We start from the raw sequence: 57671 nt of genomic DNA, 5'->3' as shown, positions 1-57671 counted from the left end.
TCGAGCAACGGGTGGCAGCCAGGCTGGCCAGGCAGGACATCTTCGACCGCCGCCCTGCGCCGCTCCTGAGCTTCGTCATGGACGAGGCTGTCCTGCGGCACCGATACGGCGGCCGCAAGGTGATAAAGGGACAGTTGGAGCACCTGCTGCTCTTCGGCGAGCGGGGCAACGTGGAGCTTCAGGTGATGCCGACCGACTGCGAGGACAACGCCGGGGTCAACGGCCCGTTCACCGTCATCACGCGCAAGGACGGCAAGAAGTATCTGTACGTCGAGGCGCTCAACACAAGCACCCTGGTAACCGATGCCTCGCAGACGGTCCTCGCTGCCGCACGCTATGGGATCATCCGTTCACAGGCTCTCAGCCCGCGAGAGTCACTGGCGTTCATCAAGAAGTTGCTGGGAGAACTATGAACAACACCGAACCCCTCGCCTGGTTCAAGAGCAGCTACAGCGGCACCGAGGGCGGCCAGTGCATCGAGGTCGCGAACGGCGCCGGAGCCGTGCACGTGCGTGACTCCAAGAACGTGGCCGGGCCTGTCCTCCGGGTGTCGCAGAACGCCTGGGCCGGGTTCGTCGGACTCGCCACGGCGAAGTAGTACAGGCCGCGTCTGTACGCACCAGAGCCCCGCCGGACCGCAACGGACCGGCGGGGCTCTCGCCTGCGAGGGCCAGGCCTGGGACGCTCCAATAAACCGATCTGGCGCGACCGGCATCACCGCTGCGGGTGAGTCCGATCGCGCCGGACAGGGGCGTCAGGTGTTACGCCAGGGTCCAGGACTGGTTCGCCGTGCCGCCGCACGTCCAGATCTGGAGCTGGTTGCCGTCCGTGGTGCTCCAGTCCGTGACGTCCAGGCACTTGCCCGAACCGGAGTTCACCAGGCTGCCGTTGGCACCGGTCGTCCAGGACTGGGCGGCGGTGCCGTTGCAGTCGTAGAGCTGGACCTTCGAGCCGTTGGCGGTGCCGGCCGCCGCGACGTCCAGGCACTTGCCGAGGGCGCGGAAGGTGTTGCCGTTACGGGTCCACTGCTGGGCCGACGTGCCGTTGCAGGTGTAGAGGTCGACCTTGGTGCCGTTGGCGCTGCTGGCCCCCGCGACGTCGACGCACTTGCCGCCGTAGCCCTTGATGGTGGTGGTGCCGGCCGGTGGGTCGACGGGGCCTCCGCCGCCCGTGATGGCCTTGAAGGTGTTGGTGAACTGCCAGGTGCTCTGCGGGGTGCCGCTCTGGCCCTGGTTGTCGCGGCCGAGGGACCAGAAGGTGAGCTCCTGGATGCCCTTGCTCGCGGCGAAGGCTTCGAGTTCCTGGGCGTCCTGGACGGTGAAGACCTCGGCGGCGGTGTCGTTGATCCCGATCATCGGGCAGTTGCCCTCCATCGCCCAGAGCTGGGCGGCGGACTTGTCGGTCCAGATCTGGCCGAGCTGGGTGTGCAGGCCGTTCGCGGCGCTGATCGCGGCCTGGCCCATGTCCATGGCGGGGCCGTAGTCCATGGTCATGATGTTGACCAGGTTGACGTTGAGGTTGTGGCTCTTGGCGTTCTTCAGGAGCGCGATGCCGTTGGACTCCAGGCCGCTGGGGCTGACCGGGAGGGTGAAGTCGACGTCCAGCTTCCGGCCCTGCGCCGCGTAGTCCTTCTGCAGGTTGGCCAGCGCCTGGTTGCGGCGGTCGTTGGCGGCGGTGTTGTCGAGGGTGCTGCCCTCGATGTCCAGGTCGATGCGGGTCAGGTTGAACTGGTCGATGACCTTCTTGTACTGGGCCTGCATCGCGGACACCGAGCTGCAGGAGGCGAGTTCGCTGCCGCTCGCGCCGCCGAAGGAGGCGATCACGTCGCCGCCCACCGCGCGCAGGCTGTTGATGGCGTTGTTCCAGCCGGAGTCGGTGACCGGGGTGTCGCCGTTGATGGTGGCGTTGCAGGTGCCCTGGCTGACGATGAAGGCGAGTGTGTAGTACTTGTTGCCGGTCGCGTTGTACGCGTTCATCAGGCTGGACGGGCTGTTCCACATCTCCGCGTACGGAGCCGCGTAGTGCGCGGGGAAGCCGGGGCCGGGGTTGGCGGCGGCGGAGGCGGGGGCGGCGGCCGTGGCAACCAGGCCGGCGGCGGCCAGGGGCACGACGCCGAGCAGCGCGGTGAGCCATCTGCTGCGTGATCGGGGCATGGGGGGTCCCTCCGGTTTACGGGTAGGTGGTGAGGTACGCGACGTTGCTGCTGGGCGTGACGGCCGCCCCGGTGTTGTTGATGATGTGGCTGATCGTTCCGGCGCCGCCGAGGACGACGGTGACCATGTCGTGGAACTTCACGCCGGAGGTCTGGGGCACCTCGAAGGAGTGGTCCTCGACCACCGACGGGTTGACGTTGAAATACGCGTAGCTGCCGAGGCCCCACGCTTCGTGGCTGGTCACGGACGCGCCGACCTTGTACGCCGGGTAGCCGTTGGTGTTCCCGTTCTTCCAGGCGCTCTGGTTGGGCGGGTCGTAGGGCAGCTCGTTCTGGAAGAAGTACGTGCGCCCGCCGTTGCCGTTCCAGATGACCTGGGTCTTCTGGTAGTGCTCCACGAACAGCCCGTACGCGGTGACGTTCTGGCCGTTGACGACGAGCCCGGTGTCGGCGGTGTTGGTGTTCCAGCCGACCGTGCCGCCGTTGCCGTGGTCGGCGCGCCAGATCCAGGTGTGGTCGATGATCGTGTTGCTGGTGTTGACGACCAGCGACTGGGTGGCCTTGCCGACGGTCGCGCCGCCGATGCGGAAGAACACGTCGTTGAGCGTGACGGGGTTGGCGGCGTGGTTCGCCGACGCGCCGTCGGGCCCGATCCGCATCAGGGTCTGGGAGTTGGTCGTACCGGCGTCGACCAGGACGCCCGCGATCTTGATGCCGTCCACGTCGGCCGTGGTCAGCGCGGTGATGCCGTTGTCCGGGATGAGCGTGGCGAGGCCCATGCCGAGGACGACGGTGTCGGGGCGGGTGACGTTGAGCGTCTGGTTGAGGTGGTAGACGCCGGGGGTGATGAGGAGGTTCTTGCCGGCGGCCAGGGCGGCGTTCATGTCGGCCGCGCTCGCGCCGGGCTTCGCGATGTAGAAGTCGTCCAGCGGCAGCGAGGATCCCGCCTGGTTCTTGCCGCTCCAGGTGGTGGCCGAGGCGTTGGTCTGCGCGGCGGGGACGAAGACCTTCCAGGCGCCCGCGCCGTCCACGTACAGGAAGGGCTTCTCGCGGTTGACCGGGGCGGAGGCGACAGTGGTGTAGGTCGGGAAGGACTGGGCGGGGGCGCCCTGGTCGCCGACGAAGACCATGTTCCAGTTGGAGCCGGACCAGGATCCCATCTGGGTGTTCTTGGTCAGGAACTGCTGCTGGCTGCCCGACTGGATCTGTCCGTCGATCTTGGAGTCGGAGATGAAGCCGCCGCTGGACCAGCCGCCGTCGTCCAGCTTGAGGTTCCCGCGCACGTGCATGCGCCGGTACGGGGCCGCCTGCGAGACGGCCCAGCGGTCGCTGCCGCCGTTCGGCGTGACGGACAGGTTCTCGGCGTCGCGCCAGAAGTTCTGGGTGGCGTTGCCCTGGAACCAGTCGGCCTCGGCGTGGACCGCGCCGTTGATGTTGACCGCGTCCGGGGACAGGCCGAGGCCGGCGACCTGGGTGTAGAAGCCGACGTTGACGTCCGCGCTGTACGTGCCCGGCTTGAACAGGACCGCGTAGCGCTGGGAGCCGAACTGGTCGGACTGCTGCTGGTTGAAGATGCTGTTCAGCTTGGACTGGATGGACGAGGCGGACATCGACGGGTCGAAGATCACCGTGTTCGGGCCGAGGTCCGGGTTGTTCCCCGTGGGCGGGTCCGTGGGGTCGGTCGGGTCCACCGCGCCGGAGAAGCTCCACTTCTGGTTGCCGGTGCCCGCGCAGTCCCAGATCTGGAGGCGGGCGCCGTCCGCGTTGCTGTTGTCCTTGATGTCCAGGCACTTGTTCGCGGCGGTGTTGACCAGGTCTCCGGCGGAGGTCAGCCGCCACTTCTGGCTGGCGACGCTCCCGTAGCAGGTCCACAGGTGGACGGCGGTGCCGTTGGCCGTGCCGTTCGCGGCCAGGTCCAGGCACTTGCCCTTCACGGTCAGCGAGCCGTCGGCGTTGAGCGTCCAGCTCTGGTTCTGGCTGCCGGGGTAGCAGGTCCACATCTGGGCGGGCGTGCCGTCGGCGGTCGAACCGTCGGTGAGGTCTAGGCACTTGCCGTTGCCGGTGTTGGTCAGGGCGCCGGGGGTCGCGGCGCCGGCGGTCCCCGAGCCGAGGGCGACCAGGGCCCCGGCGGCGGCCAGCGAGGCGGACATGGCCATGGCCAGGGGGGCGGTGCGCCGTCTGCGGCGGCGGTGGGGCGGATGAAGCATGGGGAGCCTTCCTGTGGCGGGCGGGGGGTAGGAAGTCAGGTCCATGACAGGAAACACGTCCGGCCTTATTTCAAGCCGTGAAGCTAGAGGCGTGGCCGACCGCCCGTCAACCCCCTTGCACGGGCCGGTATTTCAACCTCTGTAGACACTCCGCCCGCGATCACGGGAAACCGCAGCATCCCCGTACGGCTTCTGAAGTCGCAGGTCAGCTGTGCTGACGTGCAGCGTTCGAGTTATGCGCGAATTTCTGCCAGGAAGGTTTCCTGACAGATGCCTTGACGGGCTGTCGTGTACACGCGCAGACTCCGGTCTGCTCAGCCGCTGCGCTCCACCGCCCACCTCTGGAGTCCCCCATGCGCGTCAGACACGGCACCGCACTCCTGCTCCGGCTCCTCGCCCTCGCCGCCCTCGTGCTCGGCCTGCAGGCCGCCCCGGCGCACGCCGCCCCCGCCGCCGGTACGTTCCGGGTGCTGGCCTTCTACGACGGCACGTACGACGCGGCGCACATCAGCTTCGACCACGAGGCGAACAGCTGGTTCGCCCAGCAGGGCGCCGCCCACGGCTTCACGTACACCGCCACGACCGACTGGAACCGGCTGAACAGCTCCGAGCTGGCCGGCTACCAGGTGGTGATGTTCCTCGACAACTACCCGCACACCGCCTCGCAGCGGTCCGCCTTCCAGTCGTACGTGCAGAACGGCGGTGGGTTCGTCGGCTTCCACGTGTCCGCGTTCAACACGGACACCAGCGACTGGCCCTGGTACCACAACACCTTCCTGGGCACCGGCACGTTCCGCTCCAACACCTGGGGGCCCACGCAGGAGACGCTGCGCGTGGACGACCCCGGGCACCCGGCGACGGCGGGGCTCCCGGCCACGATCACCTCGTCGGTGAGCGAGTGGTACAGCTGGCAGAACGACCTGCGGAAGAACCCCGCGATCGACGTCCTCGCCTCGATGGACCCCTCGACGTTCCCCATCGGCACCGACCCCAACCAGACCTGGTACAGCGGGGATTACCCGATCGTGTGGTCGAACCGCGACTACCGGATGGTCTACAACAACTTCGGCCACAACGCGATGGACTACGCGACGAACACCGCCCTCTCCTCCACCTTCGCGAGCGCCCGGCAGAATCAGCTCCTGCTCCAGGAGATCGCCTGGGCCGCCGGGCAGGACGGCGGCCCGGTCACCCCGCCCGAGGGCGCCACCGGCCGGATCACCGGCTACGGCGGCAAGTGCGTCGACGTGGCGGGCGCGAGCTCCGCCAACGGCACGGCCGTCCAGCTCTACGACTGCAACGGCACCGGGGCCCAGCAGTGGACGACCGGCACCGACGGCACGCTGAGGGCGCTCGGCAAGTGCCTGGACGTCGCCGCGGCCGGGACCGCGAACGGCGCGAAGGTCCAGCTCTACGACTGCAACGGCTCCGGGGCGCAGGTCTGGCAGCACCGGAGCACCGGCGAGCTGCTGAACCCCGCGTCCGGGAAGTGCCTGGACGCGACCGGGCCCAGCTCGGCCAACGGCACCCGGCTCCAGCTCTGGACCTGCTACGCCGGCGACAACCAGCTCTGGACCCTCCCGGCCTGACCGGGGTGGGCGGGGGCGGTCGCGGCGAGGGGGCGGACCCCGCCGCGACCGCCCCTCCGTCCGGGTGGCCCCGTCCCGCCGCCCGGCGCAACGCCTCGTGTCGCGCGCGCGGAGCGGGGGCCCCGGCTGCCCAGGATGCCGGTATGAAACCCATGCCCAAACGCCTAGCCGCGCTGCGCTCACGCGCACGCGCCACGGGTGCGGCCTGCGCCGTCCTGGCGACGGTCGTCCCCGTCTTCTCCCTCGGTCTCGGCGCGACGCAGGCCGCCGCCGCTCCCCTGCCCGGCGGGCTCGGGCCGTGTGTGCCGGGCGACTGTCCCGACCCGTTCCCGGACGTCAACAACGGGCCGATCGCCGGCCGGGACGACGGGATCAACATCTTCGTGGGCGACGACTTCCTCGTCCGGGGGCGGGCGGCGGAGGCCGAGGGCCGGGTCGTCGTGCTGGACGACTTCGACCAGAACAAGGACGCGGCAGCGGGCGGACTGTACAACCTCGGGATCGTCGGGGTCGGCTCGCGCGTCGCGCCGCCCGTCGACTCGGACTTCCTGGCCGCCGGCGGTGACGTGACCATCGCCGCCGGGCAGACCCTGGACACGACGGGCGGCCTCGTCGACGAGCTGGGCACCGTGCGCTACGCGGGCACGCAGACCGGGACCGTCACCGGGACGACCGTCCAGGACGACGACGCGACGGCCCCGTACGTAGGCCTGCGCGACGAGCTGACGGCGGCCAGCCAGTGCTACGCGCGGCCGGACGGCACGACCCGGACGCCCACCGGGACCGCGGTCAACGAGGGCTACCGGACGCTGTTCACCGGCGACGGCACGTCGCAGCTCCAGGTGTTCAACGTCGACTTCGACCTGGTCAACCCGAACTCGCCCAACGGAAGCCAGTCCATCGAGTTCGCGGGCATCCCCGACGACGCGACGATCCTGGTCAACGTGGTCGGCGAGAACCGGGTCATCAACACCACCAGCGGGAGCGACACGCTGGGCCAGTACCGCGAGCGGCTGCTGTGGAACCTGCCCGACGCCACCACGGCGTCCTTCGTGGGGTCCGGGCAGTTCCAGGGCAGCGTGCTGGTGGGCGAGCAGGCGTCCATGACCACTGTGAGCCTGCCCGGCATGAACGGCAGGTTCTTCACCACCGGCTCGCTCACCCACACCAGCGAGAACGCCGGGGTGGAGTTCCACGCCTACCCGTTCGACGGCGACCTCCCGGACTGCGCCGGTCCGCAGCCGGTGACGGGCGCGGTGAGCGTGCTCAAGACTGACGCCGACACCGGCAACCCGCTCGCGGGGGCCGACTTCGAACTGTGGCGCGAGACCAACGACACGCCCGGCCTCCAGACCGACGGCGCCGACCCGGACACCCACGTCTCGGACTGCACCACCCCGGCGAACGGCGTCTGCTCCGACACCACGACCGTGGGTACGTACTACTGGCGCGAGACCGCCGCCCCGGACGGCTACGAGCTGCCCGACCCGAACGTCTTCGGGCCCCTCACCCTCACCGAGGACAACGCCGACCAGGGCGTCCAGGTCGAGGCCATCAACAGCCGGACGCCCGTGCAGCCGGTGACCGGTGAGGTCCGCGTACGCAAGACGGACGCCGACAGCGGGGACCCGCTGGCCGGGGCCGACTTCGAGCTGTGGCGCGAGACCAACAACACGCCCGGCCTCCAGACCGACGGCACCGACCCGGACACCCACGTCTCGGACTGCACGACGCCCGCGAACGGCGTCTGCACCGCGACCACGATCCCCGGCACCTACTACTGGCGCGAGACCGACGCCCCGGACGGCTACGACCTGCCCGACCCGAACGTCTTCGGGCCCCTCACCCTCACCGAGGACAACGCCGACCAGGGCGTCCAGGTCGAGGCCATCAACAGCCGGACGCCCGTGCAGCCGGTGACCGGTGAGGTCCGCGTCCACAAGATCGACGGGGACACCGGAGCCTCGCTCGCGGGGGCCGACTTCGAGCTGTGGCGCGAGACCAACAACACCCCGGGGCTCCAGACGATCGGGATCAACCCCGACACGCACGTCTCGGACTGCACCACCCCGGCGAGCGGCGTCTGCACCGCGACCACGGTCCCGGGCACCTACTACTGGCGCGAGACCGAGGCCCCGGACGGCTACGAGCTGCCCGACCCGAACGTCTTCGGTCCTCTCACCCTCACCGAGGACAACGCCGAGGACGGCGTCGAGGTCGAGGCCGTCAACTGCAAGACGCCCGTGCCTCCGGTGACCGGTTCGCTGACGCTGGACAAGACGGACGCGAAGAACGGGGAGCCGCTGCCCGGGGCCGTCTTCGAGCTGTGGCGCGAGAGCAACGACGTGCCCGGCCTCCAGACGGGCGGGGCGAACCCCGACACCCTCGCGGACGCGGGCTGTTCCACCGACCAGGACGGGCAGTGCACCTTCGACGACCTGCCGCTCGGTGAGTACTACCTCCGCGAGATCGCCGTCCCGGAGGGCTACGTGCTCCCGGCGAACCCGGTCTCGGGTCCGTACGAGGTGACGGAGGAGAACAGTGAGGAGGGCGTCACCGTGGAGCTGGCCAACCACCGCGGTGAGCCCTGCAAGGGCAAGGACTGCAAGGACGACACGCACAAGGCCGCTCGCGGCTGACACGGTCACCCGCCCGGCCGTCCACTCGTGGGCGGCCGGGCGTTTTCGCTGATTGGCTCGGCACTACACCGTTCCCGTTGATCCCGCAGGAGGTCCGGCCGTGTCCCGTCCCCACCGCCTCATCGGTGCCGCAGTCGCCACCGCGGCCATGGCGCTGCTGTGCACCGCGGCCCCCTCGGCCGCCTCCTCCGGCCGCGACGCCGCGTGCACCGCCCCGGCCGGTCCGTACCAGCGGCAGCTGGAGCAGCATCTGGGGCTGCCCGTGGACGGCCGCCAGTCCGACGCCGACTGCCGGGCGATCCGGTCGTTCCAGACCGAGCAGGGCCGCCCGCACCCGGACGGGCTCGCCGACCTCGGCACGTACCGCGCGATGCTCGTGGTCGAGGCCACCCCGAATCCGAACGCCGCCGGGAACTGCCCCGTCGAGACCGGCCGGGTGACCTGCGTCGACATGGACCGCCAACTGCTGTGGGTGCAGAAGGGGAAGAAGGTCGTCTTCGGGCCCGTGCCCATCCGTACGGGCCGAGACGCCGAGGAGACGCGGCCCGGCAGGCACACCATCTACTGGCGCGACCGCGACCACGTCTCCGACCTCTACGACGACGCCCCCATGCCGTACTCGCAGTTCTTCGACGGCGGTCAGGCGCTGCACGGACACCCGGGCGACCTGTACGACGGGGGCGGGTCGGCGGGCTGCGTCAACCTCACGGTGGACGACGCGGCGAAGCTGTGGGATCTGCTCGCGCTCGACGACGTCGTCTATGTGTGGGGTGTGAAGCCCGGCACCGCCGGTTGAGACCTACTCCTCGCCCTCCAGGTTTCCTTCCGTTTCCAGGAAGACCTGGCGCAGCGCTTCGAGCACCGCCGGGTCGGGCTTGGCCCACATGCCGCGCGACTCCGCTTCCAGCAGGCGTTCCGCGATGCCGTGCAGGGCCCACGGGTTGGCCTGTTCCAGGAAGGCGCGGTTGGCCGGGTCCAGGACGTAGGTCTCGGTCAGCTTGTCGTACATCCAGTCCGCCACCACGCCCGTCGTGGCGTCGTAACCGAAGAGGTAGTCGACGGTCGCCGCCAGCTCGAAGGCTCCCTTGTAGCCGTGGCGGCGCATCGCCTCGATCCACTTGGGGTTGACGACGCGGGCGCGGAAGACGCGCGAGGTCTCCTCGGTCAGCGTGCGCGTGCGGACCGTCTCGGGGCGGGTCGAGTCCCCGATGTACGCCTCCGGGGCGGTCCCCTTCAGTGCGCGGACCGTGGCGACCATGCCCCCGTGGTACTGGAAGTAGTCGTCGGAGTCCGCGATGTCGTGCTCGCGGGTGTCGGTGTTCTTCGCGGCGACCGCGATGCGCTTGTACGCGGTCTCCATCTCCTCGCGGGCCGGGCAGCCGTCCAGGTCCCGGCCGTAGGCGTAGCCGCCCCAGGTCGTGTAGACCTCGGCGAGGTCGGCGTCGGTGCGCCAGTCGCGGGAGTCGATGAGCTGGAGCAGCCCGGCGCCGTACGTGCCGGGGCGCGAGCCGAAGATACGGGTGGTGGCCCGGCGCTCGTCCCCGTGCTCGGCCAGGTCCGCCTGCGTGTGCGCCCGTACGTGGTTGAGCTCGGCGGGTTCGTCCAGCGAGGCGGCCAGCCGCACGGCGTCGTCCAGGAGGCCGATGGTGTGCGGGAACGCGTCGCGGAAGAAGCCGCTGATGCGGAGGGTGACGTCGATGCGGGGGCGGCCGAGCTCGGCCGCGGGGATCGGTTCGAGGCCGGTGACGCGGCGCGAGGCGTCGTCCCAGACCGGGCGCACGCCGAGCAGCGCGAACGCCTCCGCGACGTCGTCGCCCGCGGTGCGCATGGCGCTCGTACCCCAGAGGGAGAGACCCACGGACACCGGCCAGTCGCCGTTGTCCTCGCGGTAGCGGTTGAGGAGCGAGTCGGCGAGGGCCTGGCCGGTCTCCCAGGCGAGACGGGAGGGGACGGCCTTCGGGTCGACCGAGTAGAAGTTCCGGCCGGTGGGGAGGACGTTGACGAGTCCCCGGAGGGGTGAGCCGGAGGGGCCTGCGGGGACGAATCCGCCGTTGAGAGCGTGGACGCAGTGGTCCAGTTCGTCGGTGGTCCTGGCCAGGCGGGGGGCGACCTCCTCGGCCGCGAAGTTGAGGATGGCGGCGACAGAATCAAGCCCCTGCGGCGATTGAGCAGCGGGGTCCGGGGCGGAGCCCCGCGCCGACGGATCGGCAACGGACCCGGCGACCGCGGCCACGGCCGAGCGCTCCCAGCCCGCGTCCTCCATCGCCTGGACCAGCGCCAGCGCCTCCTCCTCCACCGCGTCCGCGTCCGTGCGGGTCGCCGCCGACTCGTCCAGGCCCAGCGCCTCGCGCAGGCCCGGCAGGGACGTCGTGCCGCCCCAGATCTGGCGGGCCCGGAGGATCGCCAGGATCAGGTTGACGCGGGCGGCCCCGGTCGGCGCGGCGCCCAGGACGTGGAGGCCGTCGCGGATCTGGACGTCCTTGATCTCACAGAGCCAGCCGTCCAGATGCATGATGAAGTCGTCGAAGCCCTCGTCCTCCGGGCGGTCCTCGACGCCCAGGTCGTGGTCGAGCTTCGCGGCCTGGATCAGGGTCCAGATCTGGGCGCGGATGGCCGGCAGCTTGGCCGGGTCCATCGCGGCGATCTGGGCGTGCTCGTCCAGGAGTTGTTCCAGGCGGGCGATGTCCCCGTAGCTGTCGGCCCGGGCCATCGGCGGCACCAGGTGGTCCACGAGCGTGGCGTGCGCCCGGCGCTTGGCCTGGGTGCCCTCGCCCGGGTCGTTGACGAGGAACGGGTAGATCAGCGGGAGGTCGCCGAGCGCCGCGTCCGGGCCGCAGGCGGCGGACAGGCCCGCGTTCTTGCCGGGCAGCCATTCCAGGTTGCCGTGCTTGCCGAGGTGGATCATCGCGTCGGCGCCGAAGCCGTTGTCCTCGGCGCGGGCGGCGATCCAGCGGTAGGCGGCCAGGTAGTGGTGCGAGGGCGGCAGGTCCGGGTCGTGGTAGATCGCGATCGGGTTCTCGCCGAAGCCGCGCGGGGGCTGGATGAGGATGAGGAGGTTGCCCCGGCGCAGGGCCGCGAGGACGATGTCGCCCTCCGGGTTGCGCGAGCGGTCCACGAACATCTCGCCGGGCGGCGGGCCCCAGTGCTCCTCGACACCCTCGCGGAGTTCAGCGGGCAGCGTGGCGTACCAGCGGCGGTAGTCGGCGGCGGGGATGCGGACCGGGTTGCGGGCGAGCTGCTCCTCGGTGAGCCACTCCTGGTCGTGGCCGCCCGCCTCGATGAGGGCGTAGATCAGCTCGTCGCCGTCGCCGGAGGCGAGCCCGGGGACCTCCTCCGTACCGAAGTCGTAGCCCTCCTCGCGCAGTCGGCGCAGCAGGGCGACCGCGCTGGCGGGGGTGTCGAGCCCGACGGCGTTGCCGATACGGGAGTGCTTGGTCGGGTACGCGGAGAGGACGAGCGCGACCCGCTTCTCGGCGTTCGGGATGTGGCGCAGGCGGGCGTGGCGGACGGCGATACCGGCGACGCGGGAGGCGCGCTCGTCGTCGGCGACGTAGGAGGGGAGGCCGTCCTCGTCGATCTCCTTGAAGGAGAACGGGACGGTGATCAGGCGGCCGTCGAACTCGGGCACGGCGATCTGGCTGGCGGCGTCCAGCGGGGAGACGCCCTCGTCGTTGCCCTCCCAGTCGGTGCGGGAGCCGGTGAGGCAGAGCGCCTGGAGGATCGGGACGTCGAGCGCGGTGAGCGCACCCGCGTCCCAGGACTCGTCGTCGCCTCCGGCCGACGCCTCGGCGGGCCGCGTGCCGCCCGCCGCGAGGACCGTGGTGACGATCGCGTCGGCGGCGCGCAGGGTCTCGATGAGCTCGGGTTCGGGGGCGCGCAGCGAGGCGACGTACAGCGGGAGGGCCTTCGCGCCCTCGGCCTCGACGGCCCGGCACAGGGCCTCGATGAACGCGGTGTTGCCGCTCATGTGGTGGGCGCGGTAGTAGAGCACGGCCACCGTGGGGGCGTCGTCCGCCGTCTCCCGGGGGGTGCGTTCCAGCGGGCCCCAGGAGGGTGCGGGGGCGGGCGGCTCGAAGCCGTGGCCGGTGAGCAGCACGGTGTCGGAGAGGAAGCGGGCGAGCTGGTCCAGGTTGGCCGGGCCGCCGTGCGCGAGGTAGGCGTGGGCCTCGGCCGCGATCCCGATGGGGACGGTGGAGGCGGCCATCAGCTGGGCGTCGGGGGCCTGTTCGCCGGTGAGGACGACGACGGGGCGGCCGGTGGCGAGGACCTGGTCGAGGCCGTCCTGCCAGGCGCGGACGCCGCCGAGGAGGCGTACGACGACGAGGTCGGTGCCGTCCAGGAGCGCGGGCAGGTCCTGGAGCGGGAGGCGGGAGGGGTTCGCGTACCGGTAGCGGACGGGTCCGTCGGAGGCGCGGGCGCTGAGCAGGTCGGTGTCGGACGTCGACAGGAGCAGGATCATGCGGCGTCGGGCCTTCCTCGGGGTGTCCACGCCCCGGGCGGTGTCGTGATCCCCTGCTCGGACCTGCCGAACGTGCGGGGAAGGGAGTTCCTGACTCGCCCGGCCTGGTGGGGCCGGGCTCACAGTGGCGGGACCGCGCCGGAATCGCACCGGGCTTCCTCCCCTGTCGCCGTCTGTGGCGACGACGGACCCGGAGGCCCGCCGGGGTCCGCCCGCGAAGACGGGCCCCGCAGGCATAGTACGGGCCGGGGTGACCGACCGGTCATACGGATCGGAAGACGGGTCATACGGATCGGATGAGATGGTCGGTATGCTCGCCGCCATGCCTCCCCCAGCCCCCCATTTCGCCCAGCCCGACGACGCCCGTTTCCGGTCGCGCGGCGACGCCTGCCCCGGTGCGCTGCGGCTTCACCGGGCGGACGACGGGGCGTTGGCACGGGTCCGGGTGCCCGGTGGTGTGCTCACCGCGGAGCAGGCGGACGGGCTGCGGCAGTTGGCCGGTGAGCTGGGCGATGGTGAGCTGTATCTCACTTCGCGCGGCAATGTGCAGCTGCGCGGGCTGGGTACCGAGTGCGGGGGTGAACTGGCCTCACGCATGCACGAAATGGGTCTTTTGCCCTCCGAGCGGCATGAGCGGGTCCGCAATGTGGTGGCCTCCCCGCTGTCCGGGCTGGACGGGCTCGGCGCGCGCAATGTCCGCCCGTGGCTGACCGCGCTGGACGCGCTGGTGTGCGCGAGCGAGGAGGCGGCCGGTCTGTCGGGCCGGTTCCTGTTCGCGCTGGACGACGGGCGCGGTGACGTGGACGCGCTGGGCGCGGACGTGACGCTGCGGGCGCGGGCGGACGGGGACGCGGAGTTGCGGATCGGGGCGCTGGACTCGGTGGCCCGGATCCCGGCGGACGAGGCGCCGCGCGCCGCGCTGCTCGCGGCGACGGTGTTCCTGTCCCTGGCGGCCGGTTCCGGTGCGTGGCGGGCGGCCGAGCTGCCCGGGGGCGCGGAACCGTTGTTCGCCGAGGTGGTACGCAGGTGGGGTGCGGCCGGGCTGCCCGTCACCCTCGGGACCGTACCGGTGCCGGACGGCACTCCCCCGGCGCTCGGCGTGGTGACGGGGTCCGGGGACACGGACGCGCTGTCCGTCGGGCTGCCGCTCGGGCGGGCTGACGCGGTGCGGTGGCGGGCGCTGACGGACCTCGCCCGGGACCACGGCGCGGGCGAACTGCGACTCACACCGTGGCGCGGAGTCGTCGTGCCCGGTGTCCGGCGGGACCGGGCGTCCGGCGCGCTCGACGCGCTGGAGGCCGTGGGCCTCGTCACCGGGGACCGCTCGCCGTGGACCGGCGTCGGGGCGTGCGTCGGGCGGCCGGGGTGCGCGAAGTCCCTGGCGGATGTCCGGGGTGACGCCGCGTCAGCCTTGCCCGCCGCCCCGCCCGTGGGCGCCCTGCCCGTCCACTGGTCCGGGTGCGAGCGGCGGTGCGGGCACCCGGGCGGTGCGTGGGTCGACGTCCTCGCAGGGCCGGACGGCGGCTACCGGGTGTCCGTCGTACGGGACGGCGGGCGGCGTGAGGAGCCGGTCCGCGTCACCGACGACCCCGCCGCGCTGGCCGACGCCGTGGCGGCGGCCCGTGATCCCCGCACCTGACCGCCCCACACTTTTTCTGACCCACCCCCGCCCCAAGAAGAGAGCGACACCACTGTGTACGAGTACGAGAAGGACGGACCGGCCATCTATCGCCAGTCCTTCGCCACCATCCGGGCGGAGGCGGACCTCGCCGGGCTGCCCGCGGACGTGAGCCAGGTCGCGGTCCGGATGATCCACGCCTGCGGCATGGTCGACCTCGTACGCGACCTCGGCTACACGCCCGACGCGGTCGCCCGCGCCCGCGCCGCGCTGCGGGCCGGCGCGCCCATCCTGTGCGACGTGGCCATGGTCGCCAGCGGAGTCACCCGCAAGCGGCTGCCCGCGGACAACGAGGTGGTGTGCACCCTGTCCGACCCGGCCGTGCCCGGGCTCGCGGCGGAGCTGGGCACGACCCGTTCGGCGGCCGCCCTGGAGCTGTGGCGGGACCGGCTCGACGGGGCGGTCGTGGCCGTCGGGAACGCGCCGACCGCCCTGTTCCGGCTGCTCGAAATGATCGAGGAGGGGGCCCCGCGCCCCGCCGCCGTCATCGGGGTCCCGGTCGGGTTCGTCGGGGCCGCCGAGTCCAAGGACGCCCTGGCCGCCCACCCGTCGGGGCTCGACCACCTGATCGTGCGCGGCCGGCGCGGCGGGAGCGCCATCGCGGCCGCCGCGCTCAACGCCATCGCCAGCGAGGAAGAGTGACCGTGAGCGAGCAGCAGCCGGGGCGCCCGGACGAGCGGACGGGACGGCTCTACGGGGTCGGGCTCGGGCCCGGCGACCCGAACCTGATGACCCTGCGCGCGGTGGAGGTCATCGCGGAGGCGGACGTCGTCGCCTACCACAGCGCCCGGCACGGCCGGTCCATCGCCCGGTCCATCGCGGCGAAGCACCTGCGCGCCGACCACATCGAGGAGGCCCTGGTCTACCCCGTCACGACGGAGACCACGGACCACCCGGGCGGCTACCGGGGCGCGATGGAGGACTTCTACACCGAGGCGGCGGCCCGACTCGCCGTGCACCTGGACGCGGGGCGCACGGTCGCCGTGCTCGCCGAGGGCGACCCGATGTTCTACGGCTCGTACATGCACATGCACAAGCGGCTGGCCGACCGCTACCCGACCGAGGTGATCCCCGGGGTGACCTCGGTCAGCGCGGCCGCCGCCCGGCTCGGGACCCCGCTCGCGGAGGGCGAGGAGGTCCTGACGATCCTGCCCGGCACCCTGCCGGAGGAGGAGCTGACCGCCCGGCTGGCCGCGACCGACGCGGCCGTGGTGATGAAGCTCGGCCGCACCTTCCCCGCCGTGCGCCGCGCCTTCGAGGCGTCGGGCCGGCTGCCCGAGGCCCGCTATGTGGAGCGCGCCACGATGGCCGGGGAGCGGCTGGGCGAACTCGCGGACACGGACGCCGCATCGGTGCCGTACTTCGCGGTCGCCGTGCTGCCGAGCCGGATCGACGCCCGCCCCGAACGTGCACCGGGCGACGGTGAGGTGACCGTCGTCGGCACGGGTCCGGCGGGCCCGCTGTGGCTGACGCCCGAGACGCGCGGGGCGCTGGCCGCCGCCGACGACCTGGTCGGCTACACGACGTACCTGGACCGGGTGCCGGTCCGGCCGGGGCAGACACGGCACGGCTCGGACAACAAGGTGGAGTCGGAGCGGGCGGAGTTCGCGCTCGACCTGGCCCGGCGCGGGCGGCGGGTCGCCGTGGTGTCCGGCGGGGACCCGGGGGTCTTCGCCATGGCGACGGCCGTGCTCGAAGTCGCCGCGCAGGAGGAGTACGCGGACGTGCCGGTGCGGGTGCTGCCCGGGGTGACGGCGGCCAACGCGGCGGCGGCCCGGGCGGGTGCGCCGCTGGGCCACGACTACGCGACGATCTCGCTGTCGGACCGGCTCAAGCCGTGGGAGGTCATCGCGGAGCGGCTGCGCGCCGCCGCCTCGGCGGACCTGGTGCTCGCGCTGTACAACCCCGGTTCGCGGAGCCGGACCTGGCAGGTCGGCAAGGCCCGGGACCTGCTCCTCGAACACCGCTCGCCGGACACGCCCGTGGTCCTCGGCCGGGACGTCGGCGGGCCGTCCGAGAGCGTACGGACCGTGCGCCTCGCGGACCTCGATCCGGTCGAGGTGGACATGCGCACGATCCTCATCGTCGGGTCTTCGCAGACCCGGTGGGGGCGCCGGGGCGACGGCACGCAGATCGTGTGGACGCCGCGCCGCTACCCGGAGGACTGATCCGTCAGCCAGGCCAGGGCCTCCTCCGGGGTGCCGGCCACCGCGCCTCCCCCGGGGACCGGTGGCCGGCGGACCACGACCACGGGGATCGACGCCTCGCGGGCGGCGGTCAGCTTGGAGGCGGTCGCGGCGCCGCCGCTGTCCTTGGTGACGAGGACGTCGACGCGGTGGCGGCGGATCAGCTCGCGCTCGCCCTCCAGGGTGAAGGGGCCGCGGTCGAGCAGGGTCTCCATCCGGGCCGGGTACGGCGGCTCCGGGGCGTCCACGGACCGCATCAGGAACCACAGCTCGTCCAGGCCCGCGAAGGCGGCGAGCCCCATCCGCCCGGTGGTGAGGAACACCCGCCGCCCCAGTGCGGGCAGCGCCTCGGCCGCCTCGGCCAGGGAGCCGACCGGGTGCCAGTCGTCGCCGGGACCGGGCACCCAGCCGGGTCGGCGCAGCATGAGCAGGGGAACATGGGCGGCGGCGGCCGCGGCGGCCGCGTTGAAGGTGATCGTCCCGGCGAAAGGATGGGTGGCGTCGATGAGCGCGTGCACCCGGTGCGAGCGGAGCCAGTCCGCGAGCCCGTCGGCCCCGCCGAAGCCCCCCACCCGGACCTCCCCGGGCGGCAGCTTCGGCCGGGCCACCCGCCCGGCCAGGGAGCTGGTGACCCTGCTCCCGGCGGGCAGCTCCGCCACCAGCAGCTCGGCGAGGCGGCGGGCCTCCGTCGTCCCGCCCAGAATCAGTACGTGCACAGGGACCATCCATGAGTGAGGCGAAAGGCGGGCGCGGCGCCCAACTCAAGCACACCGGTCTGCGGCCCGGCTGGACGACCGGGGCCTGTGCCACGGCCGCCACGACGGCCGCGTACACGGCGCTGCTGAGCGGGGACTTCCCGGACCCGGTGACGATCACGCTGCCCCGGGGCCAGACCCCGGCGTTCGCGCTCGCCGTGGAGGAGCTGGGCGACGGGCGGGCGACGGCGGGCGTGGTGAAGGACGCGGGCGACGACCCCGATGTGACGCACGGCGCCCTGGTGCGGGCGAGCGTACGGGCGCTGCCGCCGGGCTCCGGCGTGGTGTTCCGGGCGGGCCCCGGCGTCGGCACGGTGACGCTGCCCGGGCTGCCGCTGGACGTCGGCGAACCGGCGGTCAACCCGGTGCCGCGCCAGATGATCCGGGACCACATCGCGGAGGTCGCGGCGGCGCACGGCGGGTCCGGGGACGTCGAGGTGACGATCGGCGTGGACCACGGCGAGGAGATCGCCCGCTCCACCTGGAACCCGCGCCTCGGCATCCTGGGCGGTCTGTCGATCCTCGGCACGACCGGGGTCGTGGTGCCGTACTCCTGCTCGGCGTGGATCGACTCGATCCGGCGCGGCGTGGACGTGGCGCGCGCGGCCGGGCACACCCATGTCGCCGGGTGCACGGGGTCCACCTCGGAGAAGACGGTGGTCGCCGAGTACGGGCTGCCGGAGATCGCGCTGCTGGACATGGGCGACTTCGCGGGCGCGGTGCTCAAGTACGTACGCCGCCACCCGGTGGACCGGCTCACGATCTGCGGCGGGTTCGCCAAGCTGTCGAAGCTCGCCGCCGGCCATCTGGACCTGCACTCGGGGCGCTCCCAGGTCGACAAGGCGTACCTGGCGGAGCTGGCCCGGCGCGGTGGCGCCGACGAGGCCCTGGCCGCCGGGATCGCCGTCGCCAACACCGGGCTCGCCGCACTTCAGCTGTGCCAGGCGCGCGGGGTGCCGCTGGGCGATCTGGTGGCCGTGGCCGCGCGGGACGAGGCGCTGTCGGTGCTGCGGGGCGCGCCAGTGGCCGTGGACGTGATCTGCGTCGACCGGGCGGGCACGGTGGTGGGGCGCAGCTCCGTACGCTGACCCGCCCCGGCGGGGCTCAGCAGGTGTGGCGGTCGCGGGCCGGGGAGTAGAGGTGGCTGTCGTGGAACTGCTCGGCGCCCAGGGTGCGGCCGACCATGATCACGGCGGTACGGATGACCCCCGCGTCCTTCACCTGTGCGGCGATGTCGTCCAGGGTGCCGCGCAGGACGAGTTCGTCGGGGCGTGACGCCATCGCGACGACGGCGGCCGGGCAGTCCGCCCCGTAGTGCGGCAGCAACTCCTCGACGACGCGGTCCACGTAACGGGCGGCCAGGTGCAGGACAATCAGGGCGCCGCTGCGGCCGAGCGTCGCCAGGTCCTCGCCCTCGGGCATGGCGGTGGCCCGCTGGGCGATGCGGGTCAGGATGACGGTCTGGCCCACGGTCGGCACGGTCAGCTCGCGCTTGAGGGCGGCCGCCGCGGCCGCGAACGCGGGCACGCCCGGGACCACTTCGTACGGCACGCCCGCCTCGTCCAGGCGGCGCATCTGCTCGTTGACCGCGCTGAACACCGAGGGGTCGCCGGAGTGCAGCCGCGCCACGTCGTGGCCGGCCCGGTGCGCGGCGACGAGTTCGGCGGTGATCGCGTCGATGTCGAGCTGCGCGGTGTCCACCAGGCGGGCGTCGTCCGGGCACTCGGCCAGGAGTTCGCGGGGCACCAGGCTGCCCGCGTACAGGCACACCTGGCAGGCGGCGAGCATGCGGGCGCCGCGCACCGTGATCAGGTCGGCGGCGCCGGGGCCCGCGCCGATGAAGTACACGGTCATCTGTCGTCTCCAGGGAGTTGCGTGGCCTTGCGTACGGACCACTGGGTGACGGGCATGGCCTGGCGCCAGCCGGTGAACGTGCCGACGGGCACGGCGTGCGACACGGCGAGGCGCGTCAGCTCCCCGCCGTGCTCCTTGTGCCGGGCGGCGAGCAGCGCCTCGGATTCCAGCGTGACCGTGTTGGCGACCAGCCGGCCGCCGGGCGGGAGCGCGGCGAGGCAGGTGTCGAGAAGGCCGGGCGCGGTGAGGCCGCCGCCGATGAACACGGCGTCCGGGGTGGGCAGTCGGTCCAGGCAGTCGGGCGCGCGGCCGGTGACGACGCGGAGGCCGGGCACGCCGAGCCGGTCGGCGTTCTCCGCGATGCGCGCGGCGCGGACGGGGTCGCGTTCGACGGTGACGGCCCGGCAGGAGGGGTGGACGCGCATCCACTCGATCGCGATGGAGCCGGAGCCGCCGCCGATGTCCCAGAGGAGTTCACCGGGGGCGGGCGCGAGCACGCCGAGGGTGACGGCCCGGATGTGACGCTTGGTCAGTTGCCCGTCGTGCGCGTACGCCTCGTCCGGCAGGCCCGGTACGGCGCCGAGGCGCAGCGCCCCCGGCGCGGTCCGGCACTCGACGGCGACGACGTTGAGCGGGTCCCCCGCCGGATGGTCCCAGCCGTCCGCCGTGCCCTCGGCGCACGCCTCGTCCTCGCCGCCGAGCTGTTCCAGGACCCGCATGCGGCTGGGCCCGAAGCCGTGGTCGCGCAGCAGTGCGGCGACGGTGGCCGGGGTGGTGGCGTCGGCGCTGAGGACGAGGATCCGGCGCCCTTCGTGGAGGGCGGCGGCGAGCCGGGCTGCCGGGCGGCCGACGAGGGTGACGACCTCGGTGTCCTCCAGCGGCCAGCCGATCCGGGCGCAGGCGTAGGAGACGGACGAGGGGTGCGGCAGGACGTGCAGCCGGTCCGGGCCGAGGACCTCGGTGAGGGCCCTGCCGATCCCGTAGAACATCGGGTCGCCGCTGGCCAGGACGGCGATGCGGCTACCCTCGTGCGCGGCGAGCAGGCCGGGGACGGCGGGGCGCAGGGGCGAGGGCCAGGGCACCCGGGTGCCCGCGCACCGGGGCGGGAGCAGGTCCAGCTGGCGTCCGGCGCCGATGAGGACCTGGGCGGCCGCCAGCTCCGCGCGGGCCGCCTCGGGCAGGCCCGCCCATCCGTCGGCTCCGATCCCGACCACGGTCACTGCAGGTGGGAGCGGGTGCTCGGAGGGCTGGGGGGTCACGGACGGTACCTCGGGTTTCGGGGGCTGACGCTCCCGAACTCTACTGGCCGGTTCCGGACGGGTCCCGGGCACCCGGCTCCGGAGGCGTCCCCCCGAGGGGCCGGCGCCGTCAGAGCATGATCAGCAGGCGGGTCTTCGGCTTGAGCTTCCGGTTGACCGAGCGGCTCTGCACGTACACCTCCAGGTCGGGATTGTTCCCCGCCTTCACGGACACCGTTCCCCGGACGCCCGAGCCGAACAGCAGATTGCGGGCCGCGTCGCCCGAGTAGGCGCGGTCGGTGTCCTTCTCGACGACGATGACCTCCTTGTCGGGCTGCACCTGGACGCGGGCGCCCAACTGGTAGTAGCAGGAGCCGCGCTCGTAGGTGACGCCCGGGTGCGAGTCCACGAAGGAGCGGATCTCGACCTCCTTGTCGACCTTCAGGAGCCGGTACTTGTCGGCCGGGACCGGTTCGAGACTGGCCCGGACGTCGTCCACGGATATGTCCTGGCCGACCGCGAAGAGGTTCTTCGTGCCGCGCACGCCCTGCTCGCGGCCCCGCAGGAAGCTGGTGGCGGCGGCGCGGACGGTGCCGATCGCCTCCTCGACGCCCTCCTTCGAGTCGGCGTCCCAGATCGCGATGTTCCCGGCCGGGAAGCCGTAGTTCTGGGCGGTGCGCTTGGCCAGGGAGTTGGGGACGAGGATCGCCGACGTCCAGTGGCCCGGGAGGGCGCCCATCTTCGCCGAGATGCGGTCGAGCCAGGGGCCGAGGATCGTCATGTCCCCGTCGTGCCTGCGGTCGCCGCCGGAGGCGTTCTCCTCGCCGTCCGTCACCACGATCTGGAGGAAGCTGTGCTCGCCGTACTCCTCCCAGATGTGGCCCAGGTCGTCCAGGGACTTCAGGGAGGCCTCGATGAGGGCCGTCGCGCCGTTGTTCACGTGGTACAGGCCCCGCATGGAGGGCAGGTGCTTCACGTCCATGTCCCAGACCAGGTTCTCCACCCGGTGGTCGAAGGAGTAGAGGCTGATCCGGGTCTCGTGCCCGAGGCTGTCCGACTCGGCCTTCAGACCGGCCACGAACTCGTCCACTACGCGCACGAGCTGTCCCTGGTGCGGGCGCATGGAGCCCGAGCAGTCCACGACGAGCGCGACGTGATTCACCTTGTGCTGGATCTTGTTGGCAGGCACTGCTGCTCCTTCTGCGAGGCTCCCCAAGCGACGTCCTCACCGTAGGCGGGGGCACTGACAACGGAGCCCGGCGCCGGATCGCCCGCGCCCCGCCGACCCCCGCGCACGGCTCGGACCTTCCTCCAGGCATATGCGCATCTGCCATGTGTTTTCGCATGGACATATGTAAATGCCACCCCACGACACCTATTCTTTGGCACATGCTGTCTTCCGTCACCGGGTGGTCCGCTCACCGGCCGGCGGCATCGGCCTCACGCTTTCCCAAGGAGCCCCGCTCTCATGTCCTTCACCCCCGCCCTCACCCGTCGACGCGCCGCGGCGGCTCTCGTCGTCGTGGGCCTGCTCACGCCCCTGACCGCGTGCGGCAGCGACGACGACACGAAGGACGCGTCCACCGGCTCCAGCGCCTCCGCGTCCGCCTCCGGCGCGCCCGCCGCCGATCTGACCGTCCTCGCCGCCGCCTCCCTCACCGATGTGTTCAAGGAGGCGGGTGCGGCGTACGAGAAGGAGCACCCGGGGGCGAAGGTGACGTTCTCCTTCGCCGGGTCGCAGGAGCTGGCCGCTCAGGTCAAGCAGGGCGCCCCCGCCGACGCGCTGGTCACCGCGGACACGAAGACGATGGACGGCCTGAAGTCGGACACCGGGACGCCCACGGTCATCGCGAAGAACCGTCTCGTCATCGCCACCGGCAAGGGCAACCCGGAGAAGGTCGAGAACCTCAAGGACCTGGCCGACACCAAGCTGAAGGTGGTCCTGGCCGCGCCCGAGGTGCCGGTGGGCCGGTACAGCAAGCAGATCCTGGACGCCCAGAAGATCACTGTGAAGCCGGTCTCGCAGGAGCCCAACGTGCGCGCGGTGCTCAGCAAGGTCCAGCTGGGCGAGGCGGACGCCGGGCTCGTCTACAAGACGGACGTCTCCGCCGCCGCAGGCAAGGTCGACTCGGTCGACATCCCGGACGAGCAGAACGCGGTCGCCTCGTACCCGGCGGCGACGCTGAAGGCGAGCAAGCACAGCGCGGCGGCCGAGGCGTTCGTGAAGTGGCTGTCGACGCCCGAGGCGCAGAAGATCCTGGCCGACGCGGGCTTCCAGCAGCCGTAACGTAAGCGAGGGCCCGGCTCCGGCACGGGGCCGGGCCCTCCGTTTCTCCGTCTCCAGGGATCCCGATGAACCGTCCCCGCGGCCGCGCGCCGGTCGTGCTGGCCCTGCCCGCGCTCCTGGCCGTCGCGTTCCTGCTGCTGCCGCTGGCCGGCATCCTGGCCCGGACCTCGTGGGGCGAGCTCGGCGCCCACCTCACCAGTGAGGGCACCACCCAGGCGCTGACGCTGTCGCTGATCGTCTCCGGCTGGGCGCTGGCCCTCTCGCTCGTCCTGGGGGTGCCGCTGGCCTGGCTGCTCGCCCGGGTCGACTTCCCCGGCAAGGTCTTCGTCCGCTCGCTGGTGCTGCTGCCGATGGTGCTGCCGCCCACGGTCGGCGGCGTCGCCCTGCTGCTCGGCTTCGGCCGCCGGGGGCTGCTGGGGCCGTGGCTGGAGGACTGGTTCGGGATCACGCTGCCGTTCCACACCTCGGGCGCGGTGCTCGCGGCGGCCTTCGTCGCCATGCCGTTCCTGGTGATCAGCCTGGAGGGCGCGCTGGGCGGGCTGCGCCCCCGTTACGAGGAGACCGCGGCCTCCCTGGGGGCTTCGCCGGTACGGGTGTTCTTCACGGTCACCCTGCCGATGGTGGCGCCCGGTCTCGCCGCGGGCGCGGCGCTGACCTGGGCGCGGGCGCTCGGCGAGTTCGGGGCGACCATCACCTTCGCGGGCAACCTCCCCGGCACCACGCAGACCCTGCCGCTTCAGGTCTACCTGCTGCTCCAGAACAGCCCGGAGGCGGCGACCTCGGTGTCGCTGCTGCTGCTCGTCATCGCGATGGCGGTGCTGCTGGCGCTGCGGGGGCGGTGGACGGGGACGCCGCCGGAGCGGACGCGGCGGGAGGTCGCCGCGGACGACGAACCCGTGACCGACGTGCCCGCCGTTCCCGCCCCGAAGGACGTACGGGAGAGCTGGCCGCTGCACGCCGAGGTCACCGGCTTCAACGAGCTGACCCTCGACGCGGAGGCCGGGACCACCATCGCCGTCGTCGGCCCGAACGGCGCCGGCAAGACGACCCTGCTGCGCGCCCTGCTCGGCCTCACCCCGCGCGCCCACGCCCGGCTCCTGCTGGGCGACACCGACGTGACCACCCTGCCCGCCCACCGCCGGGGCGTCGCCTGGGTCCCGCAGGACGGCGCGCTGTTCCCGCACCTCAGCACCCTCGCCAACACCGCGTACGGGCTGCGCGCCCGGGGCGTACCGCGCGCCGAGGCCCGCCGCGCCGCGCAGGAGTGGCTGGACCGGCTCGGGGTCGGGCATCTGGCCTCGCGCCGCCCCGCCCAGGTCTCCGGCGGCCAGGCGCAGCGCGTCGCGCTGGCCCGCGCGCTGGCCGCCCGTCCGCGCCTGCTGCTCCTCGACGAACCGCTCGCCGCGCTCGACCAGACGACCCGGTCCCAGGTCCGGCACACCCTGCGCCGCCATCTCGACGGGTTCGGCGGCGTCTGCCTCCTCGTCACGCACGACCCCGTGGAGGCCGTCGCGCTCGCCGACCGCGTCCTCGTCCTGGAGGACGGCCGCACGCTCCAGGACGCCCCGCCCGCCGACGTCACCCGGCATCCGCGCTCCCCCTGGGTCGCCCGGATGCTCGGCCGCAACGCCTGGCCCGGCACCGCCACCGCCGACGGCCTGGAGCCCGCGGGCGGCGGTCGTCTCGTCGCGGCCGACCCGCTGCCGGCCGGGGTGCCCGCGCTCGCGGTCATCGCGCCCGAGGCCGTCTCCGTGCACCGCGAGAAGCCGGCCGGGAGCCCGCGCAACGTGTGGCCGGGGACGGTGCGCGAGATCACGGCGGGCGGAAGCCGGCTGCGGGTGCTGGTGGGGTCGGAACAGGCGCCGGACCTGGTCGCCGAGATCACCCCGCAGGCGGCGGCCGAGCTGTCCCTCGCGGACGGGGCGCGGGTGTGGACCAGCGTCAAGGCCACCGAAGTGACGCTCGTGGCCCTCTGACCCTCAGTAGACGTCGCGCACGTACCGCTTGTCGGCGGCGAGCTGCTTCACGTACAGGGCGGCGGCCTCCGGGTCGAGCCCGCCGTGCGCGACGGCGATGTCCCGCAGCGCCCGGTCGACGTCCTTGGCCATCCGGGCCGCGTCGCCGCACACGTAGAAGTGGGCGCCGTCGCGCAGCCAGGTCCACAGCTTGGCGCCGTGCTCGCGCATCCGGTCCTGTACGTAGACCTTGGCGCGCTGGTCGCGGGAGAAGGCGGTGTCCAGGCGGGTGAGGGTGCCGTCGGCGAGGAAGGACGTCAGCTCCTCCTCGTAGAAGAAGTCGGTGGCCCGGTGCTGCTCCCCGAAGAACAGCCAGTTGGGGCCCGGGTCGCGGCGGGCGCGGCGCTCCTCCAGGAAGCCGATGAAGGGGGCGACCCCGGTCCCGGGGCCGACCATGACCATCGGTGCGTCGGGGCGGGCCGGTGGCCGGAAGTGCGGGGCGCGGCGGACGAAGACCGGGACGCGGGTGTCGGGGGCGGCGTCCGCGAGGAACGGCGAGCAGACCCCGGAGCGGGGGCGGCCGTGGGTGTTCTCGTAGCGGACGACGGAGACCGTCAGGGAGAGGCGGTCGGGGTCGGTGAGCGGGCTGGACGATATCGAGTACAGGCGTGGTTGCAGGGGTTTGAGGAGGGCGGCCCACTCCTCGGGGGTGGCCTTGACCGGGTATTCGGCGAGGACGTCGACGGCCTGGCGGCCCCAGGACCAACGGGCCAGTTCGCCCTTGTTGTCGGGCCGCAGCATCTTCTTCAGGTCCCGGTCGCCGGTGCGTTCGGTGACGAAGCCGAGGAGGGCGGGGGTGAGGCGGGTGATGTCCAGCCGGGTGAGGAGCGCGTCGCCCAGTCGCAGGCCGCCGAGGCCGGAGACCTCGATCTCGGCGTCGGCGTCGAGGCCGGTGACGGAGAGCCATTCGGCCACCAGGTCCGGGTGGTTGGCGGCATGGATGCCGAGCGCGTCCCCGGCCGCGTAGTCGAGGGCGGTCCCTGTGCCGCTGGTGTCGAAGGTGAAGCGGCGGACCTCCTTGCCGGAGCCGGGCAGCCCGAGCAGCCGGTTGCCGGCCAGCCGCGCGGTGACGGGCGCGGGCTTCGGGGCGCGGACCGGGGCGGGGGCGGGCGGGGGCGCGGGGGCCGGTTCGGCGGGCGGGGCGGTGAGCCCGGCGAGGACCTGGTCGAGCCAGCTCAGCGCGGAGGGTTCGTAGTCGGGTTCGCAGTCGGTGCGCGGGGCGAGGCGGACGGCCCCGAGCTCGTCCAGTCGGCTGTCGAGCCGCCGCCCGTGCCCGCAGAAGTCGTCGTACGAGGAGTCGCCGAAGGCCAGGACGGCGAACCGCCTGCCGTCCAGGGGCGGGAGGTCGGCGGCCGTCAGGGCCTCCCAGAACCCGGAGCCGTTGTCGGGCGCGTCGCCGTCCCCGAAGGTGCTGGTGATCAGGAGGAGGTCGGCGGCGGGCGGCAGGGCGCGCGGGTCCGCCTCGTCCATGCCGAGGAGCCGGGTGCGCAGGCCCGTGGCGGTGAGCCGGTCGGCGGTGGCGACGGCGAACTCCTCGGCGTTGCCGGTCTGCGAGGCCCACAGCACGACGACCTCGCGGCCGGGGGCCTCGGCGGCGGGGACGGGCGCGGAGTCCTCGGCGGGCGGTCCGGTGCGCGAGTACATCCCGGCCAGGACGCCGTTGACCCAGCGCGCGTGCTCGGCGCTGAAGGGCGCGCCGGGCGGGAGCACGGGGACGCCGGGGGCGCCCAGGGGCAGCCCGGCCAGGAAGCCGACCAGGTACTGGCGCTCGTGCTCGGCGAGGACCGGGGGCGGGGTGGTCTCCAGGCCGAAGACGGCGGCGGGCGCCTGCGCGGGCGCCTCCACCGGCAGCGGCACCGGCGCCGGAGCCGGAACAGGGGCAGGGGCGGCCGCCACCTTCGTCAGGGTCACCGCGCACACCTTGAACTCCGGCTGGTAGGAGACCGGGTCCACCGCGTCGCCGGTCACCGCGTTGACGCTGAGGTATTCGCCGAACAGGTCGTTCCAGTGGAAGGGCGCGAAGCAGCAGCCGGGCGCCACGCGGTCGGTGACCACGGCGGGCAGCACGGCGCGCCCGCGCCGGGACTCGACCTCCACCGAGTCGCCCTCCGCGAGCCCGAGGCGGGCCGCGTCCTCGGGGTGCACCTCCACGAACGGTCCGGGGTTGAGCCGGTTGAGCTTGGCGACCTTGCCCGTCTTGGTGAGGGTGTGCCACTGGTGTTGGACGCGGCCGGTGTTGAGCAGGAGCGGGTAGTCGTCGTCGGGCATCTCGGCCGGCGGGATGTGGGGGCGGCCGAAGAAGCGGGCGCGTCCGGCCGGGGTCGGGAAGACCGGTCCGCCGCCGTCCGGGGCGAGATAGCGGATGGGGTTGCGGTCGGGCCCGTCGGCGGTGGGCGCGGGCCACTGGACGGGGGCGGTGCGCAGCCTTTCGTACGTCACGCCCCGGAGGTCGTAGCCGGTGCGCGGGTTCGCGGCGCGCTTGATCTCCTCGAAGACCTCCTCGGCGCTGTCGTACGTGAAGGCGTCCTCGTAGCCCAGGGCGCAGGCGATGCGGGCGATGATCCGCCAGTCCGCGAGGGCTTCGCCGGGCGGCTCGACGGCGGGGCGGGCGAGGGTGAGGTTGCGTTCGCTGTTGACGAGGACGCCCTCCGCCTCGCTCCACAGGGCGCCGGGCAGCACGACGTCGGCGTAGGCGTTGGTCTCGGTGTCGGCGAACACGTCCTGGGTGATGACGAGTTCGGCGGCCTCCAGGGCCTCGATGACGGTGCGGCGGTTGGCGACGGAGGCGACGGGGTTGGTGCAGATGATCCAGCACGCCTTGATGTCACCGGCCGCCATCCGCTCGAACATCTCGACCGTTCCCCGGCCGCACTCGTCCTTGCGCAGACTGCCGGGGGCCAGACCCCACAGCTCTTCGGTGAAGGCCCGGTCCTCGTCGTCCAGGAGTGACCGCTGCCCGGGGAGCCCCGGGCCCATGTAGCCCATCTCGCGGCCGCCCATGGCGTTGGGCTGGCCGGTGAGCGAGAGAGGGCCGCTGCCGGGGCGGCAGATCGCGCCGGTCGCGAGGTGGAGGTTGATCAGCGCGTTGGTGTTCCAGGTGCCGTGCGTGGACTGGTTGAGCCCCATCGTCCAGCAGCTGGTCCACTCCCCCGCCTCCCCGATCCACCGGGCGGCCTGCCGGAGGTCGTCCTCCGGGATTCCGGTGATCTCCGCGACGGTGGCGGGCGGGTAGTCGGCGAGGAACTCCGGCATCTCCTCCCAGCCCTCGGTGTGCGCGGCGATGAACGCGGGGTCGGTGTGCCCGTTCGCGTGGAGCAGGTGCAGGAGGCCGTTGAGGAGGGCCAGGTCGGTGCCCGGCCTGACGCGCAGGAAGAGGTCGGCCTTGTCGGCGGTGGCGGTGCGCCGGGGGTCCACGACGATGAGCTTGGCGCCCGCCTTGACGCGGTCCAGGAGGCGCAGGAAGAGAATCGGGTGGCAGTCGGCCATGTTGGAGCCGATGACGAGGAAGACGTCCGCGCGGTCCAGGTCGTCGTAGGAGCCGGGCGGCCCGTCGGCGCCGAGCGACAGCTTGTAGCCGCTGCCCGCGCTCGCCATGCACAGCCGCGAGTTGGACTCGACGCGGTTGGTGCGGACGAACCCCTTGGCCAGCTTGTTCGCGAGGTACTGCGCCTCCAGGCTCATCTGCCCGGACACGTAGAACGCGACGGCGTCCGGTCCGTGCGTGTCGATGACCGCCCGCAGCCGCCGCGCCGTGGACGCGACCGCCTCGTCCACACCCACCGGTACGGGCTCCGCGCCGCGCTCCGGCCGCACCAGCGCGGTGGTCAGCCGGCCGGGCGCGGCGAGCATGTCGGCGGTGGTCGCGCCCTTGGTGCAGAGCCGCCCCGCGTTGGCGGGGTGCGCCTTGTCGCCCGACGCCTTGCGGACCGTACGCCGCCCGTCGGGCCCGGCCGCGATGTCGAGGACCATGCCGCAGCCCACCCCGCAGTACGAGCAGACCGTACGGACCTGAGTGGCGTCGGCCGACGAGCTCTGTGGGGGCACCGGGGAGACCTTCCGTGAATCGGATCGTGCCCCGACGGTAGGAAAGCGCCGTTACGCCGGTGTGGCACCGGCCGATCATGGGCGGTAACGCTCGTCGCACAGCGGGCGGGCCCCGGGTGTGAGAAGAGCCGCCCGTAGCCTCTCTCCATGCAGCCCAACCTGATGATCCACGACGGCACCGCGGCGGCCTGCTCCGACGTCCCGCGCACCGGTGGTGTGCCACTGGCTCCGGCGGGTTTCACCTGGCCCGTGTGCGGCTGCGGCGGGCCGTTGCGGTTCTTCGCGCACCTTCCCGTCGAGGACGGCGTCCTGTCGGTGTTCGTGTGCCAGAACGACCCCGGCATGTGTGAGTTCTGGGCGGCCGGGTCCGGCGCCAACCGGGTCCATCTGTTCCCCCGGGAGGGGCTGCGGCCGGTCGCCGTGCCGGAGACCGGGGTGACGGTCCTGCCGGTGGTCTCGGCCATCCGCACCCAGGTCGTGACGGTCGACCCGGAGGACTGCGACGAGGACGCCGAGCCCGACGCGTACGACCTCGGCCGGGCGGGGTGGCGGCGGGAGCCCGGAGAACGGTTCGGGAAGCAGCGGGAGGTCCTCGGCTCGCTCGGAGGCAGTCCCTCCTATCTGGAGGACGACCGGGTGCCCGCGTGTCCCTCCTGCTCGGTCGCGATGGAGTTCGCGGCCCATCTGGAGGAGGGGATCACCCGGGAGGCCGCGATGAACCTCGGTGGTCAGCTGGGCTACGTCTTCGTCTGCCGCCCCTGCCGCGAGGGCGCGTTCCTCACGGACTGAACGGCGGCAGACGCCCGCCCGCTACGTCTCCTCGGTGAGCTGCTGGTCCAGGTCGTCGAAGAGCAGTTCCGTGTGGTCGACCTGGCCCGTCCGGTACGCCGAGCGGGCGACGAGGTGGGCGGCAACCGGGCCGGTCATCAGCTGGAAGAAGCCGATCAGCGCCAGCGTCGCCAGGTCCATGCCGCTGCGCAGCCGCAGGGCGACCCCGGCGAGCACGATGAGCATGCCGAGCGCCTGCGGTTTGGTCGCGGCGTGGCTGCGGGAGAGGACGTCCGGCAGTCTCAGCATGCCGATGACGCCGAGCAGGCAGATCGCGGCGCCGGTCAGCACCAGCGCCGCGCCCGCCGTGTCCAGGATCTGGAGCCAGACGCTCATGGCTTTTCCTCCCCGCCGTTCCGGGCCCGCTCCCCGTGCGGATGGCCCGGCGGCCGGTCGCGTACGGCGATGAAGCGCGCGATGCCGACCGAGCCGGTGAAGCCGAGGAAGGCCAGGACCAGCATGATCGGGAAGTAGAAGGGGTCGCGGGCGAACGCCGACTTGGCGCCGAGCCCGGCGATGATGAGCGCGGCGCAGACGTCGAGCGCGATGGCCCGGTCGAGCATCGAGGGGCCGCGCCAGATGCGCGCGAGCAGCAGCGCTCCGGCGACGACGGTCACGACGACGGCTGCTACGAGCAGGACCCGGTCCACGGTTTCCGGCGCGCTCATGTGCCCTCCTCCTGGTCTCCCGGCCGCTCGCCGGTGTTCGGCCGGTCCGGCGGCGGCGCGGCGACCCGCTCGATCTCGTCGCGCGTGCCGAAGGCCCGTACCATCAGCTCCTCCATGCGCCATACGGACCTCTTGGCCGCCGCCAGTTCGGCCGGCCGGCCGTCGAGGACGTGCACGAAGACGGTGGCGGTGGCGCGGCGCACCTCCACGACCGAACTGTCGGGAACGTTGGACACTCCGACGGCGGTCGCGGTGAGCATCAGGTCGGAGCGGCAGCGCAGCGGTACGGCGACGACGGCCGCCCGGCGCGGCTGCCCGCCGTGGATCTGCCGGGTGACCTTCATGCCGGAGGTGTACATGTCGTACAGCAGATAGCCGGCGAGCCGCAGGATGCCCCAGGGGTGCAGGCGCAGCCCCAGGTCGACCTTGGGCAGCGGGAAGGCCAGGCAGACGACGATCGCGACCGCGGCCCCGGTGAGCAGGTTCGCCCAGTTGAGGCTGGACCAGAGCAGCACCCAGATGACGGTGAGCCAGGCGATCAGCGGCAGGTCGAGCACCCGGCGGCCCCGGGCGCCGAACGCGGCGCTGAACGGCGGAAGTTCCCTGTTCCGGAAGGAGAAGGTGACGAGGCGTTTCACCGGCCCAGCACCTCCTGGGTGTACGGCGTGCGGGCGAGGAGTTCGGCGGCGGCGCGGTCGGTGTACGAGGTGAGCGGCCCGGCGAACACGGTGAAGGCGAGCCCGAGTCCGACCGCTGCGGCGGTCGCCCAGGTCATCGGCCGGGGCAGCACGCTGGTGGTGGTGACGGCGTGGCCGTGGAGCGTGGCGGCGACGGCGAGCCCGGCGGGCTGGTGGCGGACGCGGACGCCCTCGTCGCCGGTGCCCGCGATCCGGTCGGGGCCCTCGTCGGCATCGTCGTCGTCGCTGTCGTCGTCGGACTCCAGGACCGTGCCGGCGGCGGCCTGGCCCGGGGGCGCGGCCCGCCAGAAGGCGAGGTTCCAGACCTTGGCCATCACGTACAGCGTGAGCAGGCTGGTCACGGTCGCCCCGACGACGAGGATCCAGGCCCACACCCCGCCGTCGGCGACACCGGCGCGCATGAGGCCCAGCTTGCCGATGAAGCCGGACAGCGGCGGGATGCCGGCGAGGTTCATCGCGGGCACGAAGAAGAGGACGGCGAGGGCGGGGGCGGCCCGGGCGATGCCGCCGATCCGGGTGAGTTCGGTGGTGCCGGTCCGGCGTTCGATGAGCCCGGCGACCAGGAACAGCGTGGTCTGGACGGTGATGTGGTGGACGACGTAGACGATCGCGCCGCCGTACGCCCCCCGGGTGGCGAGGCCGATGCCGAAGACCATGTAGCCGATGTGGCTGATGAGGGTGAAGGAGAGCAGCCGCTTGAGGTCGGTCTGTGCGACGGCCCCCAGGATGCCGACGATCATCGAGGCGAGGGCCGCCGCCATCAGCAGGTCGCCGAGCCGGTTGCCGGGGAAGAGCAGGGTCTCGGTGCGCAGCATGCAGTAGACGCCGACCTTGGTGAGCAGTCCGGCGAAGACGGCGGTGACGGGGGCGGGCGCGGTCGGATAGGAGTCCGGCAGCCAGGCGGCGAGCGGGAAGACGGCCGCCTTGATCGCGAAGACCGTGAGCAGCATGGCCTGGATGAGGGTCTGGACGCCCAGCGGGAGCGCGCCCAGGCGTTCGGCGAGCTGGGCGAAGTTGGCGGTGCCGGTCGCCGCGTAGGTCATGGCGATGGCGGTCAGGAAGAGCATCGAGGAGAACAGCGAGATGATCACGTACGTGGAGCCCGCCCGGATGCGTGGACCGGTGCCGCCCAGGGTCAGCAGGACGAAGCTCGCGACGAGCATGATCTCGAAGCCGACGTAGAGGTTGACCAGGTCACCGGCGAGGAAGGTGCAGGAGACCCCGGCGACCAGGATCAGGTACGCGGGGTGGAAAACGGCGACGGGCGTCTCCTCGTCCCGGTCGGCCATGCCCTGGCCCAGGGAGTAGACGAGGACGCACAGGGTGACGGCGGAGGAGACCGTCAGCATCAGCCCGGAGAGCCGGTCGGCGACCAGGGTGATGCCGAGCGGCGGCGCGAAGTCCCCGAGGTGCACGGAGAGCGGCCCGTCCGTGTCGGCGGCGATCATCAGGGCGATCGAGAGGCCGAGGACGGCGGTGAGCACGGCGACGCTGATGAGGCGCTGGATCTGTTTGAGCCGGGTGCCGAAGGCGAGGCTCAGGCCGGTCGCGCAGAGCGGCAGCAGCACCGGCAGGGGGACGAGGGCGTTCATCCGGTGTCTCCTGGGTTGTCGGAGTCCTCGGGGTTCCTGGCGTAGTCCTCCGGGTCCGCGCCGAGGACGTCGTGCCACAGGTCACCGGTGGCGTCGCGGCCCCGGGCCTGGAGGGCGCGGTCGGCGCGCAGCCGGGCCCGGAGGCGGCGGCGTTCGTCGCGGTAGGCGCGGCGGGCCCCGGCGCTGCGGTCGCCGTCGGCCCGGAACCGCTCGCGCAGTTCGTCGCGCTCGTCCAGGACTTCCGCGCGCAGGACGATGCGGCGGTCCTCCAGGTCGTCGTGCACCTCGTCGGTGCCGGTGAGCTGGTGGCCGCGGTAGGCCATGGCGAGCAGGAACGCGGTGGTGGCCAGGGTGATGACGATCGCGGTGAGCGCGATGGCCTGGGGCAGCGGGTCGGTGACCCGGGCGAGGTCGACCCCGTACAGCAGGGGTTCGCGGCCGGCCGTTCCGGTGGCGGACAGGATGAACAGGTTGATGCCGTTGCCGGCGATGACCGCGCCCAGCAGGATGCGGGTGAGGGGCCGGGTCAGCATGAGGATGCCGCCGACCGCGCAGAGGACCGCGGCGGTGGCGAGGAGCGAGGCGCTGACGGTCACGGGGTGGCCTCCCCGGTCTCCGGTCCGGCCCGGCGGGCGGCGGCCTTCTCGGCGGCGGCGCGCTCGATCTGCCGGTCGATCTTGGCGCCGAGGGCCCGCACGATGTCGAGGACGACGCCGAGGACCAGCAGGTAGACCCCGCAGTCGAAGATGACCGGGGTGCCGAACTCGTAGGCGCCGATGAGCGGCAGGTGGCCGTGGTACGTCCAGGCGTGCAGGACCGTTCCGTCCGAGAGGCCGATCAGGGCGACCCCGGTGGAGAGGAACAGGCCGAGCCCGGTGAAGAGGCCGGGTTGCAGGGGCGCGGCCTCGGCGAGTTCGAAGCGGCCGCCCGCGAGGTAACGGGTGATCAGGGCGAGGCCCGCGACGAGGCCGCCGACGAAGCCGCCGCCCGGCATGTTCTCGGCGCAGAACAGCAGGTAGACCGAGAGCACCAGGATCGGGTGGAACAGCAGCCGGGCCACCACCTCGAAGACCACGGACCGGTGCTCGGGCGCCAGCGTGGAGCCGGCCGCCAGCCAGCCGCGCTCGGGTGCCCCCTCGTCGCCCTGGGGCACCCCGGTCAGCGGCTCGTTGGTCACCGACCAGGCGGTGTGTCCGCGTACTTCGGCGGGCGCGGCCGCCCCCTCGGCGCGGCGGTGCAGGTAGATGAGGCTGGTGACGCCGATCGCGGCGGCGGCGAGCACGGCGGACTCCCCCATGGTGTCCCAGGCGCGGAGGTCGACGAGGATCGTGGCGACGACGTCCTTGAGGCCGTGGTGCGCGGTCTCCTCGACCATGGCGGCGCCCGCCGGGGACGCGGTGCGCGCGGCGGCGGCGACCCAGACGACCACGCCGAGCGTCGCGGCGGCGGCCAGGGCGACCGGGATGCGCACGGCCCGCCGCCAGGGGCTCACCGACTCCTGGAAGTGCACCGGCATCCGCCGCAGGACCAGCACGAACACGATCATCGACACGGTTTCCACGCAGAACTGGGTGAGCGCCAGGTCCGGGCCGCCCTGGACGACGAACAGCAGGGCGGTCCCGTAGCCGGTCAGTCCGGCCAGCACCACGGCCTTCATGCGGCGTCTGACGGTGAGGCAGAGGAGGGCCGCCGCGCAGGTCAGGGCGGCGACGGCGCCCTGGAGCGGGACGTCCCAGAGCCGGGGCGCGGACGCGCCCTGCCAGGGCCGGTCCACGACGAACACGGAGAGCTGTCCGGCGAGCATCACCAGCAGGGTCGTCGCGAGGTACACGGAGAGGGAGCCGCGCTGGACGAAGCCGGTGGCCTGGAGGGAGAGCCGTTCCAGGCCCAGGAGCAGCTGGCCGAAGACGCCGTCGGCGGTGGGCCAGGCGATGCGCCGGGACAGCCGGGCGACCCGGTCGCGCGCGGCGAAGAGGACGGCACCGCCCGCGGTGGCCGCGGCGGAGAGGAGGAGGGCGGTGCCCCAGCCGTGCCAGAGCGCGAGGTGGTACGGGTGGGCGGGGGCCGGGAACGCGTCGGCGTAGGCGCTGAGCAGCCGGTCGGTCCAGCCGATGCCGGGGCCGAGCACGAGCCCGCAGAGGGCGAGCGCGGCGGGCGCGGCGAGGAAGGCCGGGCCGACCCGGTGCACGGGGGTGTCGGCGACCCCGGGTTTGCGGAAGAAGCCGCCCCAGATGAACCGGGCGGTGTACGCGACGGTGAGCGCCGAGCCCGCGACCGTGATGCCGAGCGCCCAGCGGTCCGCCGTGTCGCCGTGCAGCAGCGCCTCGAACGCCGACTCCTTCGCGGCGAAGCCGAGCATCGGGGGCAGGGCGGCCATGGAGAGGGCGGCGAGCACGGCGACGGCGCACACGTGGGGCAGGGCGCGTCCGACGCCGGAGAGCTTGCGCAGGTCACGGGTGCCGGCGGCGTGGTCCACGATGCCGGTGACGAGGAAGAGCGGGGCCTTGAAGAGGGCGTGGCCGAGGATCATGACGGCGGCGGCCAGCGCGGCGTCACGGTTGCCGACGCCCGCGAGGAGGGTGAGGAAGCCGAGCTGGCTGACGGTCCCGTACGCCAGGACGATCTTGAGGTCGTTCAGCCTGAGGGCCCGCCAGCCGCCGAGGAGCATCGTCGCGGCGCCGAAGATGATCACGACGGGCCGCCAGCCGGGCACGTCGGCGAAGGCCGGGGCGAGCCGGGCGACCAGATAGACCCCCGCCTTGACCATCGCGGCGGCGTGCAGATAGGCGCTGACGGGGGTGGGCGCGGCCATGGCGTTGGGCAGCCAGAGGCTGAACGGCCAGACGGCCGACTTGGACAGGGCCCCGCACAGGATGAGCAGGACGGCGACCTCGACGGCGGTGGTCGCCGGGGGCGGGTCGGCGAGGATCTCGGAGATGCGGTAGGTCCCGGCCTCCTGACCGACGATCAGGAAGCCGACCAGCATGGCGAGGCCGCCGAGCGTGGTGACGGTCAGCGCCTGGAGCGCGGAGCGTCTGCTGTGGCGCTGCTCGCTGTCGTATCCGATGAGCAGGTACGAGAAGACGGTGGTGAGCTCCCAGAAGACGTAGAGGGAGATCAGGTCGTCGCTGAGGACGAGGGCGAGCATCGCGCCGGCGAACGCGAGGAGGTTCCCGGCGAACCCGGCCAGCCGGGGGGTCGTGTCGCTGAAGTAGGAGGCGCAGTACAGCAGGACGAGCGTGCCGACGCCGGACGCGAGCAGCACCATGAGTTCGGCGAGCGCGTCGAGGCGCAGGTCCACGGAGACGCCGTAGTCGGGCATCCAGGCCCAGGACCAGTTCACCGAGGAGCCGGAGGCGGCCGTCTCCCACTGGGTGAACGCCCAGCAGGTGGTGGCGGCGGGCGGCAGCGCGAGGACGAGGAAGGCGCGCGCGCCCAGCCGTCGCACCAGCGGGCGCGCGAAGGCCGCGAGGACGAAGTGGGCGACGATGAGCGCGGTCATACGGCGGGGCTGCGGGGTGCGGCGGCGGGCGTCGGGGTGTGCGGGGTTACCGAACGGACAGAGGGCACTAAATACAGATATATCCCCGGCGCCGCTTCACCCGTCCGACCCGCCGCACCCCGGGCGGCCGGTCACAACACAGGGGGCTTCGCCGCTTCGTGGTGATCATGTGCGTGCCAGATGTTGAACATGTGATCCCACTTACAGTTCTTTTTTGCACTGTGACTACTATCTATCCGTCCTGGTTCTCAACGGATTTGACCGACCGTGAGGTCGGTACCACGTCAAGGAGCATGCCCTGCGCACGCGCGCGTCACGGCGGAGCAGCTCGACCACAATGGCGCTGCGGACGGCCCTGCTCGTACTGGCCGTCGTCCCCGGTGTTGCCCTGGCCGCCCTCTGGGCCGTCACCAGTGGTCAGACTCTGCTCGACTTCCAGAAGCAAGCGGCCCAAGGGCAGTTGGCCCAGAAGGCCGGCCAGCCGTCCAACATCGTGTACTACAACCTCCAGGAGGAGCGGCGGCTCAGCGCCGAGGTGCTGGCCCGCAAGGGAGGCGCCGCCGACGCCCTGCGCGAGCAGCGCAAGCTGACCGACAAGGCGATCACCAGCTTCCAGTCGCTGTCGGACACCGACACCGACGACGCCCCCGGCGAGGTACGCGACGCGGTCCGCGAGGCCCGCACGGCGATCACCCAACTCCCGGCGCAGCGCGCGCTGGTGGACGAGGGCGACGACGACCAGCAGAAGGCCGTGTACCGCTACTACACGGACCTGATCGCCGTCGACCTGAAGCTCTTCACATCGCTCAGCCATGTCGACAACGGCCGGATGACCACCATCTCGCAGCCGTTGGTGGACATGTTCTGGGCCAAGGAGATGATCTCCCGCTCGGACGCCCTGCTCGCCCGGGGCTGGAAGAAGGGCGAGCTGAGCGCCGCGGACCTCCAGGAGGTCCGGCAGGCCGTCTCCGCCCAGTCGTTCCAGTACACGTCCAAGGTCGTCCCCTATCTCCCGGCTGACGAGAAGGCCAAGTGGCAGCAGGTCTTCGGCAGTACCGCCTGGAAGGCGAAGACCCGGGTGGAGGCCCAGGTGCTGCGCCCGGCCGGCCCGGACTCCTCCGGCTCCGTCTCCCTCGGCGCGAAGGAGGCGGACTGGCGCGGCGCGATGGACGAGCTCACGCCCCAGCTGGTCGAGCTGATGGAGGCCCGCACCGACGTGGTGGTCGCGGAGGGCAAGGACAGTGTCATCTCCCTCCTCATCAAGGTCGTCCTGACCACGGTCGTCGGCCTCGCCGCCGTCGTCGCGGTCATCTGGTTCACCTGGCGGCTCTCCCGCAACCTGCGCCGCCGGATCAGCCGGCTCCAGGAGCGGGCCGAGGAGCTGGAGAAGGCGCTGCCCGACGTGGTCGAACGGCTCGGCAGGGGCGAGCGCATCGACGTCGAAGCCGAGGCCCGGGCGATCGGGGACGGCGGCGATCCCGGCGCGAAGGACGAGCTGTCCCAACTCGGCCACGCGCTCGACCTGGCCCGCACCAGCGCCCTGCGCGCCGCCGTCGACCAGGCCGACCAGCACCGGGGCTTCGAGCGGCTGCTCCAGCGCATCGCCCGCCGCACCCAGCAGCTCATCGGCCAGCAGCTGAAGAAGCTGGACGAGCTGGAGCGCAGGCACGAGGACCCGGAGGTGCTGGACGGCCTCTTCGACCTCGACCACCTCACGGCTCGCCTGAGGCGGTACGAGGAGAACCTGGTCATCCTCGCGGGCGGCTCCCCGCACCGGCGCTGGCGCAAGCCCGTACCGCTGCTGGACGTCATGCGCTCCGCACAGGGCGAGGTGCAGGACTACCAGCGCGTGGTGCTGGACCTGGACGGCTCGCCGTGGCTCGCGGCGCGGGCCGTGGGCCCGGTCTCCCATGTGCTGGCGGAGCTGATCGAGAACGCCCTCACCTTCTCCCGGCCGCCCAGCCCCGTCGAGGTCAGGGCCGCCCAGGTGAGCCGCGGCCTGGCCATCGAGGTCGAGGACCGCGGGCTCGGCATGGAGGAGGACCAGCTCGCGGCGGCCAACGAGCTGATGAGCCGGCCGCCCCGGATGGACGTGCTGGCCCACGCCGACGACATCCGCCTCGGTCTGTACGTGATCGCACGCCTCGCCGCCCAGCACGGGCTGCGGGTGGAGTTCCGCCAGTCGGCGTTCGGCGGCACCCGCGTCGTCGTGCTGGTCCCGGACGCGCTCACCGTCCCCGGCCCGCACGCCGGTCCGGTGGCCGTCCCCGCGCCGGAGCCGGAGGAGCCCGCCCAGGCCGCCGCCCCGCTCCGGGACAGCGACGCGCTGCCCAGCCGGGGCCGGGGCAGGGCCCTCGCCGGGGTCACCACCCTGCACGCACCGGAGGCGCCCGCACCCGAGCCCGAGGCTCCGTACGCCGACGCGGACGGGCACGCGTACGGGCAGCGGGACGACGTGTTCGGGGGCGCCGCCGCACGGCAGGACGAGGCGGCGCACCACGGCGGGTACGCGGAGGCCGGGCAGCCCTACATGACCGCCGAGGGGCAGTACCCGGTCCCGCAGCAGGCGTACCCGGAGCCCTCGGAGCCGTACGGCGCTCCGCAGCAGCCCTACCCGGACACGTATCTGACGGGCGAGCTGGACGCGGACGGCTTCCCGGTGTCCCTGCCCCCGCAGCCGGAACCGGCCGTACACAACGGGCAACCCATGCACGCCGGGCCGCCCGCGCAGGCCATGCAGCCCGCGCCGCTTCCGCAGCCCGCGCCGGGGCCGGGGCCGGGCCTTCCGGTCGCGCCGCCCGGGGCGCCCCTCGGGGAGCCGCCGTTGCCGCGCCGGGTGCGCCAGGCCAGCCTCGCCGACGAGCTGCGGGTCGACCCGGCCGCGCCGGCCGCCGCGGCCCGGCCGGAGGTCAGGGCCGAGGACCCGCCGCCCCGGACCGCCCCGCACCGCGCGGGTGCGGCCATCGGAGCATTCCAGCGCCGCTCCCGTGCCGCCCGCGCCACCGACGAGCCGCCGACGCGGCCCGACCTCACGAGAGAAGAACGGACATGACACGCACTACCGCCACCCGCCAGGACCTCGACTGGCTCCTCGACGGTCTGGTCGACTCGGTGGCCGAGACCATCAACGCCGTCCTGCTCTCGGACGACGGGCTGGTGGTGAGCCACTCGCGCACCATCGAGCGGCCCGACGCCGAGCGGCTCGCCGCGATCTGCACCGGCCAGCAGAGCCTGGCCCGGGGGGTGGGCCAGCTCTTCAACGGCGGCGGCGTCCACCAGGTGATCGTGGAGCTGGCGGACCTCTGGCTCTTCATCATCTCGGCGGGCCAGGGCACCCACCTGGCCGTCATCGCCTCCCAGGAGGTGGACGCCGAGATCATGTCGCTCGCCATGCACAACCTCGTCCTCCAGGTCGGCCAGAAGCTCAGCACCCCGGCGCGGGACGACTTCGACGCCTTCGGCGCCGGGGACAGGCCGCGGGCGTGACCGGCCACTGGCCGTACGGGCAGGGGGAATTCGAGGACGACGGCGAGGACGCCGCGGGAACGATGGTGCGCCCGTACACCATCACCCGCGGCCGGACGGCTCCCGACCGGGACGACCTCACCCTCATCACCGTGCTCACCACCGCGCACGATCCGCGGGACGAGCACGGCGCGGCGGCCCGCCCGGGCCGGCTCCAGCCGGAACACCGGCTGATCCTGGAGCGCTGCCGCCGGCCCGCGGCGGTCGCCGAGGTCGCCTCGGACCTCGACCTGCCGGTCTCGGTGACCAAGATCCTGCTGGCGGACCTGGTCGCCACCGGCCTTCTGACCGCCCGGGCCCCGCTCTCGGTGGCCCGGGCGTCCGGCGGCGCCGACATGGGCGTACTGGCCGCTGTTCGCGACGGACTCCGGAGACTCTGACCCAAGATGACCATCAGTCAGGCGGCACCCGCCGCCGTCAAGATCCTGATAGCCGGCGGTTTCGGCGTCGGCAAGACCACCCTCGTGGGAGCCGTCAGCGAGGTCGCCCCGCTGCGCACCGAGGAGCTGCTGACCACGGCCAGCATCGGCGTGGACGACCTGGCCGGCGTCGGACAGAAGGACACCACGACCGTGGCCCTGGACTTCGGCCGGATCACGGTCAGCCAGGACCTCGTCGTCTACCTGTTCGGCACACCGGGCCAGGAGCGCTTCTGGTTCATGTGGAACGACCTCGTCAACGGGGCCCTGGGCGGGGTCGTGATCGCCGACACACGGCGGCTCGAGAGCAGCTTCGCCTCGATCGACTTCTTCGAGAGCCGGGACATCCCGTTCGTCGTCGCGATCAACTGCTTCTACGGGCACAACACCCGCACCACGGACGAGATCCGGGCCGCCCTGGACCTGGACCCGCATGTGCCGCTGCTGGTCGGCGACGTGCGCGAGCGGCCGTTCGGCCGGGACGTGCTGCTGGCCCTCGTGGACCACCTGATGAGCCTGCCCGTCGCGGTCGGCTGATCCCTTCCCCCTTCTACTTCCTCGCTCTGGAGAGATCCGACATGGCAACACCTCTGCGCGTCCTGATCCACGGCGGCGGCATCGGCGGGCTGACGCTCGCCACCGCCCTGGCCCGGCGGGGCCACACCGTCGAGGTGGCCGAGCTCCGCGACGAGCTCGACGCCCTCGGCGTGGGCATCATCCAGCCGTCGAACGCCCTGCACGTGATGCGGGAGATCGGGGTGCTGGAGGACTGCCTGGCGGCGGGCTTCGAGTGGGAGGTGCTGACCATCGCGGACCCGGCCGGCAACACCCTGGCCGAGATACCGCAGCCGCGCATGGGCGACGCCCCCTCCAACAACGGCATCCCCCGCCCCGCGCTCGCCCGGGTGCTGAGCGCGGCGGCCACCTCGGCCGGGGCCAAGATCCGGTTCGGCGCGACCATCGCCGAGCTCGCCGACGACGGCAGCGGCGTGGACGTCACCCTGTCCGACGGCTCCTCCGGCCGCTGGGACCTGGTTGTCGGCTTCGACGGCATCGGCTCGCCGCTGCGCACCCGGCTGTACGGGGACCGCTACGCCCCCCAGTACACCGGCTTCGCCAACTGGCGCGTCACCGTGCCCCGCCAGGAGCAGGTGCGGGGTGTCGTGATGGGCACCGCGGGCCAGGCCGCGAAGGCGCTGCTCACCCCGATCACCGACGAGCTGATGTACCTGGGCTCGGTCTTCGCGGAGGCGGAGGGCTTCCGGCCGGACCCGGCGAAGGCGCACGAGCAGCTGAAGGAGCGGCTGGCGATGTTCTCGGGCCCGGTCGCGGAGGCGCTGGCCGAGGTCACCGGGCCGGAGGCGGTCGTCTACTCGCGGATCTCCCAGGTGACGGTGGAGGAGCCGTGGCACGTGGGCCGGGTGGTCCTGGCCGGTGACGCGGCGCACGCGAGCACCCCGCACATCGCGCAGGGCGCGGCGATGGCCGTGGAGGACGCGCTGGTGCTCGCCGAGTCGCTGGTCGCCGAGGCGGACGTCGACGAGGCCCTGGAGGTGTGGGAGGCCCGTCGCCGCCCGCGCGCCATGTGGGTGCAGGCGATGTCGCGCGCGGTGCTGAAGCAGGAGACGGGCGGCGAGACGACGCCGGAGGAGGACGAGCTGCTGAAGATCGGCATCCCGGGCGCGGCCCATGTGCTGGTGCAGCCGTACTGAGGTGAGGCGCGCGGCATGACGCGTGACGCCCCCGCCGGGCCCGGTTTCCGGGATCGGCGGGGGCGTCCGTCGTTCAAGGGCAGGACCGTCCGTCGTTCAGGGCAGGACCGCGATGCCGTCGATCTCGACCCGTGCCTGTTCGTCCCAGAGCCGCGCCGCCCCGATGACCGCCATGGCCGGGTAGTCGCGGCCCGCCATCCGGCGCCAGATCCGGCCCAGTTCCGGGGCGTGGGCCCGGTAGTCGGCGACGTCGGTGGCGTACACCGTGACCCGGGCCAGGTCCGCCGGGGAGCCGCCCGCCGCGCGCAGGGCGGTGAGCAGGTTGCCGAGGGCGGTCGCGAACTGCTCGGGCAGGGTGTCGCCCACGACCTCGCCGTGCTGGTCCAGGGCGGTCTGCCCGGCCAGGAAGACGAGCCGGCCGCCGGTCGCGGTGACCGCGTGCGAGAAGCCGGAGGCGGGGGAGAGTTCGTGCGGATTGATGCGGTGGATCGGGCTCATGCGGTCGGCTCCCGGTTCGCGTACAGCTCCTTGGCGATGATCGTGCGCTGGACCTCGCTGGCGCCCTCGTAGATGCGCGGGGCGCGGACCTCCCGGTAGAGGTGTTCGAGCAGATGGCCGCGGCGCAGGGCGCGGGCGCCGTGCAGCTGGACGGCGGTGTCCACGACGAACTGCGCGGTCTCCGTGGCGTACAGCTTCGCCATCGCGGCCCGGCGCGGCACCCCGGGCTCCCCGGCGTCGTGGGCGGCGGCGGCCGCGTAGACCAGCAGCCGGGCCGCCTCGGTGCGGGTGGCCATCTCGGCGACCTGGTGCGACACGGCCTGGAGGGCGGAGAGGGGCGCGCCGAAGGCGGTCCGGGTCGCGGTGTGCTCCACGGTGGCGTCGAGGGCGGCGCGGGCCATGCCGAGGGCGAAGGCGCCGACGCTGGGGCGGAAGAGGTTCAGGGTGTCCATGGCGACAGCGAAGCCCCGGTCCGGCTCGCCGAGCAGGTCGTCCGGGGTGACCCGGACCCCGTCGAAGGCGAGGGCCCCGATCGGGTGCGGGGAGAGCATGTCCAGGGCGGTGCCGGTCAGTCCGGCGCGGTCGGCGGGGACCAGGAAGGCGGTGACGCCACGGGCCCGGGCGCCGGGGGTCGTGCGGGCGAAGACCGTGTAGAAGTCGGCCTCCGGCGCGTTGGAGATCCAGCACTTCCCGCCGGTCAGCCGCCAGCCGCCGGAGTCCGGGGCGGCGTCGAGCGCGAGGGCCCCCGCATCGGAGCCCGCGCCCGGCTCGCTGAGCGCGAACGCGGCGACCTGGCGGCCTGCGCGGACCCCGGGGAGCCAGCGCTCGCGCTGGGCGGGGGTGCCGGACCGGAGCACGGGGAAGGCGCCGAGGCCCTGGAGCGCGAGGGCGGTCTCCGCCTCGGTGCAGCCCCGGGCGAGCGATTCGCGCAGCAGGCAGAGGTCCAGGGCGCCCGAGCCGAACAGCCGGTCGAGGAGGCCCAGCTCGCCGAGGGCGGCGAGCAGCGGGCGGTTGACGTGCCCCGGCGCACCCTCGGCGGCGAGCGGGGCGAGCCGGTCACGCGCCAGGGTGCGCAGCTCCTCGCACCAGGCGGTCTGTGCCGGATCGAGCGAGAATGCCGTCATACCGGCGCCTCTCTGGTCGAATCTGATCAAAGATTTTCAAATCGATGGCACTTGAGCATCTTTATCGCGGACCGTTGACTACCGTCACCCAAACGATACGCTCCAAGGGCGACAAGGGGGCGATCCTTCATGGACCCGAACACCATGGACCCGGAAACCTCAGCGCACATCGACGGCTTCGCCAGGGAGCATCTGCCCCCCGTGGAGCAGTGGCCGGAGCTGCTCTTCGACCTGCCCGAGCTGCGGTACCCGGACCGGCTCAACTGCGCCGCCGAACTCCTGGACCGCACGGCCGACCGCCTCGGCCCCGACCGCCCCGCCTTCCGCACGCCGGACGGCGGGGTGCTGACTTACGGGAAGCTGCGCGGGCTCGTCGACCGGATCGCCCATGTCCTCACCTCGGACCTGGGGGTCGTCCCCGGCAACCGCGTCCTGCTGCGCGGCCCCACCACCCCCCACCTCGCCGCCTGCTGGCTGGCGGTGCTGAAGGCGGGCGCGGTCGCCGTCACCGTACTGGCCCAGCAGCGGGCGTCCGAGCTGGCCACGATCTGCTCGATCGCCCGGGTGAGCCACGCCCTGTGCGACGCCCGTTCGGTCGAGGACCTGGCGCAGGCGGAGGTGCCCGGGCTGCGGATCACGGCGTACGGGGGTGAGGCGCCGGACGACCTGCTGCGGCTGGCGGCCGCCCGGCCGGGCCCGTACCGGGCGGTGGACACCGCGTCGGACGACGTGGCGCTGATCGCGTTCACCTCGGGGACCACGGGGCGGCCCAAGGGCTGCATGCATCTGCACCGCGATGTGCTGGCCATCGCCGACACCTTCTCGCGGCACGTCCTGCGGCCCGGGCCCGACGACGTGTTCGCGGGCAGTCCGCCGCTCGGTTTCACCTTCGGGCTCGGGGGCCTGGTGGTGTTCCCGCTGCGGGTGGGCGCGTCGGCGCTGCTGCTCGAACAGGCGGGCCCGAAGCAGCTGCTGCCCGCCCTGGCGGAGCACCGGGTCTCGGTGCTGTTCACCGCGCCGACCGCGTACCGGGTGATGCTGGACCAGCTCGACGGGCACGACCTGTCGGCGCTGCGGCGCTGCGTCTCGGCGGGCGAGAACCTGCCGGAGGCGACCTGGCACGCCTGGCACGAGCGGACCGGGCTGCGGATCATCAACGGCATCGGCGCCACCGAGCTGCTGCACATCTTCGTCTCGGCCGCCGACGACGCGATCCGCCCCGGCACCACGGGCGTCCCGGTCCCCGGCTGGCAGGCCCGGGTGGTGGACGCCGACGGCGCGCCCGTGCCGGACGGGGAGCCGGGCCTGCTGGCCGTGCGCGGCCCGGTCGGCTGCCGCTATCTCGCGGACGAGCGGCAGCGCGACTACGTACGGCACGGCTGGAACATCACCGGCGACACCTATGTGCGCGACGCGGACGGCTACTTCCGGTACGTGGCCCGCGCCGACGACATGATCATCTCCTCCGGGTACAACATCGCGGGCCCCGAGGTCGAGGAGGCCCTGCTGCGCCACCCCGATGTGGCGGAGACGGCGGTGGTCGGGCAGGCGGACGAGCTGCGCGGCCGGATCGTGGCGGCGTACGTGGTGGAGCGGGAGGGCGCGGAGCTGACGGCGGACCAGCTGCGCACGTTCATGCGGGCGGAGCTGGCCCCGCACAAGTGCCCCCGCCGCTTCACGTTCCTGCCCGCTCTGCCCCGTACGGCCACGGGGAAACTGCAACGGTTCAGGCTCCGCGCGGGGGAACCCGGTGCGGACGGGCCCGGACCGGGCCGAGAATGATCACATGGTCGAACCGCACACCCCCCGTTCACTGATCGTCACCCTGTACGGGGCGTACGGCCGCACCCCCGGCGACGGGCCGATGCCGGTGGCCGGACTGGTCCGGCTGCTCGGCGCCGTCGGCGTGGACGCGCCCGCCGTACGCTCGTCCGTCTCCCGGCTGAAGCGGCGCGGGCTGCTCGTCGCCGAGCGCACGGCGGACGGGGCGGCCGGATACGCGCTGTCGGCGGACGCCCGCCAGCTCCTGGACGACGGCGACCGGCGCATCTACCGCCACCCGGACCCGTCGCCGGCGGACGGCTGGGTGCTGGCGGTGTTCTCGGTGCCCGAGGCGGAGCGCCACAAGCGGCACCTGCTGCGCTCGCGGCTGTCCCGGCTCGGCTTCGGCACGGCGGCCCCCGGTGTCTGGATCGCCCCGGCGGGGCTGTACGACGAGACCCGGCACACCCTGGAACGGCTGGAACTCGCCCCGTACGTCGATCTGTTCCGGGGCGCGCACCTGGGCTTCTCCGCGACCCGGGACGCCGTGGCCCGCTGGTGGGACCTGGACGCGGTGGCCCGGCTCCACCACAGCTTCCTGGAACGCCACGAACCGGTGCTCAGGGCCTGGGAGGCGCGCGGCGACGCGGCGGTGGACCCGGAGGAGGCCTACCGGGACTACCTCACCGCCCTGGACTCCTGGCGCCGGGTCCCCTACGCCGACCCCGGGCTGCCCGGGGAGCTTCTGCCCGACGCGTGGCCGGGGGCCAGGTCGGCCGAGGTGTTCCGGGCGCTGCACGAGCGGTTGCGGGACGCGGGGGCGGAGTTCGCGCACCGGAAATAGCGCTGCCGGGCCGGGACCGGGGGCGGCAGAATGCGGGTCCATGAGCTGGACCTTCACCGATGACCCCGGAGTCTTCCTGGACGCGGCCGGCGCCTGGCCGGCCGCCCGCCCGCTGGCCTCGGCCAACGCGGACCGGGCGACGGCTCCCGCGGTGGCCGGGCACTGGCCCGGGCACCGGGTGGACGAGGAGCGCCGGCTGTACCGGCTGGACGGGCTGGTCCCGCCCTGCCCGGCGCCCCCGGGCGCGGCGAGGTCCGCGCGCCCCGGCGACCGGGCGCTGCTGGTGCGCCGGCACCGGGGCCGGGGCTACGCCGCCGCCGTCACCGCGCAGGTCGCCCGGACCGCGCTGGATGGGGGCGCGGAGCACGTCCTGCTGTTCGCGGCCCCGGCGAACCCGACGAGCAACGGTGTGTACCGGCGCATCGGCTTCCGGGCGGTCGCGGACCGGCTGGTGGTCGGCGCGGAGCCGGACCATGGCTGAGTCGCCCGAGCCGCGCTGGCTGGTCGCGGCGAACGTCGTGCGGTGGCGGCGGTACGGGGAGCTGGGCCAGGAGTTCCGCTCTGGCACCAAGGCGTTCCGGGCGGGCGCGAAGGTCTATGTGGTCGATACCTATCCCGGTATGGGCAGCGAGCAGCTGACGGCGGTGGGCCACGGCCGCCACACAGGGCACTGGATCACCATCGACACCGGAACCCGCCATCTGCACACCTTCCGGGCCCAGTTGGTGTACTCCCCCGCCGTGCTCCGGCGCTGTGCGGACCGGCTCGTGTGGTCGAGGGAGGAGGCGGTGGAGTGGGCGGAGTTCCTGGAGCGGGTCGCGCGCCTGGGCCGGAACACCCACCACGCGGCCTCGCATCCGGACCCGTGCCTGTGCCACGAGTGCCTGCCCCTCACCCCAGACTGAGGCGCGGCTTCGGGGCGTCGGTGCGGCCGGTCGGCGGGGTGCGGCTGCCCGCGCGGTACGGGAGGGGCCAGGGGGCGCCCGGGCCGGTGTAGCCCTGCTCGGCGGCCGCGTGGAGCGTCCAGTGCGGGTCGTAGAGGTGGGGGCGGGCCAGGGCGCAGAGGTCGGCGCGGCCCGCGAGGAGCAGTGAGTTGACGTCGTCCCAGGAGGAGATCGCGCCGACCGCGATCACCGGCACGCACAGGGTGTTCCGGACGCGGTCCGCGTACGGGGTCTGGTACGACCGCCCGTACTCGGGCCGCTCGCCGGGCACCACCTGGCCGGTCGAGACGTCGATGGCGTCGGCCCCGTGCGCGACGAACGCGCGGGCGATCTCCACGGCGTCCTCGGCGGTGGTGCCGCCCTCCGCCCAGTCGGTGGCGGAGATCCGGACGGTCATCGGCCGGTCGTCGGGCCACAGCTCCCGGACCGTGTCGAAGACCTCCAGCGGGAAGCGGAGGCGGTGGGCGAGCGGTCCGCCGTAGGCGTCGGTGCGCTGGTTGGTGAGCGGCGAGAGGAAGCCGGAGAGCAGATAGCCGTGGGCGCAGTGCAGTTCGAGGAGGTCGAACCCGCAGGCGTCGGCGCGCCGGACGGCGGCGGCGAACTGCTCCCGGACCTCGTCCAGACCGGCCCGGTCCAGGGCGTGCGGGACCTGGTTGACCCCGGGCGCGTACGGCAGCGGCGAGGCGGCGGTCACCGGCCAGTTGCCGTGGTCGAGGGGCTGGTCGATGCCCTCCCACATGAGCCTGGTGGAGCCCTTGCGGCCGGAGTGGCCGAGCTGGACGCCGATCGCGGTGCCGGGGGACGCGGTGTGCACGAAGTCGGTGACCCGGGTCCAGGCGGCCGCCTGTTCGTCGGTGTAGAGGCCGGTGCAGCCGGGGGTGATGCGGCCCTCGGGGCTGACGCAGACCATCTCCGTCATGACGAGCCCGGCGCCGCCGAGCGCCCTGGATCCGAGGTGGACGAGGTGGAAGTCGCCCGGGATGCCGTCGGTGGCCGAGTACATGTCCATCGGTGAGACGACGACGCGGTTGCGCAGCTCCAGGCCGCGCAGCCGCAGCGGCGTGAACATCGGCGGGGTGCCCGGCGGGCAGCCGAACTCCTCCTCCACCCCGGCCGTGAACGCCGGATCGCGCAGCCGGAGGTTGTCGTGGGTGACGCGGCGGCTGCGGGTCAGGAGGTTGAACGCGAACTGCCGGGGCGGCTGGTCCACGTACGTGCCCAGCTCCTCGAACCAGCGCAGGCTGGCCGCAGCCGCGCGCTGCGTCGACTCCACGACGGGCCGCCGCTCGCTCTCGTACGCGGCGAGCGCGGCGGGCAGCGAGGGCTGCTCCTCGACACAGGCGGCGAGCGCGAGGACGTCCTCCACGGCGAGCTTGGTGCCGGAGCCGATGGAGAAGTGCGCGGTGTGCGCGGCGTCCCCGATGAGGACGGTGTTCCCGTGCGACCAGTGGTCGTTGACGACGGTACGGAAGGTCAGCCAGGCGGAGTTGTTGGAGCGCAGCGGCCGGTGACCGAGGGCGTTCGCGAAGATCTTGGCGCACTGGCCGACCGACTCGGCCGGGTCGGGTACGTCGAAGCCGGCCGCGCGCCAGACCTCCTCGCGCATCTCCACGATGACCGTGGACGCGTGCTGCGAGAAGGGGTAGGCGTGCAGCTGCATCACGCCGTACGCGGTCTCCGCGATCTCGAAGCGGAAGGCGTCCAGGGCGAAGTCCGCGGCGAGCCAGATGTAGCGGCAGCGGTGTCCGGTGATCCGGGGCCGGAAGCGGTCCTCGTGGGCGTCGCGGGTGGCGCTGTGCACGCCGTCGGCGGCGATGACCAGGTCGTGCGTGGCGGCGAGTTCGGCGGCGGGCGGGGCCTGCGTACGGAAGCGGAGGTCGACGCCGAGACCGGCGCAGCGCTCGTGCAGGATCTCCAGGAGCCGGCGGCGGCCCAGGGCGGCGAAGCCGTGGCCGCCGGAGGTCTGGGTGTGGCCCCGGTGCACGATGTCGATGTCGTCCCAGCGGACGAACTCGCTCTGGAGGGCGCGGTGCACGACCGGGTCGGCGTGTTCGATGCCGCCGAGGGTCTCGTCGGAGAGGACGACGCCGAAGCCGAAGGTGTCGTCGGGGGCGTTGCGCTCCCAGAGGGTGATGTCGCGGTCCGGGCCGAGGCGTTTGAGCAGGGCCGCCGCGTAGAGCCCGCCGGGGCCGCCGCCGATGACCGCGATCCGCTGCGGGCCGGTCATTTGCCCCGCCAGGCGGGCGGCCGCTTCTCGCTGAACGCGGCGTGGAATTCGGCGTAGTCCTCGCCGTGCATCAGGAGGGCCTGGGTCGCGGCGTCCATCTCGACGGCGGCGGCCAGCGGCATGTCCAGCTCGGCGGTGAGCAGCGCCTTGGTCTGGGCGAGCGCGAGCGCGGGCCCGTCCGCGAGGCGGCGGGCGAGCGCGGCGGCGGCCTTGTCGGCGTCGCCCTCGTCGGTGAGCTCGCTGATCAGGCCGATCCGCTCCGCCTCGGGGGCGCGGACCGGTTCGCCGAGCATCAGAAGGCGGGTGGCGTGACCGAGGCCGACGACGCGGGGCAGCAGATAGGCCGCGCCCATGTCGCCGCCGGAGAGCCCGACCCGGGTGAAGAGGAAGGCGAACCGGGCGGTGGGGTCGGCGACGCGGAAGTCGGCGGCGAGGGCGAGGACGGCGCCGGCCCCGGCAGCCACCCCGTGCACCGAGGCGACGACGGGGAAGGGGCACTCGCGGACGGCGCGGACGACCTGGCCGGTCATCCGGTTGAAGTCCAGGAGCTGGGCGGTGTCCATCGCGAGGGTGGCGCCGATGATCTCGTCCACGTCGCCGCCGGAGCAGAAGCCGCGCCCCTCGCCCGCCAGCACCAGGGCCCGCACGGAGCGCTCCCGGGCCAGCTCGGCCAGCAGGTCGCGGAGGTCGGCGTAGGCGCCGAAGGTCAGGGCGTTGAGCTTGTCGGGCCGGGCGAGGGTGACGGTGGCGACGCCCCCCTCGACGGTGACCCGCAGATGGCGCCAGTGCTGCGTACGCGGTGCGGAGCCGGTGAACGGGCTCATGGCGGGGTATCCCCTTCGGCCGTCGCTGCTGCTGATCCCGAATTTATCACCGTTACGTGACTGCCGTCACGAGTACGCGATACATCGGCGCGTGCGGTGGTCCCGTGACGAATGTCCCCAAGCTCCCGGACCGCAGGCCCTTGTCCGCGTCGCGCCACTTCGTAAGGTTGAACCCGACACGTCTTGAGCGCGGAACCGTCTGAGCCCAGGACCCACGCGCTCACCCGAACGGAAACCTCGTGCCCCCCGACGGACCGCCACCCCCCTCCTGGCGCATCTCCCTGCCGCACTCCACAGCCGCCGTGCCGATCGCCCGCGCGCTGATCCGGTCGGTGCTGACGGACATCGACGCGCCCGCCGACAGCGACACCGCCGAACTGCTCACCGCCGAGCTGGTCGCGAACGCGGTGGAGCACACCCCGGGCGACGACCCCATAGAGCTGGTGGTCGAGCTGCTTCCGGCGGGCTGCCAGGTGGAGGTGCACGACGCCGACCCGGCCCCGCCCGGCGATCTGTCCCGCCCCGAGCCCGACGACGTACCGGACCCGTGGCAGGAGCACGGCCGGGGGCTGCTGCTGATCCGCACGCTCAGCTCGTCCTGCGGTCACCGCCCGACCGAGCGCGGCAAGGCGGTCTGGTTCCGGCTGCCGCCCCTCTAGGCGTTCGCCAGCCGGGAGCGGCGGTGCCCGTACACCGCGTACACGAGGGCACCGACCGCGAGGAACACCGCGAACTGGACCCAGGTCGTCCAGCCGGTGCCGTACATCAGGTAGACGCAGAAGCCGATGCCGATGAGCGGGCTCAGCGGGTAGAGCGGGACCCGGAAGGAGCCGCGCACCTCGGGGTTGCGGCGGCGCAGCACGAGGACGGCGGCGTTGACGGCGACCATGGTGGCGAGCGTGCCGATGGTGGTCAGGTTCACCACCATGCCGAGCGAGGAGAAGGCCGCCGGGACCGCGAAGACGACGGCGACGATCCAGGTGTTGGCGACCGGGGTCGCGGTGCGCGGCGAGACCCGCTCGAAGACCCTCGGGACCAGGCCGTCGCGGGACATCGACATGAGGATGCGGGTCTGCCCGTACATCACCGCGAGGACCACCGAGGCGATGGCGACGACCGCGCCGAAGGCGATGACGCCGCCGCCCACCGACGAGCCGGTGACCTGGTCCACGATCAGTGAGAGCGCGGCGGGCTTGTCGGAGACCGCGTCCGGGCCGAGCGCGCCGATCGCGGCGAGGGCGACCGCGCAGTAGAGCAGCGTGACCAGGCCGATGCAGATCATGATCGCGAGCGGGATGTTGCGCCGGGGGTTCTTGACCTCCTCCCCCGCCGTGGTGATCGCGTCGAAGCCGATGTACGAGAAGAACGCCAGCGAGGCGCCCGCCGTGACGCCGCCCGCGCCGTGGGTGGCGAACGGGGCGAGGTTGCCGCGTTCGAACGCGGTGAACGCGATGACGCAGAACAGGGCCAGGACGACCAGCTTGAGGACGGCCATCGCGGCGGTGGCGGTCGCGCTCTCGCGTACCCCGCGCACCAGCAGCGTCGCGGCCATCATGACCACGATCACGGCGGGCAGGTTGATCACACCGCCGTCGGCCGGTCCGGCGGAGAGCGCGGCGGGCAGCTGGTGGCCGAAAAGGCTGTCGAGGAGTTCGTTGACGTACTGGCTCCACCCGACCGCAACGGCGGAGACCGAGACGCCGTACTCCAGGAGCAGGCACCAGCCGACGAGGAAGGCGAGGCGTTCGCCGAGCGTGGCGTAGGCGAAGGAGTACGAGCTGCCGGAGACGGGGATCGCGCTGCCCAGTTCGGCGAACGAGAACGCCGTGAAGACGCAGGTCACGGCCGCGAGGACGAAGGAGACCACGACGGCGGGCCCGGCCTTGGCCACGCTGTCGGACAGGCCCACGAAGATGCCGGTCCCGACGACCGCGCCGACCCCGAAGCACACCAGCTGGAACAGGCCCATGGTGCGCTTGAGGCCGTGGCCCTCCAGGTCGGCGCCCGATTCGGCGATCAGCCGGTGCGGGTCCTTGACGCGGTGCGGGGGGCCGGGGAGGCGCAGGGGGCTCACGGCGGTGTCTCATTTCGGTGGTACGCGTGGGGGGAGGCGCGGACCGGCGGTGGGGGCCGTCGCGCGCACGAAAAGGGGGTTCGAGCGTGCGAGCTCGAACCCCACCAATCGGCACCATCATAGACACCTGTCCGCATATTCACCCAATTGGATGTATGAACATGCGGGCCGCCGGGCTACTGGCCCGCCATCGTCGCCACAAGGACGGCCTTGATCGTGTGCATGCGGTTCTCCGCCTCGTCGAAGACGACGGAGTGCTCGGACTCGAACACCTCGTCGCTGACCTCCAGCTCGCTCAGCCCGTGCCGCTCGTGGATCTCGCGCGCCACCCCGGTGCCGAGGTCGTGGTACGCGGGCAGGCAGTGCATGAACTTCACTCCGGCGTTCCCGGTCGCCCGCAGGACGTCCATCGTGACGGCGTACGGCATGAGGGCGGCGATGCGGGCGTCCCAGACCTCCTTGGGCTCGCCCATCGAGACCCAGACGTCGGTGGCGACGAAGTCCGCGCCGCGCGCCCCCTCGGCCACGTCCTCGGTGAGCGTGACCCGCGCGCCGGACTTCTCGGCGAGCGCGCGGGCCTCGGCGACGACCGTCTCGGCGGGCCAGTACGCCTTGGGCGCGACGATGCGCACGTCCATGCCGAGCAGGGCACCGGTGACCAGGTAGGAGTTGCCCATGTTGAAGCGGGCGTCGCCGAGGTAGGAGAACGCGATCTCCTCCAGCGGCTTGCCGCTGTGCTCGGTCATCGTCAGCACGTCGGCGAGCATCTGGGTCGGGTGCCAGTCGTCGGTCAGCCCGTTGAAGACCGGCACCCCGGCGTACGCGGCCAGCTCCTCGACGGCCGCCTGGCTGTCGCCCCGGTACTCGATCCCGTCGAACATCCGGCCGAGGACGCGCGCGGTGTCCTTGACCGACTCCTTGTGCCCCATCTGGGAGCCGGAGGGGTCGAGATACGTGGTCGAGGCGCCCTGGTCGGCGGCGGCGACCTCGAACGCGCACCGGGTGCGGGTCGACGTCTTCTCGAAGATCAGCGCGATGTTCCGGCCGCGCAGCCGCCGCGCCTCCGTGCCCGACTTCTTGGCGGCCTTGAGCTCGGCGGCCAGCTCGATCAGGCCGCGGAACTCCGCGGCCGTGAAGTCCAGCTCCTTGAGGAAGTGGCGGCCTGCGAGGTCTATGGCCATGGTGACTGCTCCTGGGTCGGACGGGGGGACGCATACCGTAACGCTGGAACCCTATACGGCGCAATGCATCGCTATACAGAGCCGTCTCGCGGTACGGATCCCCCGCCGCCCGTCACACCGGGTCCCGCACGACCGGGCAGCTCATGCAGCGCGGACCGCCCCGGCCCCGGCCCAGCTCGCTGCCCCGGATCTCGATGACCTCGATGCCCTGGCGGCGCAGATGCGTGTTGGTGGTGGCGTTGCGCTCGTACGCGACGACGACGCCGGGTTCGACGGCGAGCACGTTGCAGCCGTCGTCCCACTGCTCCCGCTCGGCCGCGTGCACGTCCTGGGTCGCGGTGAGCACCCGGATCGAGCCGAGACCGAGCGCCTCGGCGATCGCGGTGTGCATCTGCTCGGGCGGGTGGTCGGTGACCTTGAGGTCGCGCGGCCCGTCGCCGGGTTCGATCGTGTACGAGCGGAGCATGCCGAGGCCCGCGTACTTGGTGAAGGTGTCCCCGTCGACCATGGTCATCACGGTGTCCAGGTGCATGAAGGCCCGGCTCTTGGGCATGTCCAGCGCCACGATGGTCCGGGCCGAGCCGGCGTCGAAGAGCCCCCGGGCCAGCATCTCGACGGCCTGCGGCGTGGTGCGCTCGCTCATCCCGATGAGCACGGCGCCGTTGCCGATGACGAGGACGTCGCCGCCCTCGATGGTGGAGGGGTAGTCGTCCTGCCCCTCGGACCAGTGGTGGAAGGCGCCCGCCTCCGGCCCGGTGAAGAGCGGGTGGTGCCGGTAGATCGCCTCGAAGTGGACCGTCTCGCGCTGCCGGGCGGGCCAGCGCATGGCGTTGATGGACACGCCGTCGTAGATCCAGGCCGAGGTGTCGCGGGTGAAGAGGTGGTTGGGAAGCGGCCCGAGCAGGAAGTCGTCCAGGTCCATGACGTGGAAGCGCACCGAGACCGGCTCCTTGTGCCGTTCCAGGAACTCCCGCTTGGTCATCCCGCCGACCAGCGCCTCGCACAGCTCGGCGGCGGTCAACTCCTCGAAGGCGGCGCGCAGATGCTCGGTGGCGAGCGGACCGTACTCCTTCTCGGCGAAGACCCGGTCCAGCACGAGGCGCCGGGCGACCGGGATCTCCAGCGCCTCGCGGAGCAGGTCGCCGAAGAGGTGCACCTCGACGCCCCGGTCGCGCAGCACGTCCGCGAAGCCGTCGTGCTCCTGGCGGGCCCGGCGGACCCAGAGCACGTCGTCGAAGAGGAGCGCGTCCTTGTTGCTCGGCGTGAGCCGTTTCAGTTCCAGATCGGGGCGGTGCAGGATGACGCGGCGCAGCCGCCCGGCCTCGGAGTCGACATGGAATCCCATGCCCACATCCTCACCGCGCGGCGCGCCGTTCACCCGGCGAATCGCCAGCCTGTTCTGTCAGGCGTCTAGAGCCGGGGGTCGACCGGCTCGGACTCCAACGCCAGGACGGCGAACACCGCTTCGTGGACCCGCCACAGCGGCTCCCCCTCCGCGAGCCGGTCCAGGGCCTCCAGGCCGAGGGCGTACTCACGCAGGGCCAGCGAGCGCTTGTGGCCGAGGAAACGGCCGCGCAGGCGGTCCAGGTTGTCCGGGCGGGTGTACTCGGGGCCGTAGATGATCCGCAGGTACTCCCGGCCGCGCACCTTGATGCCGGGCTGCACCAGGCGGCCCTTGCCGTCCCGGACGAGCGCGCCGAGCGGCTTGACGACCATGCCCTCGCCGCCCCGGCCGGTCATCTCCAGCCACCAGTCGGTGCCCGCGCGGACGGACGCCTCGTCGGCGGTGTCCACGACGAGCCGCCGGGTGACCTGGAGCAGCCCGGTCGGGTCGTGTTCGACCAGCCGGTCCAGCCAGGCCAGCTGCTCGTCGTGCGGTACGGAGGCGAGGGAGCGGCCCTGGACGGCGAGGATCTGGAACGGCGCGAGGCGCACGCCGTCCAGCCCCTCGGTGCCCCAGCAGTAGCGCCGGTACGCCTCCGTGAACGCCGCCGCGTCCCCGGCCCGCTCCCGCTGGCGGTCCGCGAGCGCGCCCACGTCGACGCCGCGCGCGGCGGCCGCGGCGAGGGCCCCGGTGGCGGCGGGGAACACCGCGCCGGACGCGGCGCCCACGGCCGCGTACTGCGAGCGGAGCAGGCCGCGCGCCTTCAGGGACCAGGGCATCAGCTCGGCGTCGAGCAGCACCCAGTCGGTGCCCCACTCCTCCCAGAGCCCGGCCGCGGTCACGGCCGCGCGCAGCCGCCCGAGCACCGCCTCGGTGAGCGCGGAGTCGTCCAGGAACGGGCGCCCGGTCCGGGTGTACAGCGCGCCGGTGGGCCCACCGTCCGCGGTGCCGAAGCGCTCCCGGGCCGCGGCGGCGTCCTTGCAGACCAGGGCCACGGCGCGGGAGCCCATGTGCTTCTCCTCGCACACGACCCTGGCCACGCCGGCCGCCCGGTACTCGCCGAACGCCTCGGCCGGGTGCTCCAGGTAGCCGTCCTCACGGGAGGTGGCCGTGGGCGCCATGGTCGGCGGCAGGTAGGGCAGCAGCCGGGGGTCGACCGCGAACCGGCTCATCACCTCCAGGGCGGCGGCCGCGTTCTCCTCCCGGACGGCGAGGCGGCCCATGTGCCGGGTCTCCACGATCCGGCGGCCCTGCACGTCGTCCAGGTCCAGCGGCCGACCCTCCCTGCCCCCGGGCGCCTCCGTCTCCAGCGGCTTCACGGGCTCGTACCAGACCCGCTCCGCCGGTACGTCGACGAGCTCGCGCTCCGGCCAGCGCAGCGCGGTCATCTTCCCGCCGAAGACGGCACCGGTGTCCAGGCAGATGGTGTTGTTGATCCACGAGGTGTTGGGCACGGGCGTGTGGCCGTAGACCACGGCGGCGCTGCCCCGGTAGTCCTCGGCCCACGGGTAGCGCACGGGCAGCCCGAACTCGTCGGTCTCGCCGGTGGTCTCCCCGTACAGCGCGTGCGAGCGGACCCGGCCGGAGGTGCGGCCGTGGTACTTCTCGGGCAGCCCGGCGTGGCAGACGACGAGCCGGCCGCCGTCCAGCACGTAGTGGCTGACGAGCCCGTCGATGAACTCCGCGACCCGCTTGCGGAAGTCGGGGTCCTTCGCGTCCTCCCGCTCCAGCTGCTCGACGGTCTCGGCGAGGCCGTGGGTGAGCTGGACCTTGCGGCCCTTGAGGTAGCGGCCGAGCTTGTTCTCGTGGTTGCCGGGGACGCACAGCGCGTTCCCCTCGGCCACCATCGACATCACGCGGCGCAGGACGCCGGGGCTGTCGGGGCCGCGGTCGACCAGGTCGCCGACGAAGACCGCGGTGCGGCCCTCGGGGTGGGCGCCGTCCACGTAACCCAGCTTGCCGAGGAGGGTGTCCAGCTCGGAGCGGCAGCCGTGGATGTCGCCGATGACGTCGAACGGTCCGGTGAGGTGGCGCAGGTCGTTGTAGCGGCGCTCCAGGACCACTTCGGCCCGGTCGGCCTCGTCCTCGGAGTGCAGGATGTGCACCTTGCGGAAGCCCTCGCGCTCCAGGCCGCGCAGGGAGCGGCGCAGCTCGCGGCGGTGGCGCTGGATGACATGGCGGGGCATGTCGGCGCGGTCCGGGCGGGCCGCGTTGCGGGCGAGGCAGACCTCTTCGGGCAGGTCGAGCACGATGGCGATGGGCAGCACGTCGTGCTCCCGGGCCACCCGGACGAGCTGGCGCCGGGCCTCCGGCTGCACGTTCGTGGCGTCCACGACGGTCAGCCGGCCGGCGGCGAGGCGCTTGCCCGCGATGTAGTGCAGGACGTCGAAGGCGTCCTTGCTGGCGCTCTGGTCGTTCTCGTCGTCGGCGACGAGGCCCCGGCAGAAGTCCGAGGAGATGACCTCGGTCGGCTTGAAGTGCCGCCGCGCGAAGGTGGACTTGCCGGACCCGCTGGCGCCGATGAGCACGACGAGGGAGAGGTCGGTGACGGGGAGGGTGCGCGGGGCACGCTCGTTGTCGTGGGTGGTCATGCGGCTTTCGCCTCCTTCTGGGTCTCGTCGGTGGTGGCGGTGCCCGTCGTGAACACGGCCATCTGGGTGGGCGGGCCGACCTCGGGGTCGTCCGGGCCGATGGGCACGTACGCGACGCCGTACCCGTGCCGTGCGGCCACCGCCTCGGCCCAGGACCGGAATTCGGCCCTGG

Annotated in this window: 45 protein-coding genes and 1 riboswitch (2 of these 46 only partly in view); of the genes, 22 read left to right on the top strand and 23 right to left on the bottom strand. The window is 72.9% G+C overall.

Annotated features, from left to right (window positions below):
• Together OHS17_RS26340 and OHS17_RS26335 are read left to right on the top strand one after the other, a co-directional pair.
• Nucleotides 1-413, top strand: the 3' portion of a protein-coding gene (locus OHS17_RS26340) for a helix-turn-helix domain-containing protein (protein ID WP_330314129.1). 442 nt of this gene lie to the left of the window's left edge; 413 of the gene's 855 nt are visible here — the last part of the coding sequence; its start codon lies beyond the left edge, outside the window; it ends in the stop codon at nt 411-413.
• Nucleotides 410-598, top strand: coding sequence for a DUF397 domain-containing protein (locus OHS17_RS26335; RefSeq protein WP_330314128.1), 189 nt, complete (start codon nt 410-412; stop codon nt 596-598). The genes OHS17_RS26340 and OHS17_RS26335 overlap by 4 nt, the downstream gene beginning before the upstream one ends.
• 163 nt (nt 599-761) lie before the next feature.
• Here OHS17_RS26335 and OHS17_RS26330 read toward each other — a convergent pair whose 3' ends face one another.
• Nucleotides 762-2153 (bottom strand): ricin-type beta-trefoil lectin domain protein, encoded by a 1392-nt coding sequence (locus tag OHS17_RS26330; protein WP_330314127.1) that lies wholly within the window; start codon nt 2151-2153, stop codon nt 762-764.
• Nucleotides 2154-2169: 16 nt separating this feature from the next.
• Entirely contained in the window at nt 2170-4359 is a 2190-nt protein-coding gene (locus tag OHS17_RS26325) for an RICIN domain-containing protein (RefSeq protein WP_443066151.1), read from the bottom strand.
• A 353-nt stretch (nt 4360-4712) separates the two neighbouring features.
• On the opposite strand from OHS17_RS26325, the gene OHS17_RS26320 reads away from it, so the two are divergent.
• The 3 genes from OHS17_RS26320 (at nt 4713) to OHS17_RS26310 (ending at nt 9383) form a co-directional block, all read left to right on the top strand.
• Nucleotides 4713-5948 carry a ThuA domain-containing protein gene (locus tag OHS17_RS26320; protein ID WP_330314126.1) on the top strand — a complete coding sequence of 412 codons (1236 nt, stop codon included), beginning with the start codon at nt 4713-4715 and terminating at the stop codon, nt 5946-5948.
• Nucleotides 5949-6091: 143 nt separating this feature from the next.
• Nucleotides 6092-8587, top strand: a complete 2496-nt coding sequence (locus tag OHS17_RS26315; protein ID WP_330314125.1) for a SpaA isopeptide-forming pilin-related protein — start codon at nt 6092-6094, stop codon at nt 8585-8587.
• A gap of 100 nt (nt 8588-8687) precedes the next feature.
• Complete coding sequence (locus OHS17_RS26310) at nt 8688-9383, top strand: L,D-transpeptidase (RefSeq protein ID WP_161206559.1); 696 nt, start codon at nt 8688-8690, stop codon at nt 9381-9383.
• A 3-nt stretch (nt 9384-9386) separates the two neighbouring features.
• On the opposite strand, the gene cobN is transcribed toward OHS17_RS26310, so the two are convergent.
• Nucleotides 9387-13046: a cobaltochelatase subunit CobN gene (gene cobN / locus OHS17_RS26305; protein WP_330314124.1), complete on the bottom strand. Its 3660-nt coding sequence runs from the start codon at nt 13044-13046 to the stop codon at nt 9387-9389.
• An 84-nt stretch (nt 13047-13130) separates the two neighbouring features.
• Nucleotides 13131-13231: riboswitch (cobalamin riboswitch) on the bottom strand.
• A 116-nt stretch (nt 13232-13347) separates the two neighbouring features.
• Here cobN and cobG point away from each other — a divergent pair.
• From cobG to OHS17_RS26290, 3 genes are read left to right on the top strand one after another with little or no spacing between them, the layout of a single operon-like run.
• Nucleotides 13348-14685, top strand: coding sequence for a precorrin-3B synthase (cobG, locus tag OHS17_RS26300; protein ID WP_443066150.1), 1338 nt, complete (start codon nt 13348-13350; stop codon nt 14683-14685).
• A gap of 54 nt (nt 14686-14739) precedes the next feature.
• Entirely contained in the window at nt 14740-15366 is a 627-nt protein-coding gene (locus OHS17_RS26295; RefSeq protein ID WP_018105780.1) for a precorrin-8X methylmutase, read from the top strand.
• Nucleotides 15363-16892 carry a precorrin-2 C(20)-methyltransferase gene (locus OHS17_RS26290; protein WP_330314122.1) on the top strand — a complete coding sequence of 510 codons (1530 nt, stop codon included), beginning with the start codon at nt 15363-15365 and terminating at the stop codon, nt 16890-16892. The genes OHS17_RS26295 and OHS17_RS26290 overlap by 4 nt, the downstream gene beginning before the upstream one ends.
• On the opposite strand, the gene OHS17_RS26285 is transcribed toward OHS17_RS26290, so the two are convergent.
• Nucleotides 16877-17626: a cobalt-precorrin-6A reductase gene (locus OHS17_RS26285; RefSeq protein ID WP_330314121.1), complete on the bottom strand. Its 750-nt coding sequence runs from the start codon at nt 17624-17626 to the stop codon at nt 16877-16879. The two genes, OHS17_RS26290 and OHS17_RS26285, sit on opposite strands and share 16 nt — an antisense overlap.
• An 11-nt stretch (nt 17627-17637) precedes the next feature.
• Between OHS17_RS26285 and OHS17_RS26280 the strand changes: the two genes are divergently transcribed.
• A complete protein-coding gene (locus OHS17_RS26280) occupies nt 17638-18753 on the top strand; it encodes a cobalt-precorrin-5B (C(1))-methyltransferase (RefSeq protein WP_330314120.1) in 1116 nt (371 codons plus the stop codon).
• A 16-nt stretch (nt 18754-18769) separates the two neighbouring features.
• On the opposite strand, the gene cobM is transcribed toward OHS17_RS26280, so the two are convergent.
• The 3 genes from cobM to OHS17_RS26265 form a co-directional block, all read right to left on the bottom strand.
• Entirely contained in the window at nt 18770-19519 is a 750-nt protein-coding gene (cobM, locus tag OHS17_RS26275; RefSeq protein WP_330314119.1) for a precorrin-4 C(11)-methyltransferase, read from the bottom strand.
• Complete coding sequence (gene cbiE / locus OHS17_RS26270; RefSeq protein ID WP_443053355.1) at nt 19516-20739, bottom strand: precorrin-6y C5,15-methyltransferase (decarboxylating) subunit CbiE; 1224 nt, start codon at nt 20737-20739, stop codon at nt 19516-19518. Before cbiE ends, cobM begins: the two co-directional genes overlap by 4 nt.
• A 148-nt stretch (nt 20740-20887) precedes the next feature.
• Nucleotides 20888-21946: a vWA domain-containing protein gene (locus tag OHS17_RS26265; protein WP_330314117.1), complete on the bottom strand. Its 1059-nt coding sequence runs from the start codon at nt 21944-21946 to the stop codon at nt 20888-20890.
• A gap of 279 nt (nt 21947-22225) precedes the next feature.
• On the opposite strand from OHS17_RS26265, the gene modA reads away from it, so the two are divergent.
• Both modA and OHS17_RS26255 read left to right on the top strand, forming a co-directional pair.
• Complete coding sequence (modA, locus tag OHS17_RS26260; protein WP_330314116.1) at nt 22226-23044, top strand: molybdate ABC transporter substrate-binding protein; 819 nt, start codon at nt 22226-22228, stop codon at nt 23042-23044.
• 65 nt (nt 23045-23109) lie between these two features.
• Nucleotides 23110-25020 (top strand): ABC transporter permease, encoded by a 1911-nt coding sequence (locus OHS17_RS26255; protein WP_330314115.1) that lies wholly within the window; start codon nt 23110-23112, stop codon nt 25018-25020.
• A 3-nt stretch (nt 25021-25023) separates the two neighbouring features.
• Here OHS17_RS26255 and OHS17_RS26250 read toward each other — a convergent pair whose 3' ends face one another.
• Nucleotides 25024-29028, bottom strand: coding sequence for a molybdopterin-dependent oxidoreductase (locus OHS17_RS26250; protein ID WP_443066177.1), 4005 nt, complete (start codon nt 29026-29028; stop codon nt 25024-25026).
• Between the two features lie 222 nt (nt 29029-29250).
• Between OHS17_RS26250 and OHS17_RS26245 the strand changes: the two genes are divergently transcribed.
• Nucleotides 29251-29892 (top strand): hypothetical protein, encoded by a 642-nt coding sequence (locus tag OHS17_RS26245; RefSeq protein ID WP_330314113.1) that lies wholly within the window; start codon nt 29251-29253, stop codon nt 29890-29892.
• A 21-nt stretch (nt 29893-29913) separates the two neighbouring features.
• On the opposite strand, the gene mnhG is transcribed toward OHS17_RS26245, so the two are convergent.
• The 6 genes from mnhG to OHS17_RS26215 are packed head-to-tail and all read right to left on the bottom strand — an operon-like array spanning nt 29914 to nt 36391.
• Entirely contained in the window at nt 29914-30267 is a 354-nt protein-coding gene (mnhG, locus tag OHS17_RS26240; RefSeq protein ID WP_330314112.1) for a monovalent cation/H(+) antiporter subunit G, read from the bottom strand.
• Entirely contained in the window at nt 30264-30599 is a 336-nt protein-coding gene (locus tag OHS17_RS26235) for an MrpF/PhaF family protein (RefSeq protein ID WP_330314111.1), read from the bottom strand. Before OHS17_RS26235 ends, mnhG begins: the two co-directional genes overlap by 4 nt.
• The gene (locus tag OHS17_RS26230) at nt 30596-31237 is read right to left on the bottom strand and encodes a Na+/H+ antiporter subunit E (RefSeq protein ID WP_330314110.1); all 642 of its coding nucleotides are present in this window, start codon (nt 31235-31237) and stop codon (nt 30596-30598) included. The genes OHS17_RS26235 and OHS17_RS26230 overlap by 4 nt, the downstream gene beginning before the upstream one ends.
• Nucleotides 31234-32889: a Na+/H+ antiporter subunit D gene (locus tag OHS17_RS26225; RefSeq protein ID WP_330314109.1), complete on the bottom strand. Its 1656-nt coding sequence runs from the start codon at nt 32887-32889 to the stop codon at nt 31234-31236. Before OHS17_RS26225 ends, OHS17_RS26230 begins: the two co-directional genes overlap by 4 nt.
• Nucleotides 32886-33485, bottom strand: coding sequence for a Na(+)/H(+) antiporter subunit C (locus OHS17_RS26220; protein WP_330314108.1), 600 nt, complete (start codon nt 33483-33485; stop codon nt 32886-32888). Before OHS17_RS26220 ends, OHS17_RS26225 begins: the two co-directional genes overlap by 4 nt.
• Nucleotides 33482-36391, bottom strand: coding sequence for a Na+/H+ antiporter subunit A (locus OHS17_RS26215; RefSeq protein WP_330314107.1), 2910 nt, complete (start codon nt 36389-36391; stop codon nt 33482-33484). Before OHS17_RS26215 ends, OHS17_RS26220 begins: the two co-directional genes overlap by 4 nt.
• Before the next feature lie 337 nt (nt 36392-36728).
• Between OHS17_RS26215 and OHS17_RS26210 the strand changes: the two genes are divergently transcribed.
• Genes OHS17_RS26210 through OHS17_RS26190 form a run of 5 tightly spaced genes read left to right on the top strand, consistent with a single transcriptional unit; the run spans nt 36729 to nt 42047 of the window.
• Nucleotides 36729-39443, top strand: coding sequence for a nitrate- and nitrite sensing domain-containing protein (locus tag OHS17_RS26210; RefSeq protein ID WP_330314106.1), 2715 nt, complete (start codon nt 36729-36731; stop codon nt 39441-39443).
• Nucleotides 39440-39877 (top strand): roadblock/LC7 domain-containing protein, encoded by a 438-nt coding sequence (locus OHS17_RS26205; protein ID WP_018105797.1) that lies wholly within the window; start codon nt 39440-39442, stop codon nt 39875-39877. The genes OHS17_RS26210 and OHS17_RS26205 overlap by 4 nt, the downstream gene beginning before the upstream one ends.
• Complete coding sequence (locus tag OHS17_RS26200) at nt 39874-40296, top strand: DUF742 domain-containing protein (RefSeq protein WP_018105798.1); 423 nt, start codon at nt 39874-39876, stop codon at nt 40294-40296. Before OHS17_RS26205 ends, OHS17_RS26200 begins: the two co-directional genes overlap by 4 nt.
• 6 nt (nt 40297-40302) lie before the next feature.
• A complete protein-coding gene (locus OHS17_RS26195; RefSeq protein ID WP_073861300.1) occupies nt 40303-40872 on the top strand; it encodes a GTP-binding protein in 570 nt (189 codons plus the stop codon).
• Between the two features lie 41 nt (nt 40873-40913).
• The gene (locus OHS17_RS26190; protein WP_330314105.1) at nt 40914-42047 is read left to right on the top strand and encodes an FAD-dependent monooxygenase; all 1134 of its coding nucleotides are present in this window, start codon (nt 40914-40916) and stop codon (nt 42045-42047) included.
• A gap of 96 nt (nt 42048-42143) precedes the next feature.
• Here OHS17_RS26190 and OHS17_RS26185 read toward each other — a convergent pair whose 3' ends face one another.
• Together OHS17_RS26185 and OHS17_RS26180 are read right to left on the bottom strand one after the other, a co-directional pair.
• Nucleotides 42144-42545 carry a RidA family protein gene (locus tag OHS17_RS26185; RefSeq protein ID WP_161210448.1) on the bottom strand — a complete coding sequence of 134 codons (402 nt, stop codon included), beginning with the start codon at nt 42543-42545 and terminating at the stop codon, nt 42144-42146.
• Nucleotides 42542-43669 carry an acyl-CoA dehydrogenase family protein gene (locus OHS17_RS26180; RefSeq protein ID WP_330314104.1) on the bottom strand — a complete coding sequence of 376 codons (1128 nt, stop codon included), beginning with the start codon at nt 43667-43669 and terminating at the stop codon, nt 42542-42544. Before OHS17_RS26180 ends, OHS17_RS26185 begins: the two co-directional genes overlap by 4 nt.
• A gap of 129 nt (nt 43670-43798) precedes the next feature.
• Between OHS17_RS26180 and OHS17_RS26175 the strand changes: the two genes are divergently transcribed.
• From OHS17_RS26175 to OHS17_RS26160, 4 genes are read left to right on the top strand one after another with little or no spacing between them, the layout of a single operon-like run.
• Entirely contained in the window at nt 43799-45451 is a 1653-nt protein-coding gene (locus OHS17_RS26175; protein WP_330314103.1) for an AMP-binding protein, read from the top strand.
• A gap of 4 nt (nt 45452-45455) precedes the next feature.
• Nucleotides 45456-46274, top strand: coding sequence for a PaaX family transcriptional regulator (locus OHS17_RS26170; RefSeq protein ID WP_330314102.1), 819 nt, complete (start codon nt 45456-45458; stop codon nt 46272-46274).
• Between the two features lie 40 nt (nt 46275-46314).
• A complete protein-coding gene (locus OHS17_RS26165; RefSeq protein WP_330314101.1) occupies nt 46315-46755 on the top strand; it encodes a GNAT family N-acetyltransferase in 441 nt (146 codons plus the stop codon).
• Nucleotides 46748-47179: a hypothetical protein gene (locus OHS17_RS26160; protein ID WP_330314100.1), complete on the top strand. Its 432-nt coding sequence runs from the start codon at nt 46748-46750 to the stop codon at nt 47177-47179. Before OHS17_RS26165 ends, OHS17_RS26160 begins: the two co-directional genes overlap by 8 nt.
• Here OHS17_RS26160 and OHS17_RS26155 read toward each other — a convergent pair.
• Both OHS17_RS26155 and OHS17_RS26150 read right to left on the bottom strand, forming a co-directional pair.
• Nucleotides 47166-49445, bottom strand: a complete 2280-nt coding sequence (locus OHS17_RS26155; protein ID WP_330314099.1) for a bifunctional salicylyl-CoA 5-hydroxylase/oxidoreductase — start codon at nt 49443-49445, stop codon at nt 47166-47168. The two genes, OHS17_RS26160 and OHS17_RS26155, sit on opposite strands and share 14 nt — an antisense overlap.
• Complete coding sequence (locus OHS17_RS26150; protein ID WP_330314098.1) at nt 49442-50269, bottom strand: enoyl-CoA hydratase family protein; 828 nt, start codon at nt 50267-50269, stop codon at nt 49442-49444. The genes OHS17_RS26155 and OHS17_RS26150 overlap by 4 nt, the downstream gene beginning before the upstream one ends.
• A 239-nt stretch (nt 50270-50508) precedes the next feature.
• Between OHS17_RS26150 and OHS17_RS26145 the strand changes: the two genes are divergently transcribed.
• Nucleotides 50509-50928, top strand: a complete 420-nt coding sequence (locus OHS17_RS26145; RefSeq protein ID WP_330314097.1) for an ATP-binding protein — start codon at nt 50509-50511, stop codon at nt 50926-50928.
• On the opposite strand, the gene OHS17_RS26140 is transcribed toward OHS17_RS26145, so the two are convergent.
• The 5 genes from OHS17_RS26140 to OHS17_RS26120 form a co-directional block, all read right to left on the bottom strand.
• Nucleotides 50925-52343 carry an amino acid permease gene (locus OHS17_RS26140; protein WP_330314096.1) on the bottom strand — a complete coding sequence of 473 codons (1419 nt, stop codon included), beginning with the start codon at nt 52341-52343 and terminating at the stop codon, nt 50925-50927. The genes OHS17_RS26145 and OHS17_RS26140 overlap by 4 nt on opposite strands.
• 176 nt (nt 52344-52519) lie before the next feature.
• Nucleotides 52520-53524 (bottom strand): ornithine carbamoyltransferase, encoded by a 1005-nt coding sequence (argF, locus tag OHS17_RS26135; RefSeq protein WP_330314095.1) that lies wholly within the window; start codon nt 53522-53524, stop codon nt 52520-52522.
• A gap of 112 nt (nt 53525-53636) precedes the next feature.
• Complete coding sequence (locus OHS17_RS26130; RefSeq protein ID WP_330314094.1) at nt 53637-54869, bottom strand: arginine deiminase; 1233 nt, start codon at nt 54867-54869, stop codon at nt 53637-53639.
• A gap of 65 nt (nt 54870-54934) precedes the next feature.
• Nucleotides 54935-57499 (bottom strand): polynucleotide kinase-phosphatase, encoded by a 2565-nt coding sequence (locus tag OHS17_RS26125; protein ID WP_330314093.1) that lies wholly within the window; start codon nt 57497-57499, stop codon nt 54935-54937.
• Nucleotides 57496-57671 carry the end of a 3' terminal RNA ribose 2'-O-methyltransferase Hen1 gene (locus tag OHS17_RS26120; protein ID WP_330314092.1) on the bottom strand. Its footprint extends 1306 nt past the window's final position, so 176 of the gene's 1482 nt are visible here — the last part of the coding sequence; the start codon falls outside the window, past its right edge; it ends in the stop codon at nt 57496-57498. Before OHS17_RS26120 ends, OHS17_RS26125 begins: the two co-directional genes overlap by 4 nt.

This window comes from Streptomyces sp. NBC_00523, from assembly GCF_036346615.1.
In the GTDB taxonomy this organism is placed as follows: Bacteria; Actinomycetota; Actinomycetes; order Streptomycetales; family Streptomycetaceae; genus Streptomyces.
This window is presented reverse-complemented; position numbering and strand designations above follow the sequence as displayed.

Bases quoted from the DNA above. Each gene is read 5' to 3' on its own strand.
- OHS17_RS26335 (WP_330314128.1), top strand. From the start codon at position 410: ATGAACAACACCGAACCCCTCGCCTGGTTCAAGAGCAGCTACAGCGGC.
- OHS17_RS26330 (WP_330314127.1), bottom strand. From the start codon at position 2,153: ATGCCCCGATCACGCAGCAGATGGCTCACCGCGCTGCTCGGCGTCGTG.
- OHS17_RS26325 (WP_443066151.1), bottom strand. From the start codon at position 4,359: ATGCTTCATCCGCCCCACCGCCGCCGCAGACGGCGCACCGCCCCCCTG.
- OHS17_RS26320 (WP_330314126.1), top strand. From the start codon at position 4,713: ATGCGCGTCAGACACGGCACCGCACTCCTGCTCCGGCTCCTCGCCCTC.
- OHS17_RS26315 (WP_330314125.1), top strand. From the start codon at position 6,092: ATGAAACCCATGCCCAAACGCCTAGCCGCGCTGCGCTCACGCGCACGC.
- cobN (WP_330314124.1), bottom strand. From the start codon at position 13,046: ATGATCCTGCTCCTGTCGACGTCCGACACCGACCTGCTCAGCGCCCGC.
- cobG (WP_443066150.1), top strand. From the start codon at position 13,348: ATGGTCGGTATGCTCGCCGCCATGCCTCCCCCAGCCCCCCATTTCGCC.
- OHS17_RS26280 (WP_330314120.1), top strand. From the start codon at position 17,638: ATGAGTGAGGCGAAAGGCGGGCGCGGCGCCCAACTCAAGCACACCGGT.
- cobM (WP_330314119.1), bottom strand. From the start codon at position 19,519: ATGACCGTGTACTTCATCGGCGCGGGCCCCGGCGCCGCCGACCTGATC.
- modA (WP_330314116.1), top strand. From the start codon at position 22,226: ATGTCCTTCACCCCCGCCCTCACCCGTCGACGCGCCGCGGCGGCTCTC.
- OHS17_RS26255 (WP_330314115.1), top strand. From the start codon at position 23,110: ATGAACCGTCCCCGCGGCCGCGCGCCGGTCGTGCTGGCCCTGCCCGCG.
- OHS17_RS26250 (WP_443066177.1), bottom strand. From the start codon at position 29,028: ATGGTCCTCGACATCGCGGCCGGGCCCGACGGGCGGCGTACGGTCCGC.
- OHS17_RS26245 (WP_330314113.1), top strand. From the start codon at position 29,251: ATGCAGCCCAACCTGATGATCCACGACGGCACCGCGGCGGCCTGCTCC.
- mnhG (WP_330314112.1), bottom strand. From the start codon at position 30,267: ATGAGCGTCTGGCTCCAGATCCTGGACACGGCGGGCGCGGCGCTGGTG.
- OHS17_RS26235 (WP_330314111.1), bottom strand. From the start codon at position 30,599: ATGAGCGCGCCGGAAACCGTGGACCGGGTCCTGCTCGTAGCAGCCGTC.
- OHS17_RS26225 (WP_330314109.1), bottom strand. From the start codon at position 32,889: ATGAACGCCCTCGTCCCCCTGCCGGTGCTGCTGCCGCTCTGCGCGACC.
- OHS17_RS26215 (WP_330314107.1), bottom strand. From the start codon at position 36,391: ATGACCGCGCTCATCGTCGCCCACTTCGTCCTCGCGGCCTTCGCGCGC.
- OHS17_RS26210 (WP_330314106.1), top strand. From the start codon at position 36,729: ATGGCGCTGCGGACGGCCCTGCTCGTACTGGCCGTCGTCCCCGGTGTT.
- OHS17_RS26205 (WP_018105797.1), top strand. From the start codon at position 39,440: ATGACACGCACTACCGCCACCCGCCAGGACCTCGACTGGCTCCTCGAC.
- OHS17_RS26195 (WP_073861300.1), top strand. From the start codon at position 40,303: ATGACCATCAGTCAGGCGGCACCCGCCGCCGTCAAGATCCTGATAGCC.
- OHS17_RS26190 (WP_330314105.1), top strand. From the start codon at position 40,914: ATGGCAACACCTCTGCGCGTCCTGATCCACGGCGGCGGCATCGGCGGG.
- OHS17_RS26185 (WP_161210448.1), bottom strand. From the start codon at position 42,545: ATGAGCCCGATCCACCGCATCAATCCGCACGAACTCTCCCCCGCCTCC.
- OHS17_RS26180 (WP_330314104.1), bottom strand. From the start codon at position 43,669: ATGACGGCATTCTCGCTCGATCCGGCACAGACCGCCTGGTGCGAGGAG.
- OHS17_RS26175 (WP_330314103.1), top strand. From the start codon at position 43,799: ATGGACCCGAACACCATGGACCCGGAAACCTCAGCGCACATCGACGGC.
- OHS17_RS26170 (WP_330314102.1), top strand. From the start codon at position 45,456: ATGGTCGAACCGCACACCCCCCGTTCACTGATCGTCACCCTGTACGGG.
- OHS17_RS26165 (WP_330314101.1), top strand. From the start codon at position 46,315: ATGAGCTGGACCTTCACCGATGACCCCGGAGTCTTCCTGGACGCGGCC.
- OHS17_RS26160 (WP_330314100.1), top strand. From the start codon at position 46,748: ATGGCTGAGTCGCCCGAGCCGCGCTGGCTGGTCGCGGCGAACGTCGTG.
- OHS17_RS26155 (WP_330314099.1), bottom strand. From the start codon at position 49,445: ATGACCGGCCCGCAGCGGATCGCGGTCATCGGCGGCGGCCCCGGCGGG.
- OHS17_RS26150 (WP_330314098.1), bottom strand. From the start codon at position 50,269: ATGAGCCCGTTCACCGGCTCCGCACCGCGTACGCAGCACTGGCGCCAT.
- argF (WP_330314095.1), bottom strand. From the start codon at position 53,524: ATGGCCATAGACCTCGCAGGCCGCCACTTCCTCAAGGAGCTGGACTTC.
- OHS17_RS26130 (WP_330314094.1), bottom strand. From the start codon at position 54,869: ATGGGATTCCATGTCGACTCCGAGGCCGGGCGGCTGCGCCGCGTCATC.
- OHS17_RS26125 (WP_330314093.1), bottom strand. From the start codon at position 57,499: ATGACCACCCACGACAACGAGCGTGCCCCGCGCACCCTCCCCGTCACC.